The organism is Tardiphaga sp., assembly GCF_044336785.1.
GTDB lineage: Bacteria > Pseudomonadota > Alphaproteobacteria > Rhizobiales > Xanthobacteraceae > Tardiphaga.
Genome location: NZ_JBIIOT010000026.1, coordinates 1 through 55,570, shown reverse-complemented (window position 1 = coordinate 55,570; position 55,570 = coordinate 1). Strand labels below are relative to the sequence as shown.

53 protein-coding genes, 1 tRNA gene and 2 pseudogenes (1 of these 56 cut by a window edge) are annotated in these 55,570 nt (G+C 61.4%); 37 read left to right on the top strand and 19 right to left on the bottom strand.

All coding sequences use genetic code 11. The features are described from left to right. From ilvN to ACIQ2A_RS10245, 7 genes are all read left to right on the top strand, one after another. A protein-coding gene (gene ilvN, locus ACIQ2A_RS10275; protein ID WP_398478567.1) for an acetolactate synthase small subunit crosses the window boundary here: on the top strand, positions 1-50 show its 3' end. The gene continues 493 nt to the left of window position 1, outside the view; only the last 50 of its 543 coding nucleotides appear in the window; its start codon lies off the left edge, out of view; the stop codon is at positions 48-50. A 55-nt stretch (positions 51-105) separates the two neighbouring features. Next, a complete protein-coding gene (locus tag ACIQ2A_RS10270; protein ID WP_398478564.1) occupies positions 106-471 on the top strand; it encodes an AbrB/MazE/SpoVT family DNA-binding domain-containing protein in 366 nt (121 codons plus the stop codon). Next, the gene (locus tag ACIQ2A_RS10265) at positions 413-826 is read left to right on the top strand and encodes a type II toxin-antitoxin system PemK/MazF family toxin (protein ID WP_398478562.1); all 414 of its coding nucleotides are present in this window, start codon (positions 413-415) and stop codon (positions 824-826) included. Before ACIQ2A_RS10270 ends, ACIQ2A_RS10265 begins: the two co-directional genes overlap by 59 nt. A 9-nt stretch (positions 827-835) precedes the next feature. Further along, on the top strand, positions 836-1,708 hold the full coding sequence (locus tag ACIQ2A_RS10260) for an EamA family transporter (protein ID WP_398478560.1): 873 nt from the start codon (positions 836-838) through the stop codon (positions 1,706-1,708). After that, complete coding sequence (locus tag ACIQ2A_RS10255) at positions 1,708-2,316, top strand: LysE family translocator (protein ID WP_398478558.1); 609 nt, start codon at positions 1,708-1,710, stop codon at positions 2,314-2,316. The genes ACIQ2A_RS10260 and ACIQ2A_RS10255 overlap by 1 nt, the downstream gene beginning before the upstream one ends. Before the next feature lie 150 nt (positions 2,317-2,466). Beyond that, positions 2,467-3,486, top strand: a complete 1,020-nt coding sequence (ilvC, locus tag ACIQ2A_RS10250) for a ketol-acid reductoisomerase (RefSeq protein ID WP_398478556.1) — start codon at positions 2,467-2,469, stop codon at positions 3,484-3,486. A gap of 89 nt (positions 3,487-3,575) precedes the next feature. Further along, positions 3,576-4,433, top strand: a complete 858-nt coding sequence (locus ACIQ2A_RS10245) for an SDR family oxidoreductase (RefSeq protein ID WP_398478554.1) — start codon at positions 3,576-3,578, stop codon at positions 4,431-4,433. A 104-nt stretch (positions 4,434-4,537) separates the two neighbouring features. Here ACIQ2A_RS10245 and ACIQ2A_RS10240 read toward each other — a convergent pair whose 3' ends face one another. The 3 genes and pseudogenes from ACIQ2A_RS10240 to ACIQ2A_RS10230 form a co-directional block, all read right to left on the bottom strand. Further along, on the bottom strand, positions 4,538-4,987 hold the full coding sequence (locus ACIQ2A_RS10240; RefSeq protein ID WP_398478551.1) for a Crp/Fnr family transcriptional regulator: 450 nt from the start codon (positions 4,985-4,987) through the stop codon (positions 4,538-4,540). 79 nt (positions 4,988-5,066) lie between these two features. Continuing rightward, positions 5,067-5,228: pseudogene (locus ACIQ2A_RS10235) on the bottom strand (hypothetical protein); the annotation flags it as partial. A gap of 508 nt (positions 5,229-5,736) precedes the next feature. Beyond that, positions 5,737-5,877 (bottom strand): hypothetical protein, encoded by a 141-nt coding sequence (locus ACIQ2A_RS10230; RefSeq protein ID WP_398478549.1) that lies wholly within the window; start codon positions 5,875-5,877, stop codon positions 5,737-5,739. A gap of 135 nt (positions 5,878-6,012) precedes the next feature. Here ACIQ2A_RS10230 and ACIQ2A_RS10225 point away from each other — a divergent pair, with 135 nt between their 5' ends. From ACIQ2A_RS10225 to ACIQ2A_RS10215, 3 genes are all read left to right on the top strand, one after another. Beyond that, positions 6,013-6,756, top strand: coding sequence for a FadR/GntR family transcriptional regulator (locus ACIQ2A_RS10225; protein WP_398478547.1), 744 nt, complete (start codon positions 6,013-6,015; stop codon positions 6,754-6,756). A gap of 87 nt (positions 6,757-6,843) precedes the next feature. Continuing rightward, on the top strand, positions 6,844-8,076 hold the full coding sequence (locus ACIQ2A_RS10220; RefSeq protein ID WP_398478545.1) for an ABC transporter substrate-binding protein: 1,233 nt from the start codon (positions 6,844-6,846) through the stop codon (positions 8,074-8,076). 275 nt (positions 8,077-8,351) lie between these two features. Continuing rightward, a complete protein-coding gene (locus ACIQ2A_RS10215) occupies positions 8,352-10,097 on the top strand; it encodes a sulfatase-like hydrolase/transferase (RefSeq protein ID WP_398478543.1) in 1,746 nt (581 codons plus the stop codon). A 792-nt stretch (positions 10,098-10,889) separates the two neighbouring features. On the opposite strand, the gene ACIQ2A_RS10210 is transcribed toward ACIQ2A_RS10215, so the two are convergent. Both ACIQ2A_RS10210 and ACIQ2A_RS10205 read right to left on the bottom strand, forming a co-directional pair. Beyond that, positions 10,890-12,446 carry an ABC transporter permease/substrate-binding protein gene (locus ACIQ2A_RS10210; RefSeq protein WP_398478541.1) on the bottom strand — a complete coding sequence of 519 codons (1,557 nt, stop codon included), beginning with the start codon at positions 12,444-12,446 and terminating at the stop codon, positions 10,890-10,892. Then, the gene (locus tag ACIQ2A_RS10205) at positions 12,443-13,225 is read right to left on the bottom strand and encodes an ATP-binding cassette domain-containing protein (protein ID WP_398478539.1); all 783 of its coding nucleotides are present in this window, start codon (positions 13,223-13,225) and stop codon (positions 12,443-12,445) included. Before ACIQ2A_RS10205 ends, ACIQ2A_RS10210 begins: the two co-directional genes overlap by 4 nt. A gap of 241 nt (positions 13,226-13,466) precedes the next feature. Between ACIQ2A_RS10205 and ACIQ2A_RS10200 the strand changes: the two genes are divergently transcribed. Both ACIQ2A_RS10200 and ACIQ2A_RS10195 read left to right on the top strand, forming a co-directional pair. After that, entirely contained in the window at positions 13,467-14,285 is an 819-nt protein-coding gene (locus ACIQ2A_RS10200) for an ABC transporter ATP-binding protein (protein WP_398478569.1), read from the top strand. Further along, the gene (locus ACIQ2A_RS10195; protein WP_398478536.1) at positions 14,282-15,070 is read left to right on the top strand and encodes an ABC transporter permease; all 789 of its coding nucleotides are present in this window, start codon (positions 14,282-14,284) and stop codon (positions 15,068-15,070) included. The genes ACIQ2A_RS10200 and ACIQ2A_RS10195 overlap by 4 nt, the downstream gene beginning before the upstream one ends. A 50-nt stretch (positions 15,071-15,120) precedes the next feature. On the opposite strand, the gene ACIQ2A_RS10190 is transcribed toward ACIQ2A_RS10195, so the two are convergent. Further along, entirely contained in the window at positions 15,121-15,570 is a 450-nt protein-coding gene (locus ACIQ2A_RS10190; RefSeq protein WP_398478534.1) for a cupin domain-containing protein, read from the bottom strand. 127 nt (positions 15,571-15,697) lie between these two features. On the opposite strand from ACIQ2A_RS10190, the gene ACIQ2A_RS10185 reads away from it, so the two are divergent. The 3 genes from ACIQ2A_RS10185 to ACIQ2A_RS10175 are packed head-to-tail and all read left to right on the top strand — an operon-like array spanning position 15,698 to position 18,474. Beyond that, on the top strand, positions 15,698-16,753 hold the full coding sequence (locus ACIQ2A_RS10185; RefSeq protein ID WP_398478532.1) for an ABC transporter substrate-binding protein: 1,056 nt from the start codon (positions 15,698-15,700) through the stop codon (positions 16,751-16,753). Between the two features lie 9 nt (positions 16,754-16,762). Then, positions 16,763-17,461 carry an NUDIX hydrolase gene (locus ACIQ2A_RS10180; protein WP_398478530.1) on the top strand — a complete coding sequence of 233 codons (699 nt, stop codon included), beginning with the start codon at positions 16,763-16,765 and terminating at the stop codon, positions 17,459-17,461. 59 nt (positions 17,462-17,520) lie between these two features. Beyond that, positions 17,521-18,474 (top strand): polyphosphate kinase 2 family protein, encoded by a 954-nt coding sequence (locus tag ACIQ2A_RS10175; protein ID WP_398478528.1) that lies wholly within the window; start codon positions 17,521-17,523, stop codon positions 18,472-18,474. 818 nt (positions 18,475-19,292) lie between these two features. On the opposite strand, the gene ACIQ2A_RS10170 is transcribed toward ACIQ2A_RS10175, so the two are convergent. Next, positions 19,293-20,186: a dihydrodipicolinate synthase family protein gene (locus ACIQ2A_RS10170; protein WP_398478526.1), complete on the bottom strand. Its 894-nt coding sequence runs from the start codon at positions 20,184-20,186 to the stop codon at positions 19,293-19,295. Positions 20,187-20,666: 480 nt separating this feature from the next. On the opposite strand from ACIQ2A_RS10170, the gene ACIQ2A_RS10165 reads away from it, so the two are divergent. The 6 genes from ACIQ2A_RS10165 to ACIQ2A_RS10140 all read left to right on the top strand — a co-directional run bounded on the left by ACIQ2A_RS10165 (position 20,667) and on the right by ACIQ2A_RS10140 (position 26,724). Next, on the top strand, positions 20,667-22,235 hold the full coding sequence (locus tag ACIQ2A_RS10165) for a 2-isopropylmalate synthase (protein ID WP_398478524.1): 1,569 nt from the start codon (positions 20,667-20,669) through the stop codon (positions 22,233-22,235). Positions 22,236-22,589: 354 nt separating this feature from the next. Continuing rightward, on the top strand, positions 22,590-23,606 hold the full coding sequence (locus ACIQ2A_RS10160) for a TRAP transporter substrate-binding protein (protein ID WP_398478522.1): 1,017 nt from the start codon (positions 22,590-22,592) through the stop codon (positions 23,604-23,606). Between the two features lie 118 nt (positions 23,607-23,724). Next, a complete protein-coding gene (locus ACIQ2A_RS10155) occupies positions 23,725-24,369 on the top strand; it encodes a TRAP transporter small permease (RefSeq protein ID WP_398478520.1) in 645 nt (214 codons plus the stop codon). After that, a complete protein-coding gene (locus ACIQ2A_RS10150; protein WP_398478518.1) occupies positions 24,366-25,691 on the top strand; it encodes a TRAP transporter large permease in 1,326 nt (441 codons plus the stop codon). Before ACIQ2A_RS10155 ends, ACIQ2A_RS10150 begins: the two co-directional genes overlap by 4 nt. A 131-nt stretch (positions 25,692-25,822) precedes the next feature. Beyond that, the gene (locus ACIQ2A_RS10145; RefSeq protein WP_398478516.1) at positions 25,823-26,476 is read left to right on the top strand and encodes a Spy/CpxP family protein refolding chaperone; all 654 of its coding nucleotides are present in this window, start codon (positions 25,823-25,825) and stop codon (positions 26,474-26,476) included. A gap of 172 nt (positions 26,477-26,648) precedes the next feature. Continuing rightward, a tRNA-Lys gene (locus tag ACIQ2A_RS10140) sits at positions 26,649-26,724 on the top strand. 75 nt (positions 26,725-26,799) lie between these two features. Here the strand turns inward: ACIQ2A_RS10140 and ACIQ2A_RS10135 are convergent. Further along, complete coding sequence (locus tag ACIQ2A_RS10135) at positions 26,800-27,006, bottom strand: hypothetical protein (RefSeq protein ID WP_398478514.1); 207 nt, start codon at positions 27,004-27,006, stop codon at positions 26,800-26,802. 258 nt (positions 27,007-27,264) lie between these two features. Between ACIQ2A_RS10135 and ACIQ2A_RS10130 the strand changes: the two genes are divergently transcribed. The 3 genes from ACIQ2A_RS10130 to ACIQ2A_RS10120 all read left to right on the top strand — a co-directional run bounded on the left by ACIQ2A_RS10130 (position 27,265) and on the right by ACIQ2A_RS10120 (position 30,161). Continuing rightward, positions 27,265-28,533, top strand: coding sequence for an acyltransferase family protein (locus ACIQ2A_RS10130; RefSeq protein ID WP_398478512.1), 1,269 nt, complete (start codon positions 27,265-27,267; stop codon positions 28,531-28,533). Positions 28,534-28,685: 152 nt separating this feature from the next. Beyond that, positions 28,686-29,336, top strand: coding sequence for a glutathione S-transferase family protein (locus ACIQ2A_RS10125; RefSeq protein ID WP_398478510.1), 651 nt, complete (start codon positions 28,686-28,688; stop codon positions 29,334-29,336). Positions 29,337-29,381: 45 nt separating this feature from the next. Further along, positions 29,382-30,161, top strand: coding sequence for an enoyl-CoA hydratase/isomerase family protein (locus ACIQ2A_RS10120; RefSeq protein ID WP_398478508.1), 780 nt, complete (start codon positions 29,382-29,384; stop codon positions 30,159-30,161). A 294-nt stretch (positions 30,162-30,455) separates the two neighbouring features. Here the strand turns inward: ACIQ2A_RS10120 and ACIQ2A_RS10115 are convergent, their stop codons facing one another. The 4 genes from ACIQ2A_RS10115 to ACIQ2A_RS10100 form a co-directional block, all read right to left on the bottom strand. Then, positions 30,456-30,824 (bottom strand): hypothetical protein, encoded by a 369-nt coding sequence (locus ACIQ2A_RS10115; RefSeq protein WP_398478506.1) that lies wholly within the window; start codon positions 30,822-30,824, stop codon positions 30,456-30,458. A gap of 98 nt (positions 30,825-30,922) precedes the next feature. Beyond that, complete coding sequence (locus ACIQ2A_RS10110) at positions 30,923-31,891, bottom strand: metallophosphoesterase (RefSeq protein WP_398478504.1); 969 nt, start codon at positions 31,889-31,891, stop codon at positions 30,923-30,925. A gap of 12 nt (positions 31,892-31,903) precedes the next feature. Continuing rightward, on the bottom strand, positions 31,904-32,335 hold the full coding sequence (locus tag ACIQ2A_RS10105) for a heme-binding protein (RefSeq protein WP_398478502.1): 432 nt from the start codon (positions 32,333-32,335) through the stop codon (positions 31,904-31,906). Between the two features lie 12 nt (positions 32,336-32,347). Beyond that, entirely contained in the window at positions 32,348-35,302 is a 2,955-nt protein-coding gene (locus ACIQ2A_RS10100; protein ID WP_398478500.1) for an FAD-binding and (Fe-S)-binding domain-containing protein, read from the bottom strand. 280 nt (positions 35,303-35,582) lie between these two features. Between ACIQ2A_RS10100 and ACIQ2A_RS10095 the strand changes: the two genes are divergently transcribed. The 5 genes from ACIQ2A_RS10095 to ACIQ2A_RS10075 all read left to right on the top strand — a co-directional run bounded on the left by ACIQ2A_RS10095 (position 35,583) and on the right by ACIQ2A_RS10075 (position 41,350). Further along, entirely contained in the window at positions 35,583-36,782 is a 1,200-nt protein-coding gene (locus ACIQ2A_RS10095) for a pyridoxal-phosphate-dependent aminotransferase family protein (RefSeq protein ID WP_398478498.1), read from the top strand. A gap of 250 nt (positions 36,783-37,032) precedes the next feature. Continuing rightward, positions 37,033-37,824, top strand: a complete 792-nt coding sequence (locus ACIQ2A_RS10090) for an enoyl-CoA hydratase/isomerase family protein (protein ID WP_398478496.1) — start codon at positions 37,033-37,035, stop codon at positions 37,822-37,824. 301 nt (positions 37,825-38,125) lie between these two features. Further along, positions 38,126-39,121, top strand: coding sequence for a tripartite tricarboxylate transporter substrate binding protein (locus tag ACIQ2A_RS10085; RefSeq protein WP_398478494.1), 996 nt, complete (start codon positions 38,126-38,128; stop codon positions 39,119-39,121). Positions 39,122-39,280: 159 nt separating this feature from the next. After that, positions 39,281-39,823: a tripartite tricarboxylate transporter TctB family protein gene (locus ACIQ2A_RS10080; RefSeq protein ID WP_398478492.1), complete on the top strand. Its 543-nt coding sequence runs from the start codon at positions 39,281-39,283 to the stop codon at positions 39,821-39,823. Positions 39,824-39,832: 9 nt separating this feature from the next. Beyond that, positions 39,833-41,350: a tripartite tricarboxylate transporter permease gene (locus ACIQ2A_RS10075; RefSeq protein ID WP_398478490.1), complete on the top strand. Its 1,518-nt coding sequence runs from the start codon at positions 39,833-39,835 to the stop codon at positions 41,348-41,350. Positions 41,351-41,356: 6 nt separating this feature from the next. Here the strand turns inward: ACIQ2A_RS10075 and ACIQ2A_RS10070 are convergent, their stop codons facing one another. Further along, positions 41,357-42,550, bottom strand: a complete 1,194-nt coding sequence (locus ACIQ2A_RS10070; RefSeq protein ID WP_398478488.1) for a CaiB/BaiF CoA transferase family protein — start codon at positions 42,548-42,550, stop codon at positions 41,357-41,359. A gap of 226 nt (positions 42,551-42,776) precedes the next feature. Continuing rightward, positions 42,777-42,944 carry a hypothetical protein gene (locus tag ACIQ2A_RS10065; RefSeq protein ID WP_398478486.1) on the bottom strand — a complete coding sequence of 56 codons (168 nt, stop codon included), beginning with the start codon at positions 42,942-42,944 and terminating at the stop codon, positions 42,777-42,779. Between the two features lie 10 nt (positions 42,945-42,954). Here ACIQ2A_RS10065 and ACIQ2A_RS10060 point away from each other — a divergent pair, with 10 nt between their 5' ends. Genes ACIQ2A_RS10060 through ACIQ2A_RS10035 form a run of 6 tightly spaced genes read left to right on the top strand, consistent with a single transcriptional unit; the run spans position 42,955 to position 49,042 of the window. Continuing rightward, positions 42,955-44,337, top strand: a complete 1,383-nt coding sequence (locus ACIQ2A_RS10060; protein ID WP_398478484.1) for a UbiA family prenyltransferase — start codon at positions 42,955-42,957, stop codon at positions 44,335-44,337. Continuing rightward, the gene (locus ACIQ2A_RS10055) at positions 44,334-45,662 is read left to right on the top strand and encodes an FAD-dependent oxidoreductase (protein ID WP_398478482.1); all 1,329 of its coding nucleotides are present in this window, start codon (positions 44,334-44,336) and stop codon (positions 45,660-45,662) included. The genes ACIQ2A_RS10060 and ACIQ2A_RS10055 overlap by 4 nt, the downstream gene beginning before the upstream one ends. Then, entirely contained in the window at positions 45,659-46,408 is a 750-nt protein-coding gene (locus ACIQ2A_RS10050) for an SDR family NAD(P)-dependent oxidoreductase (RefSeq protein ID WP_398478480.1), read from the top strand. The genes ACIQ2A_RS10055 and ACIQ2A_RS10050 overlap by 4 nt, the downstream gene beginning before the upstream one ends. A 7-nt stretch (positions 46,409-46,415) precedes the next feature. Next, positions 46,416-47,345 (top strand): NAD-dependent epimerase/dehydratase family protein, encoded by a 930-nt coding sequence (locus tag ACIQ2A_RS10045; protein ID WP_398478478.1) that lies wholly within the window; start codon positions 46,416-46,418, stop codon positions 47,343-47,345. A gap of 9 nt (positions 47,346-47,354) precedes the next feature. Next, positions 47,355-48,647, top strand: coding sequence for an NAD(P)/FAD-dependent oxidoreductase (locus ACIQ2A_RS10040; protein ID WP_398478476.1), 1,293 nt, complete (start codon positions 47,355-47,357; stop codon positions 48,645-48,647). Then, positions 48,644-49,042: a GtrA family protein gene (locus ACIQ2A_RS10035; RefSeq protein ID WP_398478473.1), complete on the top strand. Its 399-nt coding sequence runs from the start codon at positions 48,644-48,646 to the stop codon at positions 49,040-49,042. The genes ACIQ2A_RS10040 and ACIQ2A_RS10035 overlap by 4 nt, the downstream gene beginning before the upstream one ends. Before the next feature lie 11 nt (positions 49,043-49,053). Here ACIQ2A_RS10035 and rfbA read toward each other — a convergent pair whose 3' ends face one another. The 4 genes from rfbA to rfbB are packed head-to-tail and all read right to left on the bottom strand — an operon-like array spanning position 49,054 to position 52,487. Beyond that, positions 49,054-49,935 carry a glucose-1-phosphate thymidylyltransferase RfbA gene (rfbA, locus tag ACIQ2A_RS10030; protein WP_398478471.1) on the bottom strand — a complete coding sequence of 294 codons (882 nt, stop codon included), beginning with the start codon at positions 49,933-49,935 and terminating at the stop codon, positions 49,054-49,056. Next, the gene (gene rfbD, locus ACIQ2A_RS10025) at positions 49,932-50,837 is read right to left on the bottom strand and encodes a dTDP-4-dehydrorhamnose reductase (RefSeq protein WP_398478469.1); all 906 of its coding nucleotides are present in this window, start codon (positions 50,835-50,837) and stop codon (positions 49,932-49,934) included. The genes rfbA and rfbD overlap by 4 nt, the downstream gene beginning before the upstream one ends. 4 nt (positions 50,838-50,841) lie before the next feature. Continuing rightward, positions 50,842-51,399 carry a dTDP-4-dehydrorhamnose 3,5-epimerase gene (gene rfbC, locus ACIQ2A_RS10020; RefSeq protein ID WP_398478467.1) on the bottom strand — a complete coding sequence of 186 codons (558 nt, stop codon included), beginning with the start codon at positions 51,397-51,399 and terminating at the stop codon, positions 50,842-50,844. Positions 51,400-51,422: 23 nt separating this feature from the next. Beyond that, positions 51,423-52,487, bottom strand: a complete 1,065-nt coding sequence (gene rfbB / locus ACIQ2A_RS10015) for a dTDP-glucose 4,6-dehydratase (RefSeq protein WP_398478465.1) — start codon at positions 52,485-52,487, stop codon at positions 51,423-51,425. An 865-nt stretch (positions 52,488-53,352) separates the two neighbouring features. On the opposite strand from rfbB, the gene ACIQ2A_RS10010 reads away from it, so the two are divergent. After that, positions 53,353-54,216 (top strand): NAD-dependent epimerase/dehydratase family protein, encoded by an 864-nt coding sequence (locus tag ACIQ2A_RS10010; protein ID WP_398478463.1) that lies wholly within the window; start codon positions 53,353-53,355, stop codon positions 54,214-54,216. A gap of 76 nt (positions 54,217-54,292) precedes the next feature. Beyond that, positions 54,293-55,222 (top strand): glycosyltransferase family 2 protein, encoded by a 930-nt coding sequence (locus tag ACIQ2A_RS10005; protein WP_398478461.1) that lies wholly within the window; start codon positions 54,293-54,295, stop codon positions 55,220-55,222. Here ACIQ2A_RS10005 and ACIQ2A_RS10000 read toward each other — a convergent pair. After that, positions 55,217-55,570: pseudogene (locus tag ACIQ2A_RS10000) on the bottom strand (hypothetical protein); the annotation flags it as partial. The gene ACIQ2A_RS10005 and the pseudogene ACIQ2A_RS10000 sit on opposite strands and share 6 nt — an antisense overlap.

Genomic DNA, 55,570 nt, shown 5'->3' with positions numbered 1-55,570 from the left:
TCTCGCGCACCGGCGTGGCGGCGATCACCCGCGGCGCGGAGGGGATGTAACTGGACGGGAGGGGTGTTGGGATATACATTGTATATCCCAACAAGGAGCGGACTGATGAAAGTCAAAGTCGCCCAATGGGGCAACAGCCTTGGTGTCCGGCTGCCGAAAGCGGCGGCGGAAAGCGCTGGCGTGACGGCGGGAAGCGAGCTTGAACTGACCGTCGAGGGCAGCGGGTTTCGCCTGCGAACCGCCAGAAAAACCCCCAAGCAATTGCTCGACGAGATGCTGTCGGAAATCGAACGTCTTGGGCTGACGTCCGAGACTGTCGAATGGGGCCCTGACGTCGGCTCAGAAATCATCGACGATGATTATTCGCGCGGTCTGATCGTCGAGGGGGCTGACGGCACGCCCGTGCGGGTCGATGACGCTGGACCAAAGCGCAAGACTGGAAAGAGCGATGGCCGTGCAAGACGTCGGTGACATCGCCTGGGTCGAATTCCATCCGGTGCTCGGGACGGAGCAGGGCGGGCGGCGGCCGGCTCTGATCCTGACGTCGCGTCGCTATCACGAGATATGCGGCCGCGCTGTTGTCTGTCCGATTACATCGAACGCCGGCCCATGGTCGTTCAACGTGCCGCTGCCAACCGGCATCAAGACCAAAGGTGTCGTTCAGGTCGATCAGATACGCACGGTCGAACGGGCCGCTCGGGTCTTTCGCAAGATCGATACGGTGCCGGATACTTTTGTCGATGAGATACGGATGACGCTTGCCGCGCTTCTCGGCTTTGATTTCTCCGTTCTCTCTGGCGACGCCGACCGTGCCAAGCCTGCATAGCTACCATTCATGAAACCTTTCGACATCTTCCTGGCGATCGCAGTCGCCGTGATCTGGGGCGTTGGCTTTGTGCTGACCCGGATGGCGGTCGACGAGATGTCGTCGACGCTGCTCACCACGCTGCGTTTCGGCATCACGGCGCTGCCATGTCTGCTGCTGCCGCGGCCGAAACTGTCGTGGCAGATTGTCGTCGCGACGAGCTGGCTGCTGGTGGCGCAGTTTCTGGCGCAGACCTATGGCATGGCGCATGGCGTGCCAGCGGGGCTGACCTCGGTGATCGTGCAAAGCCAGGCACTGTTCACGGTGGGGGCTGCTGCGCTGTTCCTGCGCGAATTGCCGACACGGCAGCAGGTCGCAGGGATCGTCATCGCCATGGGCGGCCTGATGATGATCTGTTTCACCGTCGGTTATGACTTCAGCGTGTTTCCGTTCATGGTGCTGATGACGGCGCCGATCAGCTTTGCGTTTTCCAATCTGCTGCTGCGCCGCGCGCAGGGCGTGCCGATGCTCGACCTGTTTTCCTGGATCAGCCTCGTTGCGCTCGCGCCGCTGCTGGTGGTTCTGTTCACTGTCGATGGCGCCAGCACAACCTGGCACGCGCTGACCCATGCCTCGCTGCAGGCCATGGCCTGCGTGCTGTTCCTTGCGGTCGTCGGCACCACGCTCGGTTACTGGATCTGGGGTCGGCTGCTGCGCGACTACTCCGCCGCGCAAGTGGTGCCTTTCGCTTTGCTGGTGCCGTTCATCGGCGCTGCGGCCTCCAGCCTCACATTCGGCGAGACATTCGGGCCGCTGCGCCTGGCGGGCATGATCGTGGTGGTGCTCGGGATTGCCGTGATGCTGCTGTCCCGCCGTCCGCCCGTGTTGCGCGAGGTGGCGTGATGGAATTGTCACCGCATCTGTTCTGGGCGTTTCTGATCTTCGCGGTGGTGATGTTCTTCACCCCCGGGCCGAACAACATCATGCTGCTCGCCTCCGGACTCAATTTCGGCTTCCGCCGCACGCTGCCGCATGTGGCCGGCGTCACGTTTGGTTATGCCTTCATGATCGGCGTCACCGGGCTCGGCCTCGGCGCGGTGTTCGCGTCACTGCCGTGGCTGCAGACGGCACTGAAATATGCCGGCGCCGCCTATCTGGTCTATCTCGCTTATGCGATCGCACGCTCCGGCCCGCCGGAGCCGGGGGAGGCGGAGCGGCGGCGGCCGATGACCTTCATCGGTGCGGCGCTGTTTCAGTGGGTCAATGCCAAGGGCTGGGTGATGGCCATCAGTATCATCACGGCCTATGCGGCCATCGCCACCTATCCCGGCAACGTCGCTTTGCAGGTCGCGGTGTCGCTGTGCATTGGCGCGCTGTCGTCAGTGGCCTGGGTGCTGTGCGGCACCGCGCTGCAACCATTGGTGAAATCGCCGCGTGCGGTGCGCATTTTCAACGTCACCATGGCAATTTTATTGCTCGCTTCGCTCTATCCCGTGCTGGCTGAGATATGAGCACGAATTCGCCAGCAAAATCACCGTTGCGGGCTTGTCTCGCAGCAATCGTCGCCCTAGAAACCGGCGGCATTTCATGGTCATTGGCCAGCCGGCAGTGACCTTTCGACCGGGCGCTTGAAATAAAGTTGCCGAACAGAGGAACGACCCATGCGTGTTTATTATGATCGCGACGCCGACCTGAACCTGATCAAGGGCAAGAAGGTCGTCATCGTCGGCTACGGCAGCCAGGGCCATGCCCACGCGCTGAACCTGAAGGACAGCGGCGTCAAGGACGTCGTGATCGCGCTCCGCAAGGGCTCGGCCTCGGCCAAGAAGGCGGAAGCCGCCGGCTTCAAGGTGATGGAAGTCGCCGAGGCCGCCAAGTGGGCCGACCTGGTCATGATGCTCACCCCGGATGAATTGCAGGGCGACATCTATCGCGAGCACCTGCATGACAACATGAAGAACGGCGCAGCGCTGGTCTTCGCTCATGGCCTCAACGTGCATTTCAACCTGCTCGATCCGCGCGAAGACCTCGACGTGCTGATGATCGCGCCGAAGGGCCCCGGCCACACCGTGCGTTCGGAATATCAGCGCGGCGGCGGCGTGCCCTGCCTGATTGCGATCCACAAGGACGTCTCGGGCAACGCCCATGACCTCGGCCTGAGCTACGCCTCGGCCGTTGGTGGCGGCCGCGCCGGCATCATCGAGACCTCGTTCAAGGAAGAGTGCGAAACCGATCTGTTCGGCGAGCAGGTCGTTCTCTGCGGCGGCACCGTCGAGCTGATCCGCGCCGGCTTCGAGACGCTGGTGGAAGCCGGCTACGCGCCGGAAATGGCTTACTTCGAGTGCCTGCACGAGTTGAAGCTGATCGTCGACCTGATCTATGAAGGCGGCATTGCCAACATGAACTACTCGATCTCGAACACCGCGGAATACGGCGAATACGTCACCGGCCCGCGCATCGTCACCTCGGAAACCAAGGCCGAGATGAAGCGCGTGCTGACCGACATTCAGTCCGGCAAGTTCGCCCGCGACTGGATGCTGGAAAACAAGGTCAACCAGGCCTCGTTCAAGGCGACCCGCGCCCGCGCTGCCGCGCATCCGATCGAGGAAGTGGGTGGCAAGCTCCGCGACATGATGCCGTGGATCAAGGAAAAGGCGCTGGTCGACAAGACCAAGAACTAAGCGCTACGTTCATCGTCATTACCAACGGGACCGCGGCAACGCGGTCCCGTTTTTCGTTCGACCGCTAGCCCGATCTTCGAGGTGTCCTCATGCGCTCCGTCGTCATCACCGGCGCCTCCACCGGCATCGGACATGCCACCGCGAGAACTCTGCTGGGTCACGGCTTCCGTGTCTTCGGCAGTGTTCGCCGGCCTGACGACGCCGAGCGCCTGCAGACCGCGTTCGGCGCCAACTTCACACCGCTGATGTTCGACGTGACTGATGAGGCTGCAGTGAGGATCGCCGCGGATGAGGTGAGGACGTTGCTCAACGGTGAAACGCTCGCCGGCCTCGTCAACAATGCCGGCGTCGTGGTGCCCGGCGCCTTGCTCGATCTCGATGTCAGCGAATTCCGCACGCAGATGGAGGTCAATGTGATGGGCCCGGTGATCGTCACCAAGGCCTTCCTGCCATTGCTCGGCGCCGATCCCGCGCTGACAGGCGCGCCGGGCCGCATCGTGATGATGAGCTCCGTCTCCGGCCAGTTCGGCAATCCGCTGCTGTCGCCCTACAGCACCTCGAAATTCGCCCTGGAAGGATTGAGCGAAAGCCTGCGCCGCGAACTCATGCTGTTCGGGATCGATGTGATCACCATCGCACCGGGGCCCGTGCGCACGCCGATCTGGGACAAGGCCAAGGCGCTGGACGTCACGCGGTTTGTGAACTCGCTTTACCTGCCGGCGTTGATGACGTTGCGCGGCATGCTGGCGCAAATGTCCGAGAAAGGCCTGCCGCCGGAAGCCATTGCGGCACGGGTGCATCGCGCGCTGACCGATGCCCGTCCCCAAGCCCGTGTCGTGGCCTCGGCGGAGCCGCTCCAGACCCGGATCGCCGGGCTGCTGCCGCGGCGCTGGATGGACCGGATCATCGCGCGGCAACTCGGGCTGCACGTCAACGCGCGCGACTGAGTCACGGGCATCGGAAACCGCCGAAACCCCGTCAATGCATGTCCGACGCGTCCTTCGGCGCGGTACGAGGCATCCATATGCAGCCTATGCGGCATATGGTTCGGCTAGGAGGGGGCCAGGCGCTGCAAGGTCGCGTAGCACTCGCAGGACAGCTCCGCGACCGCGGTGGCGTCATTGATCGTCACATTGCCTCGCGAATAGCTGAGCGCACCCGAGGCTGAGAGCTTGCTTGCGACGTCGGACACGGACGTCCGTCGTGCGCCAAGCAGTTCGGCGACGGCCTCTTGCGTGAACTTCATGTCATTGGGGGCGACGCGGTCGGACGTGAAGAGCAGCCACCGGCAGAACCGTTGCTCGACGGTGTGATATGTGTTGCATGCCGCGATTGTTCGCGCCTGGATCAGCAGCATTTCATTGAACTTGATGCAGGAGTCCAGGATCGCGCGATGCGACGCGGTGAGTTTGCGGAATGCTGCCGCCGAGATCCGCAAGGCGATCAGCTGGTTCTGGACAGCCACCCTGACATGCGACGCATAGATGCCGAAAGCGGCCATCGCCGAGACGACCCCCCTCGCGTCCGACGGTCGCGGTCTCGACGGCTTTTCCGTGCTCGAGGATCACGAGAAGCGAGATCGCGCCGGACAGCGGAAAATAGACCTGTTCGGTCTCGTCCCCGGCTTCGCACAGGACGGTGCCCGCACGGAGTTCGACGATCTGCCCGGACTTCGCCAGCGCATCGCAATCGGCGCGCAACAACGCCGCAATCAAGCGGTTCTCTCGGAGGGCTTCTGACACTGCATAAATCCGCCCGATCGGTTTGGGCTGTTATGCGGTGTATGTCAGACGTCCGAGTTCGTCTCCGCTGTGTGCATCAAAGCATTTTTCGCGACGCAACTCTGCCTGATCGGCATCATATGATGTCTGCAGTCATCCTTTGAAATAAGCATTTTCCATTTTTTATATGCCAGATATCGCTCTTATGCGGGCTTCGGCAGCGGCAACGTGTTTCCCGTAGAGGAATCATCCTGCGGGCTGGGCGCCGCAATTGACCGGTGTCTCTTTGGCGCGCCGTGCATGGGTGAAAGGCCACGGATGTGTTCGTGCCTTCGACGCCTTGTCCAACTGCCCCGCAAACATCCGATCGCGGTCTTTCAGGTGGACATGTTTCCATATGCCCGGTCACGGGCAGACAGATATGCGGTCCATCCGCATCATCAATCAACCCGGCCTAGTAAGCCCGCATCAGTGTCTATCCTCATAAATATGGGGCGTTGAAATGTCCTTGAATCTCGTCCGGTGCCCGTCATGTGGCGGGCGTCGCCAACTGGTCTCCATCGAAGTTCAGCAGCGAACCGACATACGGCGCTTCCGTTGCACGGCCTGCGCCACCGAAAGCGAATACCAGATCAAGGCCGGCAAGGCCGAGATCGTGCGTGATCCGCAACCCAAGTAATCCTCGAGCCTTGTCCGTAAGCGGCGCCAGATCCGGGAGCGATGCCTGATTGGTCGCCAAACCGCGCCCACTCGCCGCAGTTCGCCTCCCTTGATCTGGTAGGGCCAGATTGGTAGGTTCATTGGTATGACCACGACCCTGACATCTGAAACCTCCGATACCGTCCGCAAAACCCTCGAATATGTGCGGCATCACCGGCTCGCCAAAGGCGACCGCTTGCCGTCCGAGCGCAATCTGTCGGACCGCTTCGGCGTCACCCGCAGCTCCGTCCGCGAGGCGCTGGCGGTGCTGGATTCCATGCGCATCACCGAGCGCAAGGCGAAGTCCGGCATCTTCCTGCGCACCACGCCGGACGATGGCGGGCTGGACGCGCTGGTGCTGCAGGCCGATCTCGGCATGGCCTTCGATGCACAGCTCACCCGCGATGCCATCGAGGCGCGCATCATCTGCGAGGAGCAGGCGTTTCGGTTGGCCTGCCAGCGCCGCACCGAGGCCGACCTCGCCAAGCTGAGCAGCCTGCTCGACACCTATGCCGTGCTCGCCGCCAATGGCCGCAACATGGCCGACGAGGATGTCGAGTTTCATCTCGCCGTCGCCGCCGCGAGCCAGAACCGCATTCTGGTGCGCACCATCACGCCGTTGATGCTGATGAGCACGCGCGGACGTCGCCGGTACTTCGCGTCGGCCGAGCTGCGCCAGCGCTCGCTCGACGATCACCGCGCTTTCTTCGCCGCCATCGAGGCGCGCGACGAGGCCAGGGTCATCAAGCTCGTGCACCACCATGTGCACACCGCCGCTGCAGATATTCAGGCGCTGAACGAAGCCGCCGCGGAAGCGCAGGACGCGGGGATACCAGGCACACAGACCTAACGGGCCGCCACAATCCCGATCAACGGGAAGGCCCGGACTTCACGCGGCAAGGTCCGCACCCCAGGAAACGCAAAAGAAGGATATAACATGCGTATCTCCACGACCTCCATTGCCATGCTTGCAGCCGCGAGCATGATGGCGGCCAGCCCGGCGCTGGCGCAGAAGAAATACGGCCCGGGCGCCAGCGATACCGAGATCAAGATCGGCAACACCGTGCCCTATAGCGGTCCGGCTTCGGCCTATGGCATTCTCGGCAAGTCCTATGCCGCCTATTTCAAGCTGATCAACGATCAGGGCGGCATCAATGGCCGCAAGATCAACTTCATCAGCTATGACGATGGCTATTCGCCGCCGAAGACCGTCGAGCAGACGCGCAAACTCGTCGAGAGCGACGAGGTGATGGCGATCGTCGGCAATGTCGGCACGGCTGCCAATGCGGCAATTCAAAAGTATCTCAACGCCAAGAAGACGCCGCAGCTCTTCCTTGCCACGGGCGCCACGCGCTGGAACGATCCGAAGCAGTTTCCATATACGATGGGCTGGCTGCCGAGCTATCACGCCGAAGCGCTGGCCTATGCGAAATACATCCTGAAGGAAAAGCCGAATGCCAAGATCGGCGTGTTCTTCCAGAACGACGATTTCGGCAAGGACTATGTGAAGGGCCTGAAGGAAGGTCTGGGCGACAAGGCGTCGTCGATGATCGTGATGGAGACGAGCTACGAAGTCTCCGAGCCCACGGTCGATAGCCACATCGTCAAGCTGAAGGCGGCCGGCGTCGATACGATCTTCTCTTTCGCCACCGGCAAGTTTGCGGCGCAGTCGATCAAGAAGGTCGCCGAGCTCGGCTGGAAGCCGCTGCATATCGTGCCGAATGCATCGTCGTCGCTCGGCAGCGTGATCCGACCTGCCGGCTTCGAGAACGCGCAGGACGTGGTGTCCGCCACCTTCGCCAAGGATCCCACCGATCCGCAGTGGAAGGACGATGAAGGCATGAAGAAATTCTATGCCTATGTCGAGAAGTACATCCCGGAAGGCAAGGCGATGGAGAGCACCGTGCTGTCCGGCTACAGCATCGCTCAGACCATGGTGGCCGCGCTGCAGCAATGCGGCGACGATCTCACCCATGAGAACCTGATGAAGCAGGCGGCCAATCTCAAGGGCCTGCAGCTCGACGGCCTGCTGCCGGGCGTCACCGTCAACACCTCGGCGACCGATTTCTCGCCCATCGACCAGTTCCAGATGATGAGCTTCAAGGGCGAGCGCTGGCAGCGTTTTGGCGAGATCATCAAGGGCGAGCCGCCCGCCGCCGCGGGGCGTTAACACCCAAAACTCCGACCCGTAGGATGGGTTGAGCGAAGCGATACCCATCACCCCTTGCGCCGGTGGTGATGGGTATTGCTCCGGCGCGTCGCGTCTGCGCTCAACCCATCCTACACCTTATCCCGCCGAACGCGCCGCCTGCGTCGAAAGGTTCATTGCCCGTTCATGACAGTGCGATTACGCTTTTGTGACATGCCGCAAGTCCGGTTGCGTTATGAGCCCATCGGCCGTGGCCGGGCAGGGCAGCTTCCTTGCCGGGTGTTCGCAGGCAAGCCATGCTGCCGTCGTCGATCCCCATTTTGCCGGCGCGAGCCGGGCGCGGCCTCAAAGCGGGGCTCGTGGCCTGCTGGGCCGTGGCACGACAGGCGCCGCTGCGCACCGGGCTGATCGCCGCGGTCCATGTCCTCGCCGTCTATGTGCTGGCCTCCGTCGAATACGGCCCGTTCGCCATGGTGCTGGCGCTGCTGGCCTGGGCGCTGCTGAATTTCCTGTTCCTGGCCGTCTTCAAGCGCCCCGGCATCAGCGCCGTGCTGGCGCTGCTGCTGGTCACGGCGCTGATCGTGCTGTCGCAGTTCAAATACGGCATCACCCAGCTGACGCTGACCTTCCTCGATTTCCTGATCATCGACCGCGATACCGTCTCCTTCATGCAGTCGATCTTCCCGCAATTGCGGGGCTGGTTGCTGATGGCTGCGGCCGTCGTGCTGCCGATCCTGTGGGTGATCTGGCGCGCGGATCCGTTTTCCCTGCGTCGCCGCACCGCGCTCGGCTGTGCCGGCGCCTGCGTGCTCGGCATCATCGTCATGTCCGCCGCCAATCCCGAAAAACCGTGGGAGCCGTTCCAGGGCGTCAATCACATCTCCAATCTCGCGCGCTCCGGCGTGGTCGCGGTCTCCCATCTGACGGCCACCGGCTGGATCGAGGCCGACGCCAAGAGCCTCGTCGGCTCCGCGCAGGCTGCGCCGATGACCGAATGCGAGCCGGGCGTGAAGCGGCCGAATATCGTCATGGTACTGGACGAGTCCTCGTTCGACATCTCGGCGGCGCCGGGCATCAAGGTGCCCGCCGGCTATCACGATTTCTTCGCCTCCGCCGATGGCCAGAGCCGCAAGCTGATCACCGAATCCTCGGGCGGGCCGACGTGGTACACCGAGTTCAACATTTTTACCGGCCTGTCCGCGCGCTCGTTTGGCGCGATGAAATTTTACGTCACTCGCATCGCCGCCGGAAAGATCTCGCGCGGCCTGCCGCAGGCGCTGCAGCGTTGCGGCTATCGCACTTTCTCGCTCTATCCGACCTTCGGCAATTTTCTCAGCGCCCGCAGCTTCCAGAAGGGCGCCGGCATCGATGGCTTCATCGACATGGCCGACATGGGCGTCACCGAGGACATGCAGCCCGACAAGTTCTATTTCGATCAGGCCAGGGACCTGATCGCGCGCGAGAGCGGGCCGGATCAACCGATCTTCGTGCTGGTCTATCTCACCGCCAATCATTTCCCGTGGACCACCACCTATCGCGACGACCTGACACCGGCGGGCTGGCAGCCGCCCGGCAATACGCCGGAGGTCGATGAATATATCCGCCGGCAGGCGATGACAGCGTCGGACTACAACGCCTTCGTCGCGCAACTGCGGAAGGAACATCCGACCGAGCCATTCCTGCTGGTGCGCTTCGGCGATCACCAGCCGGCGATCGCGCAAAAACTGCTGGAGCCGGACATCAAGCAGGCCAAGCGCGCCGACCGGATCATGACGCACGATCCGCGCTACTACACGACCTATTACGCCATCGATGCGCTGAACTACCGGCCGGAGCTGTCGTCGGCACTGCCGACGCTGGACGCCGCCTATCTGCCGCTGATGGTGCAGGAGGCGGCCCGCGTGCCGCTCGATCCGTCCTTCATCGAGCAGAATAAGATCATGCAGCGCTGCAAGGGCGTGTTCTATGGCTGCAAGGGCGGCGACGAAGCGAGCCGGTTCAACCGGATTCTGATCGATGCGGGGATGATCAAGAATTTGTAGAGGTTGACTGCCGTGGTTGTCATCCCCGCGAAAGCGGGGATCCAGTAAACAGCGTCGTTGCGCTTCTATCCCTACTATCTGTGTCTACTGGGTCACCCGGTCAAGCCGGGTGACGACAGACATTGCGTCACTTCCCGATCCGCTCCCACATCCACCTTGCCACACCGTCCGGCGAACTCGTCGCATCATTCCCGGCCGCGTGCGGGAGTGATCAAGAAACCGCATCTCCCACCCTCATCCTGAGGAGCGCGCAACGCGCGCGTCTCGAAGGATGGCCGCGCATTCCGGAGCCAGGCCAGCTCATGGTTCGCGACGGCGCTGCGCGCCTCCTCACCATGAGGGGGCAGAGCTACTTTCCGATCTTCTCCCACATCCACCGCGCCACGCTCTCCGGTGAACTCGTCGCATCATTCCCCGCCGCGCGCAGGAGTGATCAAGAGACCGTATCTCCCACCCTCATCCTGAGGAGCGCGCAACGCGCGCGTCTCGAAGGATGGCCGCATGCTCCGGGCCCCGCCAGCTCATGGTTCGCGACGGCGCTGCGCGCCTCCTCACCATGAGGGGGCAGAGCTACTTTCCGATCTTCTCCCAAATCCACCGTGCCACACTCTTCGGCGAACTTGTCGCATCATTCCCCGCCGCGTGCGGGAGTGATCAAGAGACCGCATCTCCCACCCTCATCCTGAGGAGCGCGCAACGCGCGCGTCTCGAAGGATGGCCGCGCATTCCGGAGCCAGGCCAGCTCATGGTTCGCGACGGGGCTGCGCGCCTCCTCACCATGAGGGGGCAGAGCTACTTCCCGATCTTCTCCCACATCCACCGCGCCACGCTCTCCGGCGAACTTGTCGCATCATTCGCCGCCGCGCGCAGATTGGCGGCGCGCATCAGCGGCAGGTCGATCTTCCCCAGCAACGGCTGCAGTGCCGCGCGCAGAGTCTCATCGCCCGCGCGCTTCGGCGCCAGCAACATGATCGCATCATAGGGCGGGATCGCGTGCCGCGGATCATCCAGCACCACCAGATCATATTTCGCGATCAGCCCATCGCTCGTATAGCCCGCGATCACATCGACCTCGCCGGACGCCACTGCCGCATACATGAAATCCGGCTGCATCACGCGCTGTGCCTTGAAGGAGAGGCCATAGGCCTTCTGCAGCCCCGCCCATTCCGGCCGTGAGAAGAATTCGTAATCGCCGGCAATCGTCATATTGCCTGCGCGGGCAGCGAGATCGGCCGCGGTCCTGATCCCGAGTGCCTCCGCCTTCGCCCGCGGCATCACCAGTGCATAGGCATTGGCGAAGCCGAGTTCGCCCAGCAGCGTGATATTCGCTTTCGCCAGCGTCGTCTTCAGCTCGGCAAGCAATTGCTCGCGCGGCAAGATCTCGCTGCGGTGGAACTGGTTGGCCCACAGCGTGCCGGAATAATCGATGTAGACATCGATATCGCCCGAGGCGAGCGCATCATAGATGACGCTGGAGCCGAGCCCTTGCCGCGTCGTGCTCGCCAGCCCGGCTGCCTGCAGGCGCTGCGACATCAGCGCCGCCAGCACATATTGCTCGGTGAAGGTTTTTGCACCGACGACGACGCGTGTGCCAGAGCGCGCAAAGGAGGGCGCCAGCGTTGCGATCACCAGGATGGCGATGCCGAGCGCACCGGTCAGCATGCGCAGCCGGCTGCGCAGGCGGATGCCGCTTTCGATCAGGGACAGCAACTGATCGACCGCGAGCGCCAGCACGGCCGCGGCCACGCAACCGAAGATCACCAGCACCCAGTTCTGCGTCTGCAATCCCGCAAAAATGTAATTGCCGAGCGAGGTCTGCCCGATCGGCGTCGACAGCGTCGCCGTGCCGATCACCCATACCGCCGAGGTGCGGATGCCCGCCATGATCACCGGCAGCGCCAGCGGCAGCTCGACCATGGTCAGTGTCTGTCGCGGCGTCATGCCGACGCCTTCGGCGGCCTCCGTCAGCGCGGGATCGACGCCGTTCAATCCGGTGATGGTGTTGCGCAGCACCGGCAGCATCGAATACAGCGCCAGCGCCAGCACCGCGGGCAGGAATCCGAAGGCCGAGAAGCTGACGCCGAACCAGCTCAGCGACAGCGCCGCCAGCGCCAGCAGCAGCGGATAGAACAGCGCCAGCAGGGCCAGGCCCGGCACGGTCTGCACGATGCTGGCGACGCCGAGCAAAGCGCTGCGCAGAAACGGCCGATGCCGCGCAAGGATCGCGAGCGGCAGGCTGACGATCAGTCCGAGCGCGAGTGCCGCGATGCTGACGCGGACATGGCTGCCGAGATAATCGGGCAGGTGGCCGAGCGCCTCGCTCCAGCGGGGATCGCTGAGCATGCTCATGCGCCATCCCTCGCGATCAGATGCTTGAGCCGTTCTGCCTGACGACGCGGGGTGCCGAGCAGTTCGTTGACATAGGCATCCGTGCTTGCCGACAGCTCGGCCGGGGTGCCTTCGGCGATGAGGCGGCCGGATTTCATCACCGCGATGCGATCGGCGAGCAGGATGGCCTCGGTCATGTCATGGGTGATCATGATCGTGGTGAGCTTCAGCTTGCGATGCAGTGCCTGATATTCGTCGCCCAGCGCATCGCGCGTCAGCGGATCGAGCGCGCCAAAGGGCTCGTCCATCAGCACGATCGCGGGCCTTGCCGCCAGGGCGCGAGCGACGCCGACGCGCTGGCGCTGGCCGCCGGAGAGTTCGTGCGGATAGCGGTCGCGATGCGCCTTGCGATCGAGCCGGACCAGATCGAGCAGCTCATCGACACGCGCTGCAATCTCGCTGGCCGGCGTGCCGATCAGCTTCGGCGTGATGCCGATATTATCGGCGATGGTCATGTGCGGGAACAGGCCGCCATTCTGCACGACATAGCCGATGCTCCGGCGCAGCGCGATCGGATCGACATGGGAGATATTCTTGGCGGAAACGAGGACGTCGCCGCCATCCGGCACGATCAGGCGATTGGCGAGGCGGAGCAGGGTGGTCTTGCCGGAGCCGGAGCCGCCCACGATTGCGAGAAATTCGCCGGCGGGGATGTCGAGGGAGACGCCGTCGATGGCCGTGACGCGGCCGTGATCGAAGCGTTTGGTGACATGGGTAAAGCGGATGAGGGGAGAGATCATGCTCCGTTGTCGTCCTCGCGAAGGCGGGGATCCATAGCCTCCGACGTCAAGAGTGAAGCTCGATCGTTCCCACAGCTCAAATCACGTCTCCAGAGGCTATGGATCCCCGCTTTCGCGGGGATGACATGTGAGTGTCACGCTACCACGCTGCCTCACACCCTCGCCAGCCGTTGAATTCCTCCCACCACAACGCTAAGCCAGTCACGCAATAACAAGTTCCGGGGAAATGCGCGTGCAGGCAATGGAAGCCGCGGCATCGATGGCGGTGGCGCTCGATGGTGCGACGGTGGCATTCGATGTCGCTGGCGGCAAAGTCTATACGGCAGTAGAGCAGGCGACGTTGCGCGTGGCGGATGGCGAATTCGTCGCCATTGTCGGCCCCACCGGTTGCGGCAAATCCACCTTGCTGAATGTCGCCGCCGGGCTGCTGCAGCCAGCCTCGGGCAGCGTGACTATCTTCGATCAGCCACTCCGCGGCCTGAACAGGCAGGCCGGCTATCTCTTCCAGGCCGATGCCGTGTTCCCGTGGAAGACCGCGCGGGACAATGTCGCCATCGGCCTCGAAGTCGCCGGTACTCCGCGCGAAGAAGCCGCCGAGCGCGCGCAAGGCTGGCTCAACGCCGTCGGCCTCGGCGCTTTCGCGAGCCGCTATCCGCATATGCTGTCCGGCGGCCAGCGCAAGCGTGTGGCCCTGGCACAGGTGCTGATCCGCAACCCAAAGATCCTGCTGATGGACGAGCCGTTCGGCCCGCTCGATGCGCAGACACGACAGGTGATGGGCAATCTGCTGCTCGATCTGTGGACGCGGGACCGCAAGGCGGTGCTGTTTGTCACCCACGATCTCGAGGAAGCCATCGCGCTTGCCGATCGCGTGGTCATCATGTCGGCAGGTCCCAGCGCGCGCATCATTGGCGACTGGCGCGTATCCCTGCCGCGGCCCCGCGACATCTTTGAAGTCCGCCTCGACAAGGAGTTTCACGCTTTGCATCGCGAGATCTGGAGCGTGCTGAAGGCCGAGGTGATGAAGACCTATGCGCAGGCTTCGGGAGGCGCAGCATGAACCGGGCCGTCCTCCTTGCCTGTCAGATACTTGTCGCCGTCGTCACCATCGCGCTGTGGCATGTGCTCACCAGCGTGCCGATCCTCGGCCGCATCCTGCTGCCGCCCTTCTTCTTCTCCACGCCGGTGGATGTGTTCAGCCAGGTCGTCTCCTGGTTCGCCTCGGGCATGATCTGGAAACATCTCGGCATCACGCTGCTGGAGTCGCTGCTCGCTTTCGTGATCGGTTCGACCCTCGGCGTCGTGATCGGCTTCTGGTTCGCGCGCCAGCCGCTGCTGGCGGCGATCTTCGATCCCTATGTGAAGATGGCCAATGCATTGCCGCGCGTGGTGCTGGCGCCGATCTTCGCGCTGTGGCTCGGGCTCGGCATCTGGTCGAAAGTGGCGCTCGGCGTCACGCTGGTGTTCTTCATCGTCTTTTTCAATGTCTATCAGGGCGTCAAGGAAGTCTCGCCGACGGTGCTGGCCAATGGCCGCATGCTCGGCATGAGCGAACGGCAATTGATGCGCCATGTATTCTGGCCGTCGGCGCTGTCCTGGATGTTCTCGTCGCTGCACACCTCGGTGGGCTTTGCGGTGGTGGGTGCCGTGGTCGGTGAATATCTCGGCTCGGCCGCTGGGCTCGGCTATGTGATCCAGCAGGCCGAGGGTACGTTCGACGTGGCCGGCGTGTTCGCAGGCATGTTCGTGCTGGCGGTGTTCGTCATCGCCATCGATATGCTGGTGACGGTGGTGGAAAAGCGGCTGCTGGTATGGAAGCCGGATGCAAGCGCGGCCCGAAACTAGGTCGTCATGTCCGGGGCACGCAAAGTCGCGCCCCGGAACGCCCCGCCTGCTTACGGCAACTGCTTGGTATCGTCCGGCGCCTGCGGCGGCGTCTTGATGGCGATCGCGCGGAACGGCTTGCCGTCGGGCTTGGTGCCGCCATGCGGCGTGCCCTTCGGGATCACGATCATGTCGCCCGCCTTCACCTTCACTTCCTTGTCGCCGAGCCAGACCGTGCCGGTGCCTTCCAGGATGTACTGGATCTCATTGGTGTTGGGATGCAGATGCTTCGGCACATTGCCGTCCTGAACCGAGATGGTCACGCCATCGGCGGCGACGAACATTTTCGAGCGGAAGCCGGTGGGCGAGGCGGGGCCAAGCGCGTCGCCGGTCAGCTCTGGTACGCTGATGACCTGTGCGGTGATGTTCTCTGCGGCAAAGGCTTTTGGCACGACATGGCTGGCGATGCCGCCGGCCACGAACGTGGAGGCGAGCAGGAGGGCGGTTGTGATGCGAGACATGGATGTTTCCCCGAAATGAATCTTGTTAGTGCGTTGGATGCTAGGCGTGTCCGATAGTGTTGACCAGCGCCGCTTTCCAACCGGCCGGGCCTCATCTATCCTCCGCCGCAATGCAGCGGAGGAAACAATGACAACAAACATCAAAACCGGATCGCGCCGTTTATTCCTTGGCCATTTTCTCGTGGCCGGTCTTTTATCGCTGTTCGCCATCGCTCCCGCTGCAGCGCAAAGCAAGGTCACCATCGCCATCGGTGGCGGCGCCTGCCTCTGCTATCTGCCCACCGTCCTCGCCAAGCAGCTCGGCGAATATGAGAAGGCCGGGCTCGCTGTCGAACTGGTCGATCTGAAAGGCGGGTCCGATGCGCTAAAAGCCGTGCTCGGCGGCAGCGCCGATGTGGTGTCCGGTTATTTCGATCACTGCGTCAATCTCGCCGCCAAGAAGCAGGAGCTGCAAAGCTTCGTGGTCTATGACCGCTATCCCGGCCTGGTGCTGGTGGTGTCGCCGAAACAGACGGGCCAGATCAATTCCATCAAGGATCTCGCCGGCAAGAAGGTCGGCGTCAGCGCGCCCGGCTCATCGACGGACTTCTTCCTCAAATATCAGCTGAAGAAGAATGGTCTTGATCCCACAGGCACCGCGGTGATCGGCATCGGCCTCGGCGCCACCGCGGTCGCAGCCATGCAGCAGGGCCAGATCGATGCCGCCGTGATGCTCGATCCTGCCGTCACCGTGCTGCAGGGCAGTCACAAAGACCTCAAGATACTCAGCGATACCCGCACCCAGAAGGACACGCTGGATGTGTTCGGCGGCGAATATCCCGGCGGCGCGCTTTACACCACCACCGCATGGATCAAGGGCCACGACAAGGAAGTGCAGGCGCTGACCACGGCGATGATGAACACGCTGAAATGGATTCACACCCATTCGCCGGAAGAGATCATGGCGAAGATGCCGGAGAATATGGTCGGCAAGGACAAGGAGCTCTATCTCGCGGCACTCAAGAACACGATCCCGATGTATTCCGAAACCGGCCTGATGGACCCCAAGGGCGCGGCTGCCGTGCTTGCGGTGTTCAGCGAAAGCTCGCCCGAAGTTGCAAAAGCCAATATCGATGTCAGCAAGACCTATACGAACAGATATGTTGAGCAATTCAACAAGACCACGGGGACGAATGCGAAATAGGAATCGTCGATGACGGCTACACCGGTTCTGCAGGCCGTCTCCCGTCTGGATCTTCATGTGCATGAGTGGCACTGGCCGTTCGCCCATGAGCGCCGCGATGCGATCGCCGCGCATTTTGCCGATGCGCGGCGATCGAAGCCGGCGATGTTCAATGGCCGCATGCTGCTCGCCCGCAATCCGCGCTTCGTGGGCGACAGTTTTTGTGCCGACTATTTCCAGACCGATTTTGCCTGCTTCCTCGCCTTGCGGGACTGGGGCTTTCCCGATCGCAGCGTCTTCAACGGTTTTGGCATGGGCGCGTTGCGCACCAGCGACGGCGCCTTCGTGCTGGGCGAGATGGGGGCGCACACCGCCAATGCCGGCAAGATCTATTTCCCCGCGGGCACGCCGGATCTGAACGACCTGCGCGGCGACATCGTCGATATTCCCGGCAGCGTGGCGCGTGAGACGGCGGAGGAGGTGGGGCTGACGCCAGCGGATTATCGCGCCGCCGATGGCTGGGACGTCGTCACGGATGGGTCGCTGACGGCGATGATCCGCATCCTTGATGTCGATATGCCCGGCAGTGCGCTGCAGGCGCGGATCGAGGCCAATCTCGCGACCCAGGAAGATCAGGAACTGAGCGCGATCCATCTCGTGCGCAGCACCGCGGATTTCACCGAGACGATGCCGCGCTATATCCGTGCGTTTCTCGCCGCGAAACTGTGACTGCTGGCGCGGGCACTGCGCCCGCGCTACGGTTGCGCGTGTCGCTCCGGAGTGCCCAGATGTCTGCCAAATCCGCCAAGGCCACCCTCAAATCCTATATCGATCCCTATCGTGTCGATGGATCGAAGCGTTTCCGGCTCAAGGATCATGCGACCGATGCCAGCGGCGGCCTGCACAAGGACACCGGCAAGCGCATGATCGAAGTCAATGCCCGCCGGTTGCAGGAGTTGCAGGAAAAACTCTATGCGCAGGACCGCTGGTCGCTGCTGCTGATCTTCCAGGGCATGGACGCGGCCGGCAAGGACAGTGCCATTGAGGCTGTGTTCGATGGCATCAATCCGCAGGGCTGCGAGGTGCATTCCTTCAAGCAGCCGTCGTCGAACGAACTCGATCACGATTTCATGTGGCGCCACACCATCGCGCTGCCGCAGCGCGGGCGGATCGGCATCTTCAATCGCTCCTATTACGAGGAATGCCTCGTGGTGCGCGTACATCCCGAGATCCTGGCGAAGCAGAAGATCCCGCAGGAGCTGGTCGGCAAGCATATCTGGAAAGAGCGCTTCGAGGACATCACCGCCTTCGAAAAATATCTCGCGCGCAATGGCACCATCGTCCTCAAATTCTTCCTCAATGTCTCCAAGGAGGAGCAGCGCGAGCGCTTCCTCTCGCGCCTCGACGAGCCCGCCAAGAACTGGAAGTTCTCTATGGCGGATATTTCCGAGCGCGCGCTGTGGGATCAGTATCAGGACGCCTATCAGGATCTGATCGACAGCACGGCAACGGAGCATGCGCCGTGGCATGTGGTGCCGGCGGATCGCAAATGGTTTGCGCGCGTGGTGATCGGCTCGGCCATCGTGCACGCGCTGGAGCAGCTCGACCTGACATTCCCGGTGGTCGATGGCGATGACCTGAAGGAATTCAAGATGGTCCGCGAAGCGCTCGAGAAAGAGGGCGGTCCGGTGGTGAAGAAAGCCACGTCGCGGGTGCGGGCGAAGAAGGCGGGAAAGACGTAGGGTTGCGCTCGCCGCTGTCGTTGCCCGACTTGACCGGGCAACCCCGTACACACAGACGTCTCAGATCGCGCCGCTTGGTGTACTGGATCCCGCTTTCGCGGGGATGACAATTAGCGAATATTATGTTCCTATTTCGTTCTTGACAAAATTCCCATCATTGCCATTATCCTTCCCGTCTCGTTCGTGAGGGGCGCTTTCATGAGGCGTCTTTAAGCGGAACGTGGATGCGGCGCCTGCGGGCAGGGGAGGACGTACCTCCTGCACTCGGGTGGTCGGGGGTCACCGTCCGGGCCCACTACGGGGCCCTGCCGCTAGCGCGGCTGGACGTGGTGCGGGCGAAGGCGGAGAAATCCGTCGGATGGCTTCAATGGAAGCGCCCAGTACCCGGAAGAACGGTCCTTCGACTAGCAAGACGTCGCGGTGGCGCGCCGTAAGGCGTTGCGCGGCTTGGGCTTGCTGGCGATCCAGCTTGCACGGGCAGCGTCAAGTCCCACCCAACGCGCCTTGCGGCGTGCCACCTCCCCTCATGTTTCGGGGGGAGAAATGTTCACACCTCGGACGCGCAAGCGCCGCGAGATTGCGAGAGCGTGGCTGTTTGACAGGTTGATCGGGAAGTAGCGCGCAGGAGCGCATGGTTTCCCTCCCTCAAGCCGCGCAGCGGCGCAGCGGGGAGGGTGGCGCGTAGCGCCGGGTGGGGTCTATCCCCACGACGAACAGAGCGTGGGGATAGACCCCACCCGTCTCGATGCTCGCTGAACGCTCGCATCGATCCACCCTCCCCGCGGCGCTTGGCTGCGCCGCTTGGGGGAGGGAGAAGATCAGCTCAACTGCAATTCCTTCAGCACCTTCGCCACCTTGTCCTGCACGGCATCCGGCAACGGCAGCACCGGCTTCGGCGGCTTCGCATCGGTGATCCCCAAAATATCCGCCGCCGCATACACCACTCGCAAACTCGAATACTGCTTGAACAGATCCCACAGCGGCTGCAGCGCGCCATTCAACCGCCGCGCCTCGGCCGCATCGCCCGCCAGCGCCGCGCGGGTCAGCGCAAGGCAACTGTGCGGAAACAGGCCGGCCGCGACCGAGTACCAGGCTTCGCCGCCGGCCAGCAGCGCTTCGGTCACATTCCAGTCGCCGGCATAGCCGATGGGGAAACCGGCGGGGACCGCCGCGCGCCGCTGCTTGAGATGATCGGCGATCGCGCTGGCATCCGGCGCCGTGCCCTTCAGCGTGGCGATGCCGGGAATGCGCGCGATACGGCCGACCAGCTCCGGCGTGAAGGTGAAATGCGTGGTGGCAAAATTGTCGTAGATCACCAGCGGCAAGCCGCTCTCGCCGGCGACGGTCTTGAACAGCTCGAACACTTCATCCGGGGTGAGCGGCGTGTAGGACACCGGCGCCAGCAGGCCGGCAGCCGCTCCCGCGGCCTTGGCGTCGCGGGCGAGATGCAGCACCTCGTCAGTCCGCAGCGCGCCAATGCCGACCAGCACCGGGACGCGGCCGTTCACCTCGGCAATCGCCGCATCGGTGGCGCGCCGGCGCTCGTCGCGGGTGAGGAAGGGGTAGGAGCCGGTCGAGCCGAGCAGGCCAATCGAGTCCACCTTGGCGGCCGCCAGTGGCGCCACCAGCCGCTGCAAGGCCGGCGTATCCACCCGGCCATTGGCGTTCATGGGCGTGATCGGGAAGGCGGACAGGCCTTTGGTGAAGCTCATGGTCGAGTCCTCGCAGTTGCAGCAAATCGTAGGATGGGTTGAGCGTAGCGATACCCATCACCGCAAGCGCCTGTGGTGATGGGTATCGCTGCGCTCAACCCATCCTACATGATCACGATAGGTCAGTCTTCCTGACCCTCTTAGCCGTTGCGACGCGGCGGCTTTTGCGTTTAGAACAAGGCCGTCGCGTCCGGCAAGGAACCGTCAACGGTTTCCGCCGACACTCACAGACGTGACCTCGAAGGATGGCAATGCTGATTCGGAACGACAGTGCTGATAGGGACACGGGAGCGATCATCGCTGCCCCGCGCGTCCTTGCGCCTGCGCTCCCGAACCTCCTTCTCGGCGGTCTGCTTCTCCTTATCGGCCCCTGAGCGCCGGCTGGGCAGTCATGCCTGGGCACTTAGGGGATGCGAACCGAACCAGCAAACCTCCCGGCGCCTTCATGCAAACCGCGCCCAGATTTTTAAGGAAGATCCCATGACCACGACCCAGAAGTCCGAGAAGGACCGCGTTTTCATTTTTGATACCACCCTGCGCGACGGCGAGCAGTGCCCCGGCGCCACCATGACCTTTGAAGAGAAGCTGGAAATCGCCGAGATGCTCGACGATATGGGCGTCGACATCATCGAGGCCGGCTTCCCGATCTCGTCGGAAGGTGACTTCGAAGCCGTGCACGAAATTGCAAAACGCTCGAAGAAGTCGGTGATCGCCGGTCTCGGCCGCGTCAATCCGAAGGACATCGATCGCTGCGCCGAAGCGGTGAAGCCGGCCGGCGATCGTGCCCGCGTCCACATGGTGATCGCAACCTCGCCGCTGCATATGCGCGTGAAGCTGAACATGACCCCGGAGCAGGTGATCGACGCCTCCGTCGCCGGCGTCACCCGTGCGCGCAACATGGTGAGCAACGTCGAATGGTCGGCGGAAGACGCCACCCGCAGCGACATCGATTTCCTGTGCCGCATCACCGAAGCCGTCATCAAGGCCGGCGCAACCACGGTGAACCTGCCGGACACCGTCGGCTACACCACGCCTGAAGAATACACCCGCATGTTCCGCACCATCCGCGAGCGCGTGCCGAATTCCGATCAGGCGATCTTCTCGGTGCATTGCCATAACGATCTCGGCATGGCGGTTGCCAATACGCTGGCCGGCCTCGATGGCGGTGCGCGCCAGATCGAATGCACCATCAACGGCATCGGCGAGCGCGCGGGCAATGCGGCGCTGGAAGAAGTCGTGATGGCCATCAATGTGCGCAACGACAAATTCCCGTACTGGAATAACATCGATCCGACCACGCTGACCCGCGCGTCGAAGGTGGTGTCGGCCGCGACCTCGTTCCCGGTGCAGTACAACAAGGCGATCGTCGGCCGTAACGCCTTCGCCCATGAGAGCGGCATCCATCAGGATGGTGTGCTGAAGGACGCCTCGACCTATGAGATCATGACGCCGGCCTCGGTGGGCCTGAAGCATTCGTCCATCGTGCTGGGCAAGCATTCCGGCCGCCATGCTTTCATCCATCGCCTGGAAGAGCTCGGCTACAAGCTGGGCAAGAACCAGATCGAGGACGCCTTCATCCGCATGAAGGCTTTGGCCGATCGCAAGAAGGATATCTATGACGAGGATATCGAGGCGCTGGTCGATCAGGAAATCATCCAGGCCCATGACCGCATCAAGCTGACCTCGCTGACGGTGATCGCCGGCACCCATGGTCCGCAGCGCGCCACCATGAAGCTGAACATCGAAGGCGTCACCAAGATCGAGGAAGCCGAAGGCAATGGCCCGGTGGATGCGGTGTTCAACTGCATCAAGGCGCTGGTACCGCATGAGGCGACGCTGGAACTGTATCAGGTCCATGCCGTCACCGAAGGCACCGATGCGCAGGCCGAAGTCTCGGTCCGGCTGGGTCACGATGGCCGCTCGATGACCTCGCGCGCCGCTGATCCGGACACGTTGGTGGCGTCGGCCAAGGCCTATCTCGGCGCACTGAACAAGATCGTGATGAAGCGCGAGCGCGACAAGCCGGTGCCGGTGGCTGCGGCGAGCTGATAACCGCCATCCTTCGAGACGCGGCCTGAGAAGGCCGCTCCTCAGGATGAGGGCGGAGTGTGGCTCTATAGAAGACCCTCATGGTGAGGAGCCCGCGCAGCGGGCGTCTCGAACCATGCAGGCCGAGCACTATCCTCATTCACGCTTTGCCAGCAACGATAGTCTTCTCGCAATGACGAGGCATAACGAAACGCGGCGTCGCAAGGCGCCGCGTTTTTGCATTGCAGGAAAGCTTTTCCAGCAACCCCTGACGAAGGGAGCAGTGGTCTTCGCCTTGTATTGGCGATACATCTGCTGTGGCATCCAAGCGCAGCGGCGATTTGAAACAGCTCGCGCGCCACCAGGGAGAAGACCATGCGCCACCTTACCACGCGCCAGTTCATCGCTGCCGCAGCATCGATCGCAGCGCTCGCTTTTGTCGGGCCGGCTCAGGCCCAGTCGCCGATCGTCATCAAGTTCAGTCACGTCGTCGCGCCCAATACGCCGAAGGGGCAGGGCGCGGAGAAGTTCAAGGAACTCGCCGAGAAATACACCAATGGCAAGGTGAAGGTCGAAGTCTATCCGAACTCGCAGCTCTACAAGGACAAGGAAGAAGTCGAGGCGCTGCAGCTCGGCGCCGTGCAGATGCTGGCGCCGTCGCTGGCCAAATTCGGTCCGCTCGGTGTCAAGGAATTCGAGGTGTTCGATCTGCCTTACATCCTGCCCGACAAAGCCGCGCTGACCCGCATTACGACGGGACCGATCGGCAAGGGGCTGCTGGCCAAGCTCGAGCCCAAGGGCATCAAGGGCCTCGCTTACTGGGACAACGGCTTCAAGATCATGACCTCGAACAGGCCGATGCATAAGGTCGCCGACTTCCAGGGCCTGAAGCTGCGCATCCAGTCATCCAAGGTGCTGGAAGCCCAGATGCGCGCGCTGGGCGCGATCCCGCAGGTGCTGGCCTTCTCGGAAGTGTATCAGGCGATGCAGACCGGCGTGGTCGATGGAAATGAGAACACGCCGAGCAATGTCTATACGCAGAAGATGCATGAAGTGCAGAAGCACATGACGCTCTCGAACCACGGTTACATCGGCTATGCGGTGATCGTGAACAAGAAGTTCTGGGATGGCCTGCCGGCGGATGTGAAGCCGCAGGTGGAAAAGGCAATGGATGAAGCCACCGCTTATGCCAATGGCCTGTCGCAAAAGGAAAACGATGACGCCATCGTCGCCATGAAGAAGGCCGGCACCACGACCTTCTACGAGCTGACCCCGGAAGAGCGTGCCGAATGGATGAAGGCGCTGGAGCCGGTGACCGCCGACATGGCGTCGCGCGTCGGCAAGCAGCTGATTGCGGATTTCCAGAAGGAAGCCAACGCCAAGACCAACTGAGGTCGGGCCACAAACTGAGACCCTCACCCTGAGGAACGGCCCGCTTGGGCCGCGTCTCGCAAGGTGAGTGTGTGGCACTCATGGTTCGAGACGCGCGCCGAGTGGCGCGCTCCTCACCATGAGGGTGAGAGTGTGGGGAAGGGGAACAACCTTGAAATTCCTGTTACGCATCCTCGATCGTCTCGAGGAAACCCTGATCGCGACGCTGATCGGCGCTGCGACGGTGGTGATCTTCATCGCGGTGGCGCATCGCTACACCACGGATTTCGTGGTGTCGAACCGCACATGGCCGGGCGCGATGGCGGTCTACAAATTCCTCGCCGGCATCCATCTGTCCTGGGCGCAGGAATTGTGCATCTACATGTTCGTCTGGATGGCGAAGTTCGGCGCGGCTTACGGCGTGCGCACCGGCATCCATGTGGGCGTGGACGTGCTGGTGCTGAAACTGCCGCCGAACTGGCGCAAGGGCACCATCCTGTTCGGCCTGCTCTGCGGCGCGCTGTTCACCGGCATCATCGGCACCATGGGCGCGAATTTCGTGATCGGTCTGTCGCAGACCGACCAGACCTCGCCCGATCTCGAATTGCCCAGCTGGATCGTCTATCTCTGCATCCCGCTCGGCTCCTATCTGATGTGCTTCCGCTTCCTGCAGGTCGCCTACAGCTATTTCCGTTTCGATGACCTGCCGCACCACGATCACACCCATGTGGAAGGTATCGACGTCGATACGGCCGTTGGTCCGACGCCGGAGGGCGTGCGATGACCACGCTGTTCATTTTCGCGCTCCTCATTGCGCTGATGCTCACCGGCATGCCGATCTCGATCGCGCTCGGCCTGACGGTGCTCACCTTCCTGTTCTTCCTCACGCAAGTGCCGATCGAGGCGGTGGCGCTGAAGCTGTTCACCGGCATCGAGAATTTCGAGATCATGGCGATCCCGTTCTTCATTCTCGCCGGCAATTTCCTGACCCATGGCGGCGTCGCCAAACGCATGATCAATTTCGCGACCTCCATGGTCGGGCATTGGTATGGCGGTCTCGGCCTCGCCGGCGTGATGGCTTGCGCATTGTTCGCGGCAATATCCGGTTCATCGCCGGCGACGGTGATCGCGATCGGTTCGATCCTGTTGCCCGCCATGGTCGCGCAAGGCTTTCCAAAACGCTTCGGCGCCGGCGTTATCACCACATCGGGCGCGCTGGGCATCCTGATCCCGCCCTCGATCGTCATGGTGATCTATGCGGTGGCGACCGGCGGCAGCGTGGCCCTTGGTCCCGATGGCACCCGCGTCACTTCGGCGTCCGTGGGGCAGTTGTTCATCGCCGGCGTCATTCCCGGCCTGATGCTGGCGACGCTGCTCGGCCTCACCACGGTCTATCGTGCGTGGAAATATGATTACCCGCGGCTGCCGCGTGCATCGTGGGGCGAGCGCTTCAAGGCGTTCCGTGAATGCATCTGGGGCCTGCTGCTGATCTTCCTGGTGCTCGGCGGCATCTATCGCGGCTGGTTCACGCCGACGGAAGCCGCAGCCGTCAGCGCCGTCTATGCCTTCATCATCGCGGTATTCGTCTACAAGGACATGGGCCTCAAGGACGTGCCGCGCGTGCTGCTCGGCTCCGCCAGCATGAGCGCGATGATCCTCTACATCATCACGAATGCGGTGCTGTTCTCGTTCCTGATGACGTCGGAACAGATCCCGCAGCAGCTGACGGCCTGGATCGTCGATATGGGCGTCAACTGGTGGACGTTCCTGATCTTCGTCAACATCCTGCTGCTGGTCGCCGGCAATGTGATGGAGGCATCATCCATCGTCCTCATCACCGCGCCGATCCTGTTCCCCATCGCGGTGAAACTCGGCGTGCATCCGGTGCATCTCGGCATCCTGATGGTGGTGAATATGGAAGTCGGCATGTGCCATCCGCCGGTCGGCCTCAATCTGTATGTGGCCTCGGGCATCGCCAAAATGGGCATCACGGAACTCACCATCGCCGTGTGGCCATGGTTGCTCACCATGCTGATGTTCCTGGTGGCGGTGACGTTCATTCCGGAGATATCGCTATGGCTGCCGCGCGTGCTTGGCATGCTTTAGGAGGATTTATGTGTCGCGACGCAACACGTCGCGGCGCCAGCAATATCGCGACATCAAATGGCCAAAGCGTAAGTTGAAGCTGGGCCCATCGGCGCGCATCTTCACGGCAAGCTCTTTCAAAGGAGGTTGCCATGAAGAAGCTGTTGCTCGCCGGTGCCGCTGTTGCGGTGATTGCAGGATCCAGTGCGGTCTATGCCCAGCACCGTCCGTGGATGCATCACCAGATGCGCATCAATCCGGAGGACCGCGCCGCATTCGCCGATGCGCGCATCGCCGCGGTGAAAGCCGGGCTGAAGCTCACGCCCGATCAGGACAAGCTCTGGCCGGCGGTCGAGAGTTCGGTGCGCGATTTCGCCAAGCTGCGCATCGACCGCGCCAATGCGCGCATGGAGGACCGCAAGACGCGCGACGACGATGCGACGAAGGCCGCGCCGCCCAATCCCGTCGAGCGCCTGCAGAAGCGCGCTGACGATATGGCGGCAACGGCCGCAGCCATGAAGAAGATCGCCGAGGCTGCCGACCCGCTTTACAAGACCCTCGACGACGGCCAGAAGCGTCGTCTGGCCGTGCTGACCCATATGGGTCCACGCGGCGGCGAGGGCGGCTGGCGCCATCGCGGCCCGCGTCCGCCAGGCTTCGGCCCCGGCGGCTTCGAGCGCGGCAGTTTTGAGGGACCGGGCTTTTCACCGCCGGGCTTCGATCGTCCCGGCTTCGATGACGGCGATCGTGGTCCGGGTGGTCCCGGATTCGGCCAGGACGATCCGCCGGACGCGGAACGGCTCTGAGCCGCTCCAGTTTTCCACTGCCGCAACAACGAAAAAGCCGCTGAATCCCAGCGGCTTTTTAGCTTCTTCGCAAAAGCGAAATTCGATGCATTTTTTATGACGCCCGCGCTGGACATCCTGGGGGGGCTTTGGTACACGCAGCCGTCCCCGCGGGGATATCCGGATTGGATCCGGGCGCATAGCTCAGTTGGTAGAGCAGATGACTCTTAATCATCGGGTCCTAGGTTCGAGCCCTAGTGCGCCCACCAACGTTCCTCAAGACATGATTTGACGGAACGTCAGGTGGCCTTCGCAGCCACTCCCTTATTCACCAAATCTCTCGATCAATCGATCTTCCGCACCATCGATATCGGCTGCATCGGTTCCTGCGCCATCGTTCCGCAGCGGTTGCGTTGCTCAAGGCGATCGGCCTGCCGCCGATAATCTTCCGATGCTTCCAGCAATCGCGCGACCGTCACGGCGTCCAGCACATTGCGCGCCAGTCGTTCGGCGCGTTGGGCCTGTTCGCGAAGATGTTCGATCTGGGTCATCACCGTCCCCCTCACACTCATCCAAACAAGTTGAGTCGAATGCGATCGTTCCCAGCGTCGCGCAGGGTGCTTAACGGATCGTAACTGATCGCCATGCTTGGCCTCTCGTCACAACTTCGCCGTGAGCTCCCATCCGCTCACGTAACGCCGTATTCACGTTAAGGCCGGACTTTTTTCGCGAGGTGGTAGACATGTAAATGCCCTTTACCCCTCGCGTCTCCACGCTGGCTATCCCCGAATCCAAACGGGGATTTGGTAATGTCGGAGAATGCGACCGCAGGCAAAAAGCTGGAGAAATTCCCGGCTTTCGACGGTTTTCGCGGTATCGGCGTGGTGGTGGTGATCTTCAGTCACTGCCCACAGGTGCTCGAGAGTAGCCTCTACAATACCATCTGGCATATCAATCAGTTGTCGCGCGTCGGCTATATCGCGCTCGACATCTTCTTCGTGATGTCCGGTTTCTTCATCACCCGATTGCTGCTGCGCGAGCGCGCCAAGACCGGACGCATCTCGTTCAAGGATTTCTACATACGCCGCGCACTGCGGATCTTCCCGGTTTACTATCTCACCGTGATCGCCTGCCTGTTCATCTTCAAGTTCAACACGGCCGATACGGTCAGTCTGCTCAGCTACACATTCAACTTCTACCACCCGCTGCATCCCGTGCCGAACCCGCTCGAGCACACCTGGTCGCTCTCGGTGGAAGAGCAGTTCTATTTTTTCTGGCCGCTGTTGATCCTGCTGGTGCCGCGTCTCTGGCTCAATCGCACGATGGGCGTCGTCGTGCCACTGCTGGCCATCGCCAGCGGTCTCGTGATGGCAGTCATCTTCCTCAATCACGATCTGCGCGAAGCCGGCGACGTCGTCTATATGTCGCTGTTCACGCGCATGCTGTCGCTGTCGCTTGGCGGCTGGCTGGCGCTGCGCGAATTCGAGAACAAGCCGCTGCGGGGCTGGCGCTGCCTCGCGCTGTTTCTCGGCGCGATCGTTGTGCTTACGCTCGACCGGATGGGGCGCAATCTCGGCATCATCACGTCGCAGCCGGTCTATTGGACCATCGCGCTGATCGCCTATGCCATGGTCAGCGTCTCCTTCGTCGCCACCATGGTGTTTGATGCCGGCATCCTGAAGCGTGTGATGACGGCGATCCTGTCGATCTCGCTGCTGCGCTGGCTCGGGCAGATGTCCTATGCGATGTATGTGTTTCATTTGCCGGTGCTGTTCTATCTCGGCATCAACGATGCCGCGCTGAACGGCGCCAAGGCGCCGATCCTGATGGTGGCGATCGCTTTCGCAGTCACCCTCGGCCTGTCGATATTGTCCCTTTATCTGCTGGAAACGCCGATGGCGAAGCTGAAGGAGAGCTTTGGCAAGGTTCGGCTATCCGAAGCGACCGGCACCAATGCGGTGCCGCGGGGCGGCGTGCTGGCAAGCTTTGCGCGGATGGCATTCATGTCGCCCGAAGACAAGCGGGATGGGCCGCCTCCATCGTCTCGCCCAAAGGCCTGGACCGATCAGGTCAAATAGCCGCGATGAGTCCCGCTTCGGCGGGACGTACGGTCATGCCGAGAGTCCGCCGCAACGCCTTCGCATGCGGTCTTGACGAAGCCGCATCGCTGCGTCTCAGTGCCCATGCAATGGCAGCCAATGCCGCATGCTGCTGGGGAGGCTTAACCGCGATGATCACGCTCTATCACTGCGCCCGCGCGCGCTCGTTTCGCCCGCTGTGGACGCTGGAAGAGCTGGGGCTATCCTATGAGCTGAAGATGCTGCCATTTCCGCCACGCGTCCACGCCAAGGAATATCTCGGCATCAATCCACTCGGCACCATTCCGCTGATGCTGGATGGCCAGACGCGGATGACCGAGTCGGCCGGGATCGCCCAATATCTCGTGACGAAATATGGTCCGACGCCGCTGGCTGTCGGGGTCGACGAGCCCGATTACGGGGCTTTCCTGAACTGGTTGCATTTCGGTGAGGCGACGCTGACATTCCCGCAAGCCATCGTGCTGCGCTATTCGCGGTTCGAGCCCGAGGAGCGCCGCAGCGCGCAGGTGGCCGAGGATTATTCGAAATGGTTCATCGCTCGCCTCCGTGTCCTCGAGGCGATGATGGGCGGCCAGGAGTATGTCTGCGGCGGCCGCTTCACGGCAGCCGATATTTCGGTCGGCTATGCGCTTTTGCTGGCGGAGCGCGTCGGTCTCGCTCCGCAGATCGGGCCGAATGTGACGGCCTATTGGCATCGGTTGCGTGCTCGTGATGGATACAAGCGCGCCGTGGAGTCGGAGAATAGCGCAGGCGATGCGCTGGGTTTGGAACGGCGCATCTGAGCCGCTATACGAGTCTCATCCGATTCAACTGAGTGAGCATGTCCGATGGCCAATGACAGCGTGATCCTGGAGAAGAAGGGCGCCGCATTCTGGATCACCATCAATCGTCCGGAGAAGCGCAATGCGATGAATGCCGATGTCATCGCGGGTATCGCGCATGGCTATCGCCGGGCGCATGACGATGCGGATATACGTGCGATCGTGCTGACAGGCGCAGGCGAAAAGGCATTCTGCGCGGGCGCGGATCTGGCCAATTCAGGCTCGGCCTTCGCGCAGGATTTTGCCAAGCCGAATGGCGATCTCGCCGATCTGATGCGGCTGTCGCAGAACGCCACCAAGCCGGCGATCGCCCGCATCAACGGTGTCTGCATGGCCGGCGGCATGGGCCTTCTGTGCATGACCGACATGGCCGTGGCCGCCGACACTGCAATCTTCGGTCTGCCGGAGGTGAAGGTCGGCGTATTCCCGATGCAGGTGCTGGCGCTGCTGCAGTCGATCGCGCCGCGCCGTCTGGTCAATGAATGGTGCATCACCGGCGAGCCGTTCGATGCACGCACAGCGCAGGATGCCGGGCTGCTCAATCATATCGTGCCGGCGGCCGAACTCGATGCGAAGGTCGATTGGCTGATCGCACGCATCAGCGACAAGTCGCCGACCGCGATCCGCCGCGGCAAATATGCCATGCGCGCCATCGCATCGATGTCGTTCGACGAGAGCATCGCCTATCTGGAAAGCCAGATTGCCATTCTCTCGATGACGGAAGATGCGAAGGAAGGCCTCAAGGCTTTTGCCGAAAAGCGCAAGCCGGTCTGGCCGGGCAAGTGAAGCCCGGCATCGTGGCCGTTATCGAAATGCCATGCCGGTGGAGAGTTGAACGGCTAGCAGGAAGACGCAGCCGGCGATCGGCAGGCTGATCAGACGTAAAAGCTGATTGAATGAAGCCATTTCAGCCATCCAATAAGTTTGCCACGAGGCTGACTATACTTGGTTATGCTTAACCGCTGGTAAATAAATGTGCATTTATGCCGCCCGGCATGTCAAGATTGTGCGCGCCGGAGATTTTATGGTGTCGTGGGCTGGCCGAAGAGGTGTCGGCGCGCAGCGCGCTTTTCGCGGTCGTTACAGGGATGAGATCAGGTCCGTATGATCCACTAAAGCAGCGATGCAAATCCAATGTTGGACCTTCCTTTGCATCATGCGATTGACCGCGGCACCGGCAGACAGAGCGCGACCGATTAACCACGCGAGGCTCTCGCACAGCGCTATCAACAAGCCAACCAATGCAATAACCAATGCGCTGTGACTGGGGCCGGAGAACGTCCGGCGCGGGGTTTTTTGAGTGCCCCAAACGGGCAGCGCTTCCCAACGCTGGCGTGAGATCAACTGCTCAGTGCCGTCGATATCAACAACGACAAAGCCTCCGGGGGCGATCTTGGAGAATTCGACGGCAACCCCGTCGAGGTCGCGCAAGTCTTGAATCAAATTCACGGTTGGTTCCGCTCGCAAGAAGCCCAGCCATCGGGCGGCAATACCCCAAATCGGTAGCTATCTGCGCGGTTGCACGCAATCGGAAGACGATATGGAGGTTAATCAACGCTCCTGGCGAAGCGATGGAGGGTCACTTCCGGCGGACAATTCAACCGGACGGGCAGCAAGCTGGTACCGACGCCGACCGACGTGTAGCCCGCAAGTGTCCCGTAACGCCATGCGCCGTTGCCCATATGGCGCGGCAGCACGGCCTCCAGCTTGATGGCATAGCCACCGGGCAGGCAGAGCTGGCCGCCATGGGTATGGCCGCTCAGCATCAGATCGAAATCGTGCTCCGCCGCTTCCTTGTAGGTTTCTGGCGTGTGCGACAACAGGATCGAGAAAGCGTCCTTCGGAATCTGCGCCGCGACTTTCGGGATGTCATCGGCGAGATAGAAATGCGGATCATCGACGCCGGCAAGGTAGATGCTCGCATCGCCGCGCGTGATCGTCTCGACCTCGTTGAACATCATGCGGATGCCCATCGCTTCGAGCGCAGGCGTGAGGCGAATGGTGTCGTGATTGCCGAGCACCGCAAATACTGGATCGTGCAGTTGAGCGCGGAGTTCGCCGACACCATCGATGGCGCGTTGGAATGGCCCGAAAGTCTTGCCGCGATAGTCTCCGGTCAGCACGCAGATGTCGTAATGGAGATCGCCGACGAAGGAGACGAGATGTTTCAGCGCTTCTTCGCTCAGATCGACATGGAGATCGCTGATATGCAGGATGGTAAAGCCGTCGAAAGCTGCGGGCAGGCGAGAAGACGTCACCACATTCTCGCGCACGGTCACGTGGTCGGCCTCGCGGCGCGCGCGCGCATAGAGGCCGGTGAGCTTCAATCCGGTGCGGACGATCGGCGGTGCCGTCAGCCAGTTCTCCAGATTGAAGAACAATCGGCCCTGGCCGAACAACTGGTGATCGCGATGGGTTTCGATCTCCAGCCGCTTTTGCACATGCGCCGCGCCGATGCGATCCATCAGCGGGCGCAATGCGCTGTCGTCTGGCGGGATATGCGGTGGCCGGGCCAACGCGCTCGCGTCCTAGCCCGTGCTCGCCTTGAGGCCGGCGGCCTCGATGCCGGCGACGGCCGCGATCTCGTCATTGTCCGACGTGTCGCCGGAGATGCCGACCGCGCCGAGCAGGCCGCCGGTTTGATCGTGGATCAGCACGCCGCCGGGCACGGGAATGAGTGCACCGCGCGCCATGGTGTTGACGGCATCGATGAAAAACGGCTGCTCTTCGGCACGCTTGAACAGTGCGCGCGAGCCGAGGCCCATCGCCAGCGCGCCATAGGCTTTGCCATGGGCGACTTCACCGCGCATCAGGCTGGTGCCGTCCTGCGCCAATGAGGCCTTCACGCAACCGCGCGCATCGAGCACCGTGATGACCATCGGCTTCAGCTTCATCTCGATGACCTTGGCGAGGGAGGCGTCGAGGATCTTGCGGGCGATGTCGAGCGAGAGATCGGGCATGTGGGTATGTCCTTAATGTGATGCGGAAGAGTGCGTGGTTGGTGTGGCATTGTCGAGGCTCATCGCCAGCACGCGCGCGACGTGCAGGGCCTCGCGTGGGGTGCCGTCGGCGATCTGATGGCGACACGAGGTGCCGTCGGCGACAATCAGTGTCGCGGCATCGGCCTTGCGCACGGCAGGGAGCAATGATGCTTCGGCCATCTGGATCGAGGTCTGGTAGGTATCTGCGCCATAGCCGAATGCGCCAGCCATGCCGCAGCAGCTGGACTCGATCGTCTCCACCGCGAGATCCGGGATCAGGCGCAGTGCCTTCTCGACCGGCTTGAAGGCACCGAATGATTTCTGGTGGCAATGGCCATGCACCATCGCCTTCGGTGCGATCGGCTTGAGCGGCAGTTGCAAACGGCCGGCCTCGGCTTCGCGGACCAGGAATTCCTCGAACAGCATCGCATGCGCGCTGATGCTTTTCGCGATGTCGTCGGAGCGCAGCGACAAGAGCTCGTCGCGCAGCGTGAGAAGGCAGCTCGGCTCCAGGCCAACAATGGGCACGCCGCGCGCGGCGAAGGGCGCATAGGTTGCCACCAGGCGATCGAGTTCGGCGCGGGCCTGATCGACAAGACCGGCCGAGAAGAAGGTGCGGCCACAGCACAGCGCGCGCGAGCTGCCATCCACCGGCTTCGGCAGATGCACGCGATAGCCGCCGGCCACGAGCACGCGCAAGGCGTCGTCGAGATTTTCGCGCTCATAGGCGCGATTGAACGTGTCGGCGAACAGCACGGCCTCGTGGCCATCGATGGGCCCGACAACATCGGTGTCGTGCTGGAACACATCACTGCGCCATGCGGGCAGGCTGCGTTTGGCGCTGATGCCGGTGACGCGCTCCACCAGATGGCGCAGCACCGGATGATCGTTGCGCAGATTCATCAGCGGTGCGAGTTTTGCGGCGAGAGGCGCGTAGCGCGGCAGGTAGCCGACAAGGCGATCGCGGAGCGACAGGCCGTGCTTCGCAGCACGGGCCGCCAGCACCTCGATCTTCATCTTCGCCATATCAACGCCCGTCGGGCATTCGTGGCGACAGGCCTTGCAGGAGACGCAAAGCTTCATCGTGTCGGCCATTTCGTCGGATGTCAGCGCATCCGGGCCGAGCTGCCCGGAGATCGCGAGCCGCAGCGTGTTGGCGCGGCCGCGCGTCACGTCCTTCTCATTGCGCGTCGCGCGATATGAGGGGCACATCACGCCGCCTTCGAGCTTCCGGCATGTGCCATTGTTGTTGCACATCTCGATGGCGCCCTGAAAACCGCCGCCGGCGCCGGGATAAGCAGACCAGTCGAGCTCGGTCTTCAATGCGCCGATGCGATAATCCGGCGTGTAGCGAAACAGCGAGCGGTCATCCATCTTCGGTGGATCGACGATCTTGCCGGGATTGAGGATGCGGCCGGGATCGAAGCGATCCTTCACCTCGGTGAAATCGGCGATGATGCGCTCGCCGAACATCTCTTTATGGAATTCCGAGCGCACAAGGCCATCGCCATGCTCGCCGGAATGCGAGCCCTTGTAATCGCGCACCATGTCGAACGCTTCTTCGGCGATGGCGCGCATCGCCTTGACGTCCTTGTCGAGTTTCAGATTCAGCACCGGTCGCACATGCAGGCAGCCTTCGGAGGCATGCGCATACATGGTGCCGGAGGTGCCGTGTTTTGCGAACACGCCGAGCAGGCGCTCGGTGTAGTCGGCGAGATGCGGCAGCGGCACGGCGCAATCCTCGATGAAGGAGACCGGCTTGCCCTCCTGCTTCATCGACATCATGACGTTGAGACCGGCCGCGCGGAATTCGGCAATGCCCGCTTGCAGCGATGGCTCGCTGACATCGACCACGCCGCCCCATTTGCGCTGCGGGTTCTCCCAGCCGAAGCCGAGATCGCCCATCAGCGCGCCGAGCTCCTTCAGCTTGGCGGCATTGGCAACCGCATCCTCTTCGGCGAATTCCACGATCAGCAGCGCATCGGGATCGCCGCGGACGGCGCTCTTGATGATCGGCTGGAACATGGCGATGTCGCGACCAAGCGCGATCATGGTGCGATCGACCAGTTCGACCGCGATCGGCTTCAGCTTTACGAGATGCTGGGTGGCATCCATCGCCTCATAGAAACTGCCGAAGTGGCAGACGCCAAGCGCCTTGTTGCCGATCAGCGGCCACAGCTTGAGTTCGATCTGCGTGGTGAAAGCGAGGGTGCCTTCGGAGCCGACGAGCAGATGCGCGAGATTGTTCGGCGTGTTGCGCGGCACCAGCGCATCGAGATTGTAGCCGCCGACGCGGCGCTGCACTTGCGGGAAGCGGGCTGCAATCTCCTGCGCCTCGCGTTCGCCGAGCGCGAGCATCTCGCGAAAGAGGGCGGGCGCGTCGTCGTTCGGATCGATCTCGCCAAAATGAAGCTGCGTGCCATCGACCAGAGCCGCATCCATCGCAATCGTATTGTCGCGCATGGTGCCATAGCGCAGCGAGCGGCCGCCGCAGCTATTGTTGCCGGCCATGCCGCCGATGGTGGCGCGCGAGGCAGTGGAGACATCGACGGGAAACCAAAGCCCGTGCTTCTTGAGCTGCCGGTTGAGATCGTCGAGCACGATGCCGGGCTCGACGATGCAGGTGCGGTTTTCGACATCGACCGAGATCAGCTTGTTGAGATGCTTCGACAGATCGATGACGATGCCTTCATTCACCGTCTGCCCGCATTGCGAGGTGCCGCCGCCGCGCGGCGTAACCACGCGGCCGTCGTCCCGGCAGATCGCCATGGCGCGGAGCGCTTCGTCGATGGTGCGGGGCACGACCACGCCGAACGGCACGATCTGATAGAACGAGGCATCGGTGGCGTAACGGCCGCGATTGAAGGCGTCGAAGAACACGTCGCCGGTGGTTGCAGCAGCAAGCCGCGCGGCCAAAGCACTGTCGGCCGCCGAACTACGAGTCATCGCGGCCTGCTTTGTCGCCATCGTCTGAGTCTCATGTTACGAAAGTTTGTCTTTGCATCGAGGTCCGGCCTTGGCAAGGGAGGGACGGTCCGGCAAGTCGGAGCGACGCAGCCTTCAACGCGACCATGTTTGGTGCGCTGCGGAATCGGAATCCGGCATTCGCCGCTGAAACGGACTCGAACAAATGTCTGGCATAATGTATACCAATTCCCGGGACAAAGTCCTTCACAGGTGAATTCACGGGCATTGCATCAGGAAAAATCTCGGGGAGAGCGTCACTATGACCGTACATACCGGAAGGCATTTTCTGCAGATCCCAGGCCCCACCAATGTGCCCGATCGGGTGCTGCGGGCCATGGACATGCCGACGCTGGACCATCGCGGTCCGGAATTCGCCGAGCTCGGTTTGCATGTCCTCGCTGCAATGCAGCGAGTTTTTCGTACCAAGCAGCCGGTGATGATCTATCCGTCGTCGGGGACGGGTGCCTGGGAGGCGGCGATCGTCAACACGCTGTCGCCGGGCGACAAGGTGCTGATGGCCGAGACCGGCCAGTTCGCCACCCTGTGGCGCAATCTCGCCGAGCGCTTCAAGCTCGACATCGACTTCGTGCCGGGTGACTGGCGCCACGGCGCGGACCTGACCGAGATCGAGAAGCGACTCGTGGCCGACAAGAGCCACGCCATCAAGGCCGTCATGATCGTCCATAACGAGACCTCGACCGGCTGCGTCACCTATCCGCTCGATGTGCGAAAGATCCTCGACCGTGTCAGCCATCCGGCCTTGTTCATGGTGGATACGGTCTCCGGCCTCGGCTCGCTGGAATATGAACATGACGCCTGGGGCATCGACGTGTCCGTGGCGGGCTCGCAGAAGGGCCTGATGCTGCCGCCGGGCCTCGGCTTCAATGCGGTCTCCGAAAAGGCCCTGGCGGCCTCCAAGGCCAACCAGTCGTTCCGCTCCTATTGGGACTGGCAGGAGATCATCACCGCCAACAAGCTCGGCTCCTGGCCCTACACGCCGGCCACCAATCTGCTCTATGCGCTGAAGGAGGCCGTGGCGATGCTGGAGGAAGAGGGGCTCGACAACGTGTTCGCCCGCCACAAGCGCCACGGCGCTGCCGCCCGCGCCGCCGCGAAGGCCTGGGGCCTGGAAACGGTCCCGGTCCGCCAGCAGGACCACTCGCCGGCGCTCACCGCCGTCCTGATGCCCGAAGGCCATGACGCCGATGCATTCCGCAAGGTGGTGCTCGAGAATTTCGACATGTCGCTCGGCACCGGCCTCAACAAGTGGAAGGGCAAGATCTTCCGCATCGGCCATATCGGTCATTTCAACGACTTGATGCTGATGGGCACGTTGGCCGGTGTCGAAATGGGCCTGGAACTCGCCAAGGTGCCGCATCGCGCCGGCGGCGTGATGGCGGCCATGGATGTGCTTACCGGCAAGGGCGTTGTGCCCATGACGAAAGCTGCGAGCGCCTGACCTTCTCTCTTGTTCACCTCTCCCCACCGGGGAGAGGTCGCCGCGTAGCGGCGGGTGAGGGGCTTCCACAAGCGACGTCGCCTGCGGCGCACCCTCTCCCTGACCCTCCCCCCCGGTCGGGGGGAGGGGACATGACGGCCTGTGCCAATCTCATCGCATGCCGCCCACCCGATGGCGGCCTAACAATCTGACCTGGGCCGGAGCATAGTCGCTTCAGCCCTTTTCCATTCCGTCTTGCGAAAGATGTCTCATGACCGCGCCTGCCAGCGAAGACCTGCTCTATTCCGTCGAGAACGGCATCGCCAAGATCACCTTCAACCGCCCGCAGGCGCGCAACGCCATGCTGTTCTCCATGTACGAACGCATGGCGGAGATCTGCACGGCCGCCAATGACGACCGCTCCATCAAGGCGATCATTCTCACGGGCACCGGCGACAAGGCATTTGCGTCGGGCACCGACATCTCCCAGTTCCGCGAATTCAAGACGGCGCAGGATGCGCTGGACTATGAAGCGCGGATCGACCGGGTGCTGACCGCGCTGGAAACCTGCCGCGTCCCGACCATCGCCGCCATTGCTGGCGCCTGCACCGGTGGCGGTGCCGGCATCGCCGCCTGCTGCGACCTGCGCATCGGCACAGCGGCGACACGGATGGGTTTTCCGATCGCCCGCACCCTCGGCAATTGCCTCTCGATGTCCAATATCAGCCGGGTGATGTCGCTGGTGGGGCCTGCGCGCACCAAGGACATGATTTTCACGGCACGCCTGATCGAGGCCGATGAGGCGCTGGCACTCGGCCTGATCAACGAGATCGTGCCCGATGTGGAGACGCTGCAGCGCCGCGCGCTGGAACTGGCGCAGCTGGTGGCAAGCCATGCCCCGATCACCCTCGAAGTGACCAAGGAAGCTGTCCGTCGCCTGCGCAAGACGCTGACGCGGGACGAGGGGCAGGATCTCGTCCTCAAGGCCTATATGAGCGAGGATTTTCGCGAGGGCATGGATGCTTTCCTCAACAAGCGCAAGCCGAATTGGCAGGGGAAGTAAGCGAGCCTCTGTTTCGACCTCTCCCCGCTTGTGGGCAGAGATCGACTGGAGCGTGCATAGCGCGCGGAGGTCGGGTGAAGGGGGCTCGCCATTTGCTCGGAGGTTGCGGATGGCCCCTCATCCGTCGTCGCTTCGCGACGCCACCTTCTCCCCGCAAGCGGGGAGAAGGAAGTAACCCCTGACCAAAGTCGCCCCGACCATGCGTCCGGCGCGCTTGATGTCACCGAAAATACCCCTCAGAATAGAACCAACCAAAAGTGGCGGGCGCCAAAAGCCCGCTTGGGGTCATAGGGAAGAAACAATGTCCAAGTTGATCGGCGCCACAGCCGCGCTTGCCGCCGTGCTGGCTGCTACCCCCATTCTCTCGCCCGCGCATGCGTGGGAGCCCACAAAACCTATCGAGATCGTGGTCGCGGCCGGCGCCGGTGGTGCCTCCGACCAGATGGCGCGCATGATGCAAGCTGCGATCCAGAAGAACAACCTGGCCAAGGTCCCCGTAGTGGTGTCGCTGAAAGGCGCTGCCTCTGGCGGCGAGGCGCTGATCTACATGAAGTCGAGCGATGGCGATGCCAGCAAGGTGCTGATCGCCTACTCGCTGATTTACATGCTGCCGCTCTCCGCAAAAATCCCGTTCAACTGGCGCGATCTCACGCCGGTGTCGGTGGTGGCGATGGACCAGTTCGTGCTGTGGGACAATGCCAAGGGCCCGAAGACGGTGAAGGACTTCGTCGAGGCCGCGAAGGCCGCGTCATCGCCGTTCAAGATGGGCGGCACCGGCTCGAAGCGTGAAGACCACGTGCTCACGGTGTTCATGGAAAAGAAGACCAGCGCCAAGTTCTCCTATCTGCCCTACAAGTCCGGCGGCGAGGCCGCGACGCAGCTGGTCGGCGAGCACACTGAAGCCAACGTCAATAATCCATCCGAAAATCTCGAAGTCTGGCGCGCCGGTCAGGTGCGGGCGCTCTGCGTGTTCGACAAGGAGCGCATCTCCTACAAGACCAAGGTGACCGAAACGCAGTCGTGGAACGATATCCCGACCTGCAAGGAAGAAGGCCTCGACGTGCAGTATCTGATGCTGCGCGCGCTGTTCCTGCCGGGCAAGGTGACCAAGGAGCAGCAAGCCTATTATGTCGATCTCGCCGAGAAGGTGACCAAGACGCCGGAATACAAGGACTACATGGAGAAGCAGGCACTGAAGCCGGTGTTTCTCAAGGGCGAGGACATGACCAGGTTCCTCGAAGAGGACGACGCGTTGAACAAGTCGCTGATGACCGAAGCGGGATTCGTCGCGAAGTAACGCTGCCTGTCGTCCCCCGCGAAAGCGGGGGACACAGTAGACACAGGCGCTGATGGACTCCACTGGCAGCTGCGTTTACTGGATCACCGGCTTTCGCGGGTGATGACATGCTCATGATGCGCAGCGCGCGCTGCTTCCTCTATCTACAGAAGCTTGTCCATGTCCAATACCGATCTCGAAATCGTCGTCGAAGACCCCACCGCGCCCGACGACGCGTCGCCGTCCGTCGTCAGCCGCCGCACCATCGAGATTGTCGTCTCACTGCTGCTGCTCGCGCTCGCCGCAGTGCTTGCCTATGACAACTGGCAAACCGGCATCGAATGGGATTCCACCGGTCCGCAGCCCGGCTATTTCCCGTTCTACCTCTCGGTGATCCTCGGCGGCGCCAGCCTGTACGGCCTGATTGCGGCGCTGTTCGCGAAAGGTGCCAAAACCGAGACCTTCGTCACCCGCGCGCAACTCCGTCGGGTCATGCTCGTCTTCGTGCCGACGGCCCTGTTCTGCCTCGCGACCCAGTTGCTCGGCATCTATGTGGCGAGCTTCGTGCTGATTTCCGGCTTCATGCGCCTGGTCGGCAAGATCGCCTGGTGGAAATCACTGGTCACCGCCGTCGTCTTCACCGCCATCATGTTCGTCACTTTCGATGTCGCCTTCGACGTGATCATGCCGAAAGGTCCGCTCGAGCGGGCCCTTGGGCGATAGGAGGCTGACATGGAAGCTCTCGGTCTCCTGATGCACGGCTTTGCCGTGCTGCTCACCTGGAAAATCCTGGCGCTGATGATGTTCGGCCTCGTGCTCGGCATCTTTGTCGGCGTGCTGCCCGGCCTCGGCGGGCCCAATGGTGTCGCCATCCTGTTGCCGCTGACCTTCTCGATGGATCCGACCTCGGCCATCGTGATGCTGTCCTGCATCTATTGGGGCGCGCTGTTCGGCGGCGCCATCACCTCGATCCTGTTCAATATCCCGGGCGAAGCGTGGTCGGTGGCCACCACCTTCGACGGCTATCCCATGGCCCAGCAGGGCAGGGCCGCGGAAGCGCTGACGGCGGCCTTCACGTCGTCCTTCATCGGCTCGCTGGTCGCCGTGATGCTAATCACCTTCCTCGCACCGATGATCTCGACCTTCGCGCTGAAATTCGGGCCGCCGGAATTCTTCGCCGTTTATCTCCTGACCTTCTGCTCCTTCGTCGGCCTTGGCCGCGAAGCCAAGCACAAGACGGTCATCTCCATGGCGCTCGGGCTGTTGATCGCCGGCATCGGCATGGACACGGTCTCCGGCAATCTGCGCATGACCTTTGGCTCGCCCGACCTTTTGCGCGGCATCAATTTCCTCGTCGCCGTGATCGGCCTGTTCGGCATCAGCGAAATCCTGCTGACCATGGAAGAGCGCCTGGCGCTGCGCGGCCATGCCGCAAAGATCAGCTTGCGCGTGATCTGGCAGGTCTGGACCGACCTGCCGCGTTACTGGGCGACCTTGCTACGCTCCTCGGTGATCGGCTGCTGGCTCGGCATCACCCCGGGTGGCGCCATTGCGGCATCCTTCATGGGCTACAATCTCGCCAAGCGCTTCTCGAAGGATTCCGAGAGTTTTGGCAAAGGCCGCATCGAAGGTGTCTTTGCGCCGGAAACCGCTGCCCATGCCTCGGGAACGGCGGCATTGCTTCCGATGCTGGCACTCGGCATTCCCGGCTCAGGCACTGCTGCGATCCTGCTCGGCGGCCTGATGGTCTGGGGCCTCAATCCCGGGCCGCTGCTGTTTGTCGAGCACAAGGATTTCGTCTGGGGCCTGATCGCCTCGATGTATCTCGGCAATGTCGTCGGTCTGGTGCTCGTGCTCTCCACCGTACCGATCTTCGCATCGATCCTGCGCGTGCCGTTTGCCGCCGTGGCGCCGATGATCGTGGTGTCCTGCGCCATCGGCGCGTATGCGATCCAGAACGCCATGTTCGACATCTGGCTGATGCTGGGCTTTGGCGTGGTCGGCTATGTGTTCAAGAAGATCGGCATTCCGCTGGCGCCGTTCACACTCGCGCTGGTCCTCGGTAGCCGCGCCGAAGATGCGTTCCGGCTGGCGATGATCGGCTCGGGCGGCAGCCTGGGTGTGTTCTGGTCGAACGGGCTGGTCGGCACCATCACCACGCTGGCGATCACGCTGCTGTTCTGGCCGGTGATTGATCGCATTTTCAGCGGCGTCGGCCGCATGCTGCGGCCGGCGAGCGTGGCAGGGTAAGCGGCGTTAGACCACCTTGGCGTCGCGCAATACGGCGATCTCATCCGCACTGAAGCCGAATTCAGCGAGGACTTCTTCGGTATTCTCGCCAAATTCGGGCGGCCGAGCAGCCATCTTGCTCGGCGTGCGCGACAGGGTGAAGGGCTGGCCCACCAGCGTGATCTTGCGTTCCTGATCGTTTGGGACGTCCTGCGCCAGGCCGAGATGCTTGACCTGGGCGTCGTCGAACATCTGGTCGATGCTGTAGATCGGTCCGCAAGGCACGCCAGCGGTATTCAGCGTCTCGACCCAGTGCGCGGTGCTGTTCTGCGCGGTACGGCGCTCGATCTCGGCATTCAGCGCGTCGCGGTTCTTTGAGCGCGCAGGGCCGGTGGAGTAATCTGGATTGGTGATCATCTCCGGGGCACCGATAGCCTCTGCGCACCGTTCCCATATCTTGCCGCCAGTAGTGGCGATATTGATGTAGCCGTCCGACGTCTTGAACACGCCGGTGGGGATGCTGGTCGGATGATTATTGCCGGCCTGCTGCGGCACCTCGCCCTCCATCAGCCAGCGCGAGGCTTGGAAATCCAGCATGAAGATCTGCGCCTGCAGCAGTGACGTCTGCACCCACTGGCCCTGATCGGACACATCGCGCTCCAGTAGGGCGGTGAGGATGCCCATCGCACAAAACAGGCCAGCGGTCAGATCGGCGACGGGAATGCCAACTCGCATCGGCCCTTCGCCTGGCGTACCGGTGATCGACATCAGCCCGCCCATGCCTTGGGCGATTTGATCGAAGCCCGGGCGCTTGTGATAAGGCCCATCCTGCCCGAAACCGGAAATGCTGCCATAGACGATACCGGGTTTGATGGCTTTCAGGCTTTCATAGTCAATGCCGAGCCGGGCCTTGACGTCAGGGCGGAAGTTTTCGACCACGACATCTGCCTTTTCAACCAGCCGTTTGAACACGGCGAGGCCGCGTGGATCTTTCAGATTCAGGGTCATCGCCCGCTTGTTGCGGTGCAGGTTCTGAAAATCTGCGCCCTGTCGTAGACCGCCCGGCTGCTCGGAGCCGGCGTCGTCGCTCAGTGCATCGATCTTGATGACATTGGCGCCCCAATCCGCAAGCTGGCGTACGCAGGTCGGGCCGGAACGGATGCGCGTGAGGTCGAGAACGGTGAAGCGGGAGAGGGCCTGGGAGGCATGGGGAACAGACATTCAAACGACTCCACGAATGCGAAGAGAGCCCGGCTTTTTTCACCTAAATGAGTGAGAATGTCATGTTTTCATGCGGGCTCGGGTGCTGGATAACCTGCATAAGTTCGAACGAGCTCCACTTTCAGTAGTGTTGCGAATTGGCAACATTTTTGCTTAAACGTGGCATGCGAGACGAGAGGGGGCACCTGAGTCAAAGCTAATGGTCTATGTAACCATTTGAGTTTGTTTAAGCCCAGTCGGTGCGCAGGCCGTCCCATTTATCCCGCTCTCCAAGGCGGGCGTTGCAGGTCCGGTGACTTGCAGCTTGCAGGATACGGAGCACGCTGTTGTGGTTTTTTGCCAGTGCAATCGTGACAAAGCCATCATCTGAAATATTGCCGCTCGTCGTCGACATGGACGGGACCTTGCTGAAGGTCGACACGTTGTTCGAAATGTTCGCGGCTGAGCTGTTTAGTCACCCATTGCGAGCGATTGCCGCGTTGTCGTCGTTGCGTCGGGGCATCGCCGCTTTCAAGGCCCGTTTAGCCGATAAGGCTCCGCTCGACGTCGAAGCCTTGCCTGCGAACGAGGAGCTGCTCGACTACATTCAGCAAGCGCGTGATGCGGGGCGCCCTGTCCATCTCGTCACGGCCGCCGATCTGCGGATTGCCGACCGGGTGGCCGAGCGATTCGGATTGTTCACATCGGTGCACGGAACGCGCGATGGCGTGAACCTCAAGGGCCCCCAGAAGGCGGCCAAGCTGCAGCAGATGTTTCCGGAGGGCTATGTGTATGCCGGAGACAGCAGTGCGGATATGCCAGTGTGGCGGGCTGCAAAGGCGGCTATCGTGGTCTCCGGTGATCACGCGTTGCATGCTGCAGTGCAGTCCGCAGGCATTCCCGTAGAACATGCGATCTGCGACCGGGGGCGCCGACGCGCCATCTGGATCAAGTCTCTGCGCCCGCATCAATGGGCAAAAAATCTCGTCGTTCTCGTACCTGTGGTACTCGGCTGGCATGATACGACCTCGACCGGTGTCGTCCAGGCACTCGTGGTGACCGGATTGCTATGTTGGGCTGCCTCCCTGACCTATCTGGTCAACGACATGGCAGACCTCGCTTCCGACCGTAAGCACTGGTCGAAGCGCCGGCGGGGCTTCGCGTCGGGTGCCATTTCGGTGCGCGACGGACTGTTGCTGGTGGGGATATTGCTGCCATTGGTCTGTGCCATCACGCTGGTGCTGGTGCCGGCCGCGGGCGTATGCCTGTTGCTCTATGTGGCGGTCACGCTTGGCTATTCGTTCGGCTGGAAGCGCATCCCGCTATTCGATACGTTCATTATCGCGCTGCTGTTCACCATCCGCATCCTGATCGGCATTGCCGCAGCGGGTCTGCTGCCTTCTGCTTGGTTACTCACCTTTTCGATGTTCTTTTTTTTCTCGCTGGCACTGGCCAAGCGACATACCGAAATCCTACGCGCTGAAGAGCACAGCCTCAAAAAGCTTGCAGGGCGCGGATATCAGGCCGGAGACCAGAGCTTGACCCTTGCCTTCGGAACGGCGTCGGCGATGGGATCCATCCTGATCGTCGTGCTGTACCTGGTGGAAGAGGTGTTTGCTCGCCAGCTTTATTCAGAGCCGGCATGGCTCTGGTGCGCACCGATTGCGATCTTTCTGTTTGTCTCTCGGATCTGGATGCTGTCGCATCGCGGTCGCATGACCGATGATCCCGTTGCCTTTGCCCTGCGCGACAAAGCAAGCCTCGGTCTCGGCCTGTTTGTCGCAATCGCGATCCTGCTCGCGCTGTGAGCGGCTTCGTCACCCGCGCGGATATGTTGTCTTGGGGGCGGATCCCCCATGTGCGGATGCGTGTCGCACAGCCCGGATTCTCCAGCCAACTCCGCGATCTCGTCGGTGCCGAGGCTGATGCGCCGCGCGGCATGCTGGCATGCGGTCTGCTGCGCTCTTACGGCGACAGCGCACTGAACGACGACGGCGCGCTCATCGACATGACGCAACTCGATTACTTTATTCGCTTCGATCGCGAGCGAGGTGTCATCGAAGCCGAAGCGGGGGCCAGTCTCGCAGATGTTTTGAAAGTAACCGTCCCGGCCGGGTGGTTTCTGCCGGTCACGCCCGGGACGAAATTCGTCACGCTGGGCGGAGCGATTGCCAATGATGTCCATGGCAAGAACCACCATCGGGCCGGCACCTTCGGGCGCTGGGTGCTAAAACTCACTTTGCTATGTAGCGACGGCAGTGAGATCACTGTCTCGCGCGATGACCCCTCGGGCATGTTCGCCGCAACCGTCGGGGGGCTTGGGCTGACTGGCATCATCACCACGGTGACATTGCAGCTCTCGCGCATCGCCAGTTCGAATATGGCGGTTCAAACGATCCCATTCGGTCATCTACGCGACTTCTTCGCGCTGTCGAAGGAGAGTGATGCCAGTCATGATTACACCGTGGCCTGGGTCGATTGCCTGGCGCGCGGCGACCGCCTCGGCCGTGGGATCTTTTCGCGCGCCCGACAAGCCGATGACGGGGTTTTGGAATTGGCGGAAAATCGCGGCCCTTCTGTACCGATGGACGCTCCAGGTTTCTTGCTCAATCGCTTATCAATCGCCGCCTTCAATGAGGCCTATTACCGGCTCGCGGGGAGGCCGAAGCTCGCCACCGTGTCCTATGATCCGTTCTTCTATCCGCTGGATGCCATCGGTCACTGGAACAGGCTGTATGGCCGCCGCGGCTTCTACCAGTACCAAAGCGTGGTGCCGCCGGATGTGGCTGAGGCGGCCACAGCCGAAATGTTGAACGCCATTGCAGCGGCGGGGCAGGGTTCTTTCCTGGCGGTTCTTAAGACTTTTGGCGCAGTGTCATCCCCCGGACTGCTCTCGTTTCCGATGCAGGGAACCACGCTGGCGCTCGACTTCGCCAATCGCGGGACGTCGACACTGGCGCTGCTTGACAGATTGGATCGGATTGTTCGAGAAGCTGGCGGGCGTCTTTACCCCGCCAAAGACGGTCGACTTCCGCCTGCGATGTTCAAGGCGGGCTACCCGTCTCTGGAACAGTTCAAGACGTTTATGGATCCTGGGATGTCTTCCACATTCTGGCGGCGGATGGTTGCATGACGAATACTCCTCTTCGCGTTCTGATACTCGGCGCAGCTTCGGGCATCGCGCAAGCGGCTGCACGGCTCTATGCGGGTGAGGGAGCGATCATCGGGCTCGCTGCGCGCAATGAAAACCAGCTCGGCGCTATTGCTGCCGATTTGCGTGTCCGCGGCGCCAGTCGGGTTGAGACATTCGAGATCGACTTCACTGCCGCCGAAGCGACGACGACGCTGGCTGACTGGGTCGCACGGCTGGGCGGTATGGATCATGTCGTGCTCGCATATGGCCTGCTCGGTGATCAGTCCGCGGCAGAGCATGACGCGCAGGCTGCTGCAGCGATTATCGACGTGAATTTTCGTTCGGCCGCGCTGTGGTCGTTGGCCGTGGCGGACATGCTGGAGAGCCAGGGGCGAGGCTCTCTCGTCGTACTCGGTTCTGTTGCCGGTGACCGCGGTCGCCGCTCAAATTGTATTTACGGTGCGGCGAAGGCCGGTATCGCCACCCTGGTACAGGGCATTGCGCATCGTTTCAGCGACCATGGACCGCGTGCGGTCATCGTCAAGCCGGGGCCGACGGATACGGCTATGACTGCCGGCATGACCAAGGGCGGACCGCTGTGGTCGACGCCCGAAGCGGTGGCTGCGATTATCCGCAAGGCCGCGGATCGCGGTGGTCCGGTCGTTTACGCGCCGGGGCGCTGGTGGCTGATAATGACGATCATTCGCAACATACCGGCGGTAATCTTCAACAAGATGAACTTCTAGAGCCGCGATGCGCAAGATCATCATCACTGGAGCGGCCGGCCTCGTAGGCCAAAACCTCGTGGCGCGGTTGAAAGCTCGGGCAGATCTCAAGCTCGTCGGGATCGATAAGCATGCCGCCAATATCGCGCTTTTCCGGCAAGTGCATCCCGATGTGGAGATCATCGAAGCCGACTTGGCCGTACCCGGCGCTTGGGCGGATTGTTTTGCTGGCGCCGATACTGTGGTGATCAACCAGGCACAGATTGGTGGCTTGTTCGAGGACGAATTTGTCGCCAACAATGTTACCGCGACAGAACATATTCTGCGCGCCGTGGAACGGCATGCGGTGCCATACTTCGTTGGTATTTCTTCTTCGGTCGTGAACTCGGTCGCGGACGATTTCTACACCCGCACCAAGACCGCGCAGGAAAAGCTGTTCGATGCGTCGCCTGTCTCGCATGTCGCGTTACGCCCGACTCTGATGTTCGGTTGGTTCGACCGCAAGCATCTCGGGTGGCTCCGTCGCTTCATGGATCGCACGCCAGTCTTTCCCGTTCCCGGCGATGGTCGCTATATCCGCCAGCCGCTCTATGTCGGCGATTTCGTGTCGGTCATCATCGCGGCGGTCGAGCAGCGAAGCACTGGCACCTATGATATCTCCGGTCTGGAGCAGATCACCTATGGCGATCTGGTCGCGATGATCCACGATATCGTGAAGCCACGCGCGCAGATCGTTCACATCCCTTACACCATGTTCTGGTGGCTGTTGTGGCTTTATGCCCGGTTCAACAACAAGCCACCATTCACCACCGGGCAGCTCGAGGCACTGGTCATTCCTGAAGTGTTTCCGGTGATCGACTGGCCCGGAACGTTTGGCGTGACCGCGACGCCGCTGCGTCAGGCTCTGACGGAGACCTATAGTGATCCAGAACTCTCCAACATCGTGCTGTCATTCTAGGAGGCATCCATGAGCCGCATTGTCGTGCTGGGCGCCGGGCCGATGGGGCTTGCGGCAGCGCACCGCGCCGTCGCGTTGGGGCATGAAGTCGATCTGGTCGAAGCCGATAGCAAGGTCGGCGGCATGGCTGCGCATTTTGATTTTTCAGGCACTTCGATCGAGCGTTACTATCATTTCGTGTGCAAGTCTGACGCCCCGACATTCGCTCTGATGCGCGAGCTCGGGATCGGCGATCGCATGCGGTGGGTCGATACGTCGATGGCCTATTACACCCAGGGCAAGGTTCACAAATGGGGAGACCCTTTTGCTTTGTTGGCCTATCCACACCTGACCTTGATCGAGAAAATCCGCACCGGTTTGCAGATGTTTCTCACCACCAAGTCACGCAACTTCGATAGTATCGAGCATCTGACCTCGCGACAGTGGATTGAGGGCGGCTCCGGCAGTTCGGTCTACGCCAAACTATGGAAGCGGCTGCAGGAACTGAAATTCTACGAATATGCCGACAAGGTTGCGGCGTCCTGGATCGCGACGCGCATCAAGCGGATCGGCAATTCGCGCAAATCGATGTTTCAGGAACGGCTTGGTTATATCGACGGTGGCTCAGAAATTTTGATGGAGGCTATTGCCGAAGATATTCGTCGGAAGGGCGGACGTATCCATCTGGGCTGCAAGGCCGAGCAGGTGCTCGTCAGCGACGGTCGCGTTACCGGCGTGCGTGCTGGCGGCCGCGAATTCGTTGCCGATGCGGTGATCTCGACGGTGCCGGTTCAGCTCGTCAATGCGCTCGTTCCGGCGCTACCCGATGAGTCGAAGGCGAAGTATGGCGCGATCGACAATATCGGCGTGGTTTGCCTACTGTTCAAACTACGGAAGTCCGTTAGCCCGCATTTCTGGCTGAATATCGTTGATGACACGATCGATATCCCCGGCCTGATCGAATTCTCGAATCTGCGTCCGGTCGGGCCGACCATCGTTTATGTGCCGTATTACATGCCGGTGACCCTGCCGAAATGGCAGATATCGGACCAGGCGTTTCTCGACGAGGCATTCGGTTACATCAAGCGCATCAATCCCGCGATTAGCGACGGCGATCTAATCGATGCCCAGGTCGGCCGCCTGAAATATGCACAGCCGATCTGCGAGCCGAATTTCAAAGACAAGCTGCCGCCGGTGCAGACGCCGATTGCGGGACTGCAGATTGCCGATACGTGCTACTACTATCCCGAAGATCGCGGCGTTGCCGAGAGCATCCGATTCGGCCGTATGATGGCTGAAGCGGTTCCGGCAGGTCGGGTATGAAGACGGAATTCGTTCGCTTCGTGCTTGCCGGAGGTATTGCCGCGGCGGTTAATGTTGGTGCGCGTCTTGCGCTGTCACATGTCATGACGTTCCAGGCGGCGGTGGTGGTCGCATATCTGATTGGCATGGCGACGGCGTTCACCCTGAACCGAATCTTCGTATTCGAGCCGTCGGGCCATCGGCTGCACACCGAAGTGGTCCGGTTCACGCTGATCAATCTTGCGGCGCTTGTTCAAGTATGGATCGTGAGCGTCGGTCTAGCTGAATACATTTTTCCGATGGCTGGCATGATTTGGCATGCCGAACTAGTTGCCCATATCATTGGCGTGCTGAGCCCCGTGGTTGTCAGCTTCTTTGGCCACAAATATTTTACGTTCAGATCGAAAGCGATCTAACGCGCCGTCGGTTAAAGACCTTCGGCGATGGCGAGTAAGTACTTTCCATAGGCGCTCTTGGCGATCGGCTTGCCGAGGACGGCAAGTTGGTCGACGTTGATCCAACCGAGATGGAACGCGATTTCTTCCGGGCAGCAGATCTTGTAGCCCTGCCGCTTTTCGATGACGCGGACGAATTCTGCGGCATCTAACATGTTGTCCGGCGTGCCGGTGTCGAGCCAGGCGAAGCCCCGGCCCATTTTCTTTACGTGCAACTGGTTGCGTTCGAGATAGATGCGATTGACGTCGGTAATCTCAAGCTCATTGCGCGCCGACGGCTTCAAATTGGCGGCGATATCCACGACGGACTTGTCGTAGAAGTAGAGGCCTGTGACGGCCCAATTCGACCGCGGATTGAGGGGCTTTTCCTCGATCGACAATGCACGGTCTGTCTCGTCGAACTCAACCACGCCATAGGCTTGCGGATCGCTGACGTGATAGGCGAACACGGTTGCGCCTTCCGATTGGGTGGCGGCACTGGTCAGTAGTTGCGTGAAATCGTGCCCGTAAAACAGATTGTCGCCGAGCACGAGCGCGGAAGAATCGCCCGCGACGAAGTCGGCGCCGATGATATAGGCCTGCGCGAGTCCGTCGGGGCTCGGCTGTTCAGCATAGCTGAAGGACATGCCCCACTTCGATCCGTCGCCAAGCAGGTGCTGGAATTTCGGTAGATCCACAGGCGTCGAAATGATGAGAATATCGCGGATACCGGCCATCATCAGCGTCGACAGCGGATAGTAAATCAGTGGCTTGTCGTAGATCGGGAGCAATTGCTTCGACGCAGAAATTGTCATCGGGTGCAGCCGCGTGCCGCTGCCGCCTGCGAGAATGATCCCTTTTTTGATCGAGCTCATGATGACGCTTTTCCTTGGAACTCTTGTGCCACTAGCCGTGCAATGGTTGAGGGCAATGTATCCTGCCAGCGCGGCAAACGCACAGCGTGAATTTCCGCTAGCCGACTGCTGTCTAGCCGGGAGCTGGCAGGCCGCTTTGCCGGCGTCGGGTAAGCAGAACTTGGAATCCTGATGACGCGAGCGATAGGACCGCCGACCTCGCGGGAGGCCGCAAAAATAGCCTCTGCAAAATCCGCCCAACTGGCTTCGCCGCTGCTCGTCATGTGAAAGACGCCGCGCATATTCGCTGTCGGCTGCGTCCTAAGATTTTTTGCAACGGTAATGGCTGCATCGGCGATGTCGAGGGCGTTGGTCGGGGTACCCTGCTGGTCGGCGACGACAGACACTTCTTCCCGCGTACTCGCGAGCCTCAGCATGGTGCGAGCGAAATTCTTGCCGAATGGACTGTAGACCCAGGCCGTGCGCAGGATGGCATGATCGGAACTCGCCGCGGCTATCGCGCGCTCGCCGTCAAGCTTGGTCCGGCCGTAGACGCTGGTCGGACCAGTGAAGTCATCCTCGCGATAGGGGCGATCGAGGGTGCCGTCGAAGACATAATCGGTGGAGAGGTGGACGACCGGAATGCCAAGTTGCTGGGCAGCTCGCCCAATCGCTCCAGCGCCCGTGACATTGACGGCTTCGGCGATGTCGGACTCGCTCTCCGCGAGATCGACCGCAGTATAGGCGGCAGCACTGATGACAGCATCCACCTTGCGGGCGCGCAGCGTGGCTTCGATCCCGGTCGGTTCGGAAAGATCGATATCTGGCCGTCCGATTGTAATGATGTCGATGCCAGCCTTCGGGGCACGCTCGAGCAAAGACTGCGCGACTTGTCCTTGACGTCCGGTCACAGCGATCCGCATCACGCTACTCGAAATGAACGGGCAAGGATTTGAACGAGGGTTGGCGCGCATCTTTCTCGGATAGAACCGCTGCGCTTGCCGTCACCGGCCACTCGATGGCTAGATCCGGATCGTCCCAGGCGACGCCGAGGTCATCGGCCGCCGAATAGTAGTTCGTAACCTTGTAGAGCACATGCGTATCGGGCTCGAGCGTGCAGAAGCCATGAGCGAAACCAATGGGAACCAGTAGCTGTTTGCCATTTTCAGCGGACAGTGTTTCGGCCACCCATTTGCCATAGGTCGGTGAGGATCGCCTCAGGTCTACGGCGACGTCGATGATGCTGCCGCGCAGAACGCGAACAAGCTTATCTTGAGCAAAGGAAGCGCTCTGGAAATGCAGCCCACGAATTGTGCCAACCGACGCGGAGGAGGATTGGTTGTCCTGCACGAAGTCGAGAGCAATGCCGTTGTCGAGAAAACGCTGACGGTTATAGGTTTCGGTAAAGAGTCCGCGTGCGTCGCCGAATGATTGAGGCGTGATCACTTTGACGGCTTCGATGGCTGTGGCTGTTACGGTCAGCATGATGTATTCTCTCTATGATAAAGTTAGACAGCCACGCCCAATCGCTCGCCACGATAGACGCCGGAGCGCACGCGTTCCCACCAAAGTTTGTTATCAAGATACCATTGGACGGTCTGTCGAAGGCCGCTTTCGAAGGTGTGTCGTGGCTTCCAGCCCAGTTCGCGCTCGATCTTGGCCGCATCGATTGCGTAACGGGCATCGTGGCCAGGGCGGTCGGTAACGAAAGTAATCAGTTTTTCGCGCGGACCAATGGCGTCATTGGGGGCGAGTTCGTCGAGCAGGGCGCAGATTGCGCGTACCACTGAGATATTGGTGTGTTCGTTGTGACCGCCGATATTGTAGCTCTCGCCCAAAGTACCGCGCTCGGCCACCTGGAAGAGCGCTTCGGCGTGGTCCTCGACATGGAGCCAGTCACGAATGTTCTCGCCCGTTCCATAGACAGGTAGCGGCTTGCCTTCGAGTGCGTTGATGATGGTGAGCGGGATGAGCTTTTCCGGGAAATGGAACGGCCCGTAATTATTCGAACAATTGGTCATCACCACCGGCAGGCCATAGGTGTGGTGCCAGGCGCGGACAAGGTGGTCAGACGCGGCCTTGGAGGCCGAATAGGGCGAGTTCGGCTGATAGGCCGTATCCTCGTAAAAAAAGCCGGTCGGGCCGAGCGAGCCAAACACCTCGTCTGTCGAGATATGGTGGAAGCGGAAGCCCGATTTACGTTCGGCGGTAAGACCGCGCCAGTGCTCGAGCGCGGCCTGCAGCAGGACATAGGTGCCAACAATATTCGTCTGGATGAACTCACCCGGTCCATCGATGGACCGATCAACATGGCTTTCGGCAGCGAGATGCATCATGACGTCAGGCGAGAATTCGCTCAAAATACGACGCATGGCGGTGGCGTCCGTGATGTCGGCTCGCTCGAAGCCATAGCGGGGATCGGACGACACGGATACCAGCGATTCTAGGTTGCCGGCATAGGTCAGCTTGTCGACCACCAACACCTGATGGTCAGTGGTCCCGAGGAGGCGGCGAACGACTGCCGACCCAATAAAGCCGGCTCCGCCGGTGATTAGAAACCGTTTCATTTTCATGAGCCTGTCTTCTCATTTGCAGCCGAAAATTGCCGCTGTGCGCCGCTCGTGGCAATTGCGAGGCACTTACAGGCATTTGTACGTCGCATACCGATCTACGGACAAAATGCCAAGCCAGACCTTAATTGTGTTGCAAAAATACAACATAAACGCAGTGTGAGTTAAACGACCTTGTCTTGCTGCAGCACTGTAACTCGCTCGATGCGAAAGCTAATTCAGTGAGCAGTCACACTGTCTATTGACCGAATTCGGGCGATCGGGCCATGCGGCTCCATGTAACCTTGGGGTACTCGAACACCTGATCGAGCGGTAAATTGGCTGCACATGGATCTGCGGCATTTAGGTTATCACTCCCGTGCATGGTGGTATTCTGCGCGGTGCGTTAGTCGATTTTCAGTATTAAGCACCTCGCGACTGCAGGAATGGTCCGGGCAGGTGGCATAAGTGGGATTGGGGACCGAAACCTATGACTTTTGCACAGCGTCCCTGAATCTTCCTGCTAACTGGCTTCTAATCGGTCAAATGGTGCGAGCAGGTTGGAAGTAAGCGGATGCGCATGAAATCAAGTACGGTGCCAGGGGGAGTGCCCGGGAAACGCGCGACAAGGGCATGCAAGGGGCTCCGAACTCCGGCCCGCAGATATTGCAAGAAAACTGTATGCTTAACAGAGTAAAGGAGACATATAGCATTACGGCAGAGAAGGATCTGTCGCTTAAAGTATGATCGATCAGCTGTCTCCTGGCCGTGTAACTTGCACGGCTGCGGGCCGTTGACGTCTGTAGCCGGTCGTCCTGAAGATCTGTTGGCTTGACTCCGGCCGTTGCGCTAAGCAGTTGATTGGACGTCGTCGAGAGCATGAAGAGCTATGCGATCATTGGTGATTGGAGCTTCCGGGATTGTCGGCGGCTACATTGTCGAGCAACTGGCGCGACTGGGTGAGCGCCCGTTGGCGCTGTCGAGGCTGCCGCGCACGGGGGGGAAGGCCGACTGGCTGTCGGGAGATCTTGCTGAACCGGCACGATTGCGGCTTCCAAACGTAGACGTGATCTACTGCACTGTGGAGGTTGGCCTCCTCGCCGACGCGCTTCCGTTAATCGCCAACCCCGATCTAAAGCGGGTGGTGGCATTCACGTCTACCAGTGTCATCACAAAGATCGCATCCGAAATCCCAGAAGAACGCGAACTATTGGAGCGGCTTGCGGATGGCGAAAAACGACTCGCTGTGGTATGCGCGCAGCGCGGGATCGGTTGGACGATCCTGCGTCCAACCTTGATCTATGCAGAAGGACGGGACGGCAATGTATCTCGGCTGGCTCGCCTGATCCGCCTGTTGGGCGTGCTGCCGTTGATGGGCGACGGTCGGGGGCTGCGTCAGCCGGTGCATGCGGAGGATCTGGCAATCGGTGCCGTTGCCGCCGCGGCGAGCCCGGCGGCTTCCGGCAAAATTTACGCTGTGCCAGGCGGTGAAGTGGTTAGCTATAAAGAAATGGTCGGCCGTATTTTCGACGCACTGCACAAGCCGCGACGCATCATTTCCACACCGCCATGGCTGTGGCGTGCGGCTTTTACCTTAGTGGGACCGTTATTCCTCAACGCCAATGTGGCGATGGGCAACCGAATGGCGAAAGACATGGTTTTCGACGCCGGGCCCGCCGAAGCCGATTTTGGCTGGACGCCGCGCGGATTTCGTCCGCAATTCGAGCCGGACCTACGCCAACGATCAGCATAGCTGTTTGCGGCATAAGATAAGTACGTTAGAATGGCCGAAATCGCCGACGTTAACAGCCTCTAGGACGCCTTTCGTTTTGTCCACTCGCTCACCAAAGGTGCTGATCCTACTTGCCACCTATAACGGCGCAGATTTTCTCCAGCAGCAGCTGGACTCCATACGTGCACAAACCCATGAGCAATGGGAACTTCTAGCTTCGGACGATGGATCGACCGACGAAACCCGCGAATTGCTGGCGCGCTTCGCTGCCAGTGTCCCGCAGAGTGTAGTGGTACTCGAAGGACCAAAGAAAGGGTTTTGGCGAAACTTTGTATCTCTGGTGAGAAGTGAGGCCGCAGACGCTGATCTTTACGCTTTTTGCGACCAGGATGACATCTGGTTCCATGACAAACTGGCCAGGGCCGTGGCGTGGTTCGAAACTCAGGCAGACGTTGCGCCGGCGCTATATTTTAGTCGGACCGAATTGATCGGAAGCGACGGCGCGACACGAGGATATTCCCCGGAGTTTGTGCGCCCCCCGACCTTTCAGAACGCGCTGGTTCAGAATATTGGCGGTGGCAATACTATGGTGTTCAATCGCCGGGCTCGGTTGTTTCTGCGAGCCACACCACAGGGTGCCAGGATTGTCTCACATGATTGGTGGGCCTATCAATTGGTGACGGGTGTCGGCGGCACAGCCCATTATGATCCAAAGCCCAGCCTTCAATACAGGCAACATGGGCAGAATCTTGTTGGTGGAAATCGCGGCTTCAAGAGTCGCCTGCTTCGGATACAGGCTTTTGCGGGTGGGCAAGTGGCAGCCTGGAGCGAGGTAAACCTGTCTTTTCTCCACGCCATGCGAGAGTTGTTGCTACCCGAGAGCGTAATCGTATTGGATCGGTTCGCACGTGCTAGAAACGGCAGTGCACCGATGCGGTTGTGGCAGCTATGGAAGTCGGGCGTTTACCGGCAAACGACACTGGAAAATATCGGGCTTTATCTCGGCGCTTTGTTTAGAAAGTTATAGTTCGTCATCCGAATGATCCGCCGCATTGCCAGATTGTGAGAGATGGCGCTGAACGAGTGAGACATCGTAACTACTCAGAGATGTGATGGTTTCTTCCCATCGAGATGTGAAGGGTATATTCGCTGGATTTTTTTGTAGCAGTTCGCGCTTAATGAATGGGCAGTTGAAGTCTCGTATCATTGCCTCCCAGAAATAGTGCATGGGATTGATTGGGCGGCCCTGCAATACGGCACGTTCGGCCAAATCGATTGTCGTTTGCTCCCACCCTTCCGAGGTCATGTTTCGAAGATCGGCAAAACAGCTTTTCATGTGTTCTGCAATTGACCAGTAGGGAGCGAGAGCTTGGCC

Bases quoted from the DNA above. Each gene is read 5' to 3' on its own strand.
- ACIQ2A_RS10270 (WP_398478564.1), top strand. From the start codon at position 106: ATGAAAGTCAAAGTCGCCCAATGGGGCAACAGCCTTGGTGTCCGGCTG.
- ACIQ2A_RS10265 (WP_398478562.1), top strand. From the start codon at position 413: ATGACGCTGGACCAAAGCGCAAGACTGGAAAGAGCGATGGCCGTGCAA.
- ACIQ2A_RS10260 (WP_398478560.1), top strand. From the start codon at position 836: ATGAAACCTTTCGACATCTTCCTGGCGATCGCAGTCGCCGTGATCTGG.
- ACIQ2A_RS10255 (WP_398478558.1), top strand. From the start codon at position 1,708: ATGGAATTGTCACCGCATCTGTTCTGGGCGTTTCTGATCTTCGCGGTG.
- ilvC (WP_398478556.1), top strand. From the start codon at position 2,467: ATGCGTGTTTATTATGATCGCGACGCCGACCTGAACCTGATCAAGGGC.
- ACIQ2A_RS10245 (WP_398478554.1), top strand. From the start codon at position 3,576: ATGCGCTCCGTCGTCATCACCGGCGCCTCCACCGGCATCGGACATGCC.
- ACIQ2A_RS10240 (WP_398478551.1), bottom strand. From the start codon at position 4,987: ATGGCCGCTTTCGGCATCTATGCGTCGCATGTCAGGGTGGCTGTCCAG.
- ACIQ2A_RS10225 (WP_398478547.1), top strand. From the start codon at position 6,013: ATGACCACGACCCTGACATCTGAAACCTCCGATACCGTCCGCAAAACC.
- ACIQ2A_RS10220 (WP_398478545.1), top strand. From the start codon at position 6,844: ATGCGTATCTCCACGACCTCCATTGCCATGCTTGCAGCCGCGAGCATG.
- ACIQ2A_RS10215 (WP_398478543.1), top strand. From the start codon at position 8,352: ATGCTGCCGTCGTCGATCCCCATTTTGCCGGCGCGAGCCGGGCGCGGC.
- ACIQ2A_RS10210 (WP_398478541.1), bottom strand. From the start codon at position 12,446: ATGAGCATGCTCAGCGATCCCCGCTGGAGCGAGGCGCTCGGCCACCTG.
- ACIQ2A_RS10205 (WP_398478539.1), bottom strand. From the start codon at position 13,225: ATGATCTCTCCCCTCATCCGCTTTACCCATGTCACCAAACGCTTCGAT.
- ACIQ2A_RS10200 (WP_398478569.1), top strand. From the start codon at position 13,467: ATGGAAGCCGCGGCATCGATGGCGGTGGCGCTCGATGGTGCGACGGTG.
- ACIQ2A_RS10195 (WP_398478536.1), top strand. From the start codon at position 14,282: ATGAACCGGGCCGTCCTCCTTGCCTGTCAGATACTTGTCGCCGTCGTC.
- ACIQ2A_RS10190 (WP_398478534.1), bottom strand. From the start codon at position 15,570: ATGTCTCGCATCACAACCGCCCTCCTGCTCGCCTCCACGTTCGTGGCC.
- ACIQ2A_RS10185 (WP_398478532.1), top strand. From the start codon at position 15,698: ATGACAACAAACATCAAAACCGGATCGCGCCGTTTATTCCTTGGCCAT.
- ACIQ2A_RS10180 (WP_398478530.1), top strand. From the start codon at position 16,763: ATGACGGCTACACCGGTTCTGCAGGCCGTCTCCCGTCTGGATCTTCAT.
- ACIQ2A_RS10175 (WP_398478528.1), top strand. From the start codon at position 17,521: ATGTCTGCCAAATCCGCCAAGGCCACCCTCAAATCCTATATCGATCCC.
- ACIQ2A_RS10170 (WP_398478526.1), bottom strand. From the start codon at position 20,186: ATGAGCTTCACCAAAGGCCTGTCCGCCTTCCCGATCACGCCCATGAAC.
- ACIQ2A_RS10165 (WP_398478524.1), top strand. From the start codon at position 20,667: ATGACCACGACCCAGAAGTCCGAGAAGGACCGCGTTTTCATTTTTGAT.
- ACIQ2A_RS10160 (WP_398478522.1), top strand. From the start codon at position 22,590: ATGCGCCACCTTACCACGCGCCAGTTCATCGCTGCCGCAGCATCGATC.
- ACIQ2A_RS10155 (WP_398478520.1), top strand. From the start codon at position 23,725: ATGAGGGTGAGAGTGTGGGGAAGGGGAACAACCTTGAAATTCCTGTTA.
- ACIQ2A_RS10150 (WP_398478518.1), top strand. From the start codon at position 24,366: ATGACCACGCTGTTCATTTTCGCGCTCCTCATTGCGCTGATGCTCACC.
- ACIQ2A_RS10145 (WP_398478516.1), top strand. From the start codon at position 25,823: ATGAAGAAGCTGTTGCTCGCCGGTGCCGCTGTTGCGGTGATTGCAGGA.
- ACIQ2A_RS10135 (WP_398478514.1), bottom strand. From the start codon at position 27,006: ATGACCCAGATCGAACATCTTCGCGAACAGGCCCAACGCGCCGAACGA.
- ACIQ2A_RS10130 (WP_398478512.1), top strand. From the start codon at position 27,265: ATGTCGGAGAATGCGACCGCAGGCAAAAAGCTGGAGAAATTCCCGGCT.
- ACIQ2A_RS10125 (WP_398478510.1), top strand. From the start codon at position 28,686: ATGATCACGCTCTATCACTGCGCCCGCGCGCGCTCGTTTCGCCCGCTG.
- ACIQ2A_RS10120 (WP_398478508.1), top strand. From the start codon at position 29,382: ATGGCCAATGACAGCGTGATCCTGGAGAAGAAGGGCGCCGCATTCTGG.
- ACIQ2A_RS10105 (WP_398478502.1), bottom strand. From the start codon at position 32,335: ATGCCCGATCTCTCGCTCGACATCGCCCGCAAGATCCTCGACGCCTCC.
- ACIQ2A_RS10100 (WP_398478500.1), bottom strand. From the start codon at position 35,302: ATGACTCGTAGTTCGGCGGCCGACAGTGCTTTGGCCGCGCGGCTTGCT.
- ACIQ2A_RS10095 (WP_398478498.1), top strand. From the start codon at position 35,583: ATGACCGTACATACCGGAAGGCATTTTCTGCAGATCCCAGGCCCCACC.
- ACIQ2A_RS10090 (WP_398478496.1), top strand. From the start codon at position 37,033: ATGACCGCGCCTGCCAGCGAAGACCTGCTCTATTCCGTCGAGAACGGC.
- ACIQ2A_RS10085 (WP_398478494.1), top strand. From the start codon at position 38,126: ATGTCCAAGTTGATCGGCGCCACAGCCGCGCTTGCCGCCGTGCTGGCT.
- ACIQ2A_RS10080 (WP_398478492.1), top strand. From the start codon at position 39,281: ATGTCCAATACCGATCTCGAAATCGTCGTCGAAGACCCCACCGCGCCC.
- ACIQ2A_RS10075 (WP_398478490.1), top strand. From the start codon at position 39,833: ATGGAAGCTCTCGGTCTCCTGATGCACGGCTTTGCCGTGCTGCTCACC.
- ACIQ2A_RS10070 (WP_398478488.1), bottom strand. From the start codon at position 42,550: ATGTCTGTTCCCCATGCCTCCCAGGCCCTCTCCCGCTTCACCGTTCTC.
- ACIQ2A_RS10065 (WP_398478486.1), bottom strand. From the start codon at position 42,944: ATGTCGACGACGAGCGGCAATATTTCAGATGATGGCTTTGTCACGATT.
- ACIQ2A_RS10050 (WP_398478480.1), top strand. From the start codon at position 45,659: ATGACGAATACTCCTCTTCGCGTTCTGATACTCGGCGCAGCTTCGGGC.
- ACIQ2A_RS10045 (WP_398478478.1), top strand. From the start codon at position 46,416: ATGCGCAAGATCATCATCACTGGAGCGGCCGGCCTCGTAGGCCAAAAC.
- ACIQ2A_RS10040 (WP_398478476.1), top strand. From the start codon at position 47,355: ATGAGCCGCATTGTCGTGCTGGGCGCCGGGCCGATGGGGCTTGCGGCA.
- ACIQ2A_RS10035 (WP_398478473.1), top strand. From the start codon at position 48,644: ATGAAGACGGAATTCGTTCGCTTCGTGCTTGCCGGAGGTATTGCCGCG.
- rfbA (WP_398478471.1), bottom strand. From the start codon at position 49,935: ATGAGCTCGATCAAAAAAGGGATCATTCTCGCAGGCGGCAGCGGCACG.
- rfbD (WP_398478469.1), bottom strand. From the start codon at position 50,837: ATGCGGATCGCTGTGACCGGACGTCAAGGACAAGTCGCGCAGTCTTTG.
- rfbC (WP_398478467.1), bottom strand. From the start codon at position 51,399: ATGCTGACCGTAACAGCCACAGCCATCGAAGCCGTCAAAGTGATCACG.
- rfbB (WP_398478465.1), bottom strand. From the start codon at position 52,487: ATGAAAATGAAACGGTTTCTAATCACCGGCGGAGCCGGCTTTATTGGG.
- ACIQ2A_RS10010 (WP_398478463.1), top strand. From the start codon at position 53,353: ATGCGATCATTGGTGATTGGAGCTTCCGGGATTGTCGGCGGCTACATT.